This is a genomic window from Gilliamella sp. Lep-s35, assembly GCF_009795845.1.
In the GTDB taxonomy this organism is placed as follows: Bacteria; Pseudomonadota; Gammaproteobacteria; order Enterobacterales; family Orbaceae; genus Gilliamella.
The window spans coordinates 1-57,671 of the sequence record NZ_WTEX01000002.1 but is presented as its reverse complement, the minus strand read 5'-3'; the positions used below and the strand labels follow the sequence as shown (position 1 = coordinate 57,671).

At 34.3% G+C, this 57,671-nt stretch carries 53 protein-coding genes and 2 pseudogenes (1 of these 55 running past the window's edge); 32 read left to right on the top strand and 23 right to left on the bottom strand.

The annotated features are described in order from the left end of the window. The 7 genes in view from mraY to mraZ are tightly spaced (at most 37 nt apart) and all read right to left on the bottom strand, a layout consistent with a single transcriptional unit that may run on beyond the window. Nucleotides 1-647: the 5' portion of a phospho-N-acetylmuramoyl-pentapeptide-transferase gene (mraY, locus tag GQ590_RS01090; protein ID WP_160405986.1), read on the bottom strand. The gene continues 436 nt to the left of window position 1, outside the view; only the first 647 of its 1,083 coding nucleotides appear in the window; its start codon is at nt 645-647; its stop codon lies beyond the left edge, outside the window. An 18-nt stretch (nt 648-665) separates the two neighbouring features. Next, entirely contained in the window at nt 666-2,021 is a 1,356-nt protein-coding gene (gene murF / locus GQ590_RS01085) for a UDP-N-acetylmuramoyl-tripeptide--D-alanyl-D-alanine ligase (RefSeq protein WP_160405985.1), read from the bottom strand. Beyond that, nucleotides 2,018-3,544, bottom strand: a complete 1,527-nt coding sequence (gene murE / locus GQ590_RS01080) for a UDP-N-acetylmuramoyl-L-alanyl-D-glutamate--2,6-diaminopimelate ligase (protein ID WP_202112824.1) — start codon at nt 3,542-3,544, stop codon at nt 2,018-2,020. The genes murF and murE overlap by 4 nt, the downstream gene beginning before the upstream one ends. 37 nt (nt 3,545-3,581) lie before the next feature. Further along, nucleotides 3,582-5,360, bottom strand: coding sequence for a peptidoglycan glycosyltransferase FtsI (gene ftsI, locus GQ590_RS01075; RefSeq protein ID WP_160405983.1), 1,779 nt, complete (start codon nt 5,358-5,360; stop codon nt 3,582-3,584). Beyond that, nucleotides 5,360-5,743 carry a cell division protein FtsL gene (gene ftsL, locus GQ590_RS01070; protein WP_160405982.1) on the bottom strand — a complete coding sequence of 128 codons (384 nt, stop codon included), beginning with the start codon at nt 5,741-5,743 and terminating at the stop codon, nt 5,360-5,362. The genes ftsI and ftsL overlap by 1 nt, the downstream gene beginning before the upstream one ends. Continuing rightward, entirely contained in the window at nt 5,736-6,671 is a 936-nt protein-coding gene (rsmH, locus tag GQ590_RS01065) for a 16S rRNA (cytosine(1402)-N(4))-methyltransferase RsmH (RefSeq protein WP_160405981.1), read from the bottom strand. The genes ftsL and rsmH overlap by 8 nt, the downstream gene beginning before the upstream one ends. Nucleotides 6,672-6,687: 16 nt before the next feature. Continuing rightward, entirely contained in the window at nt 6,688-7,134 is a 447-nt protein-coding gene (mraZ, locus tag GQ590_RS01060; RefSeq protein WP_065637023.1) for a division/cell wall cluster transcriptional repressor MraZ, read from the bottom strand. Between the two features lie 662 nt (nt 7,135-7,796). Here mraZ and GQ590_RS01055 point away from each other — a divergent pair. From GQ590_RS01055 to GQ590_RS01035, 5 genes and pseudogenes are all read left to right on the top strand, one after another. Continuing rightward, complete coding sequence (locus GQ590_RS01055) at nt 7,797-8,096, top strand: IS3 family transposase (RefSeq protein ID WP_037486845.1); 300 nt, start codon at nt 7,797-7,799, stop codon at nt 8,094-8,096. Nucleotides 8,097-8,179: 83 nt separating this feature from the next. After that, complete coding sequence (locus GQ590_RS01050) at nt 8,180-8,410, top strand: IS3 family transposase (RefSeq protein ID WP_160405980.1); 231 nt, start codon at nt 8,180-8,182, stop codon at nt 8,408-8,410. Then, nucleotides 8,394-8,609 carry an IS3 family transposase gene (locus tag GQ590_RS01045; protein WP_160405979.1) on the top strand — a complete coding sequence of 72 codons (216 nt, stop codon included), beginning with the start codon at nt 8,394-8,396 and terminating at the stop codon, nt 8,607-8,609. Before GQ590_RS01050 ends, GQ590_RS01045 begins: the two co-directional genes overlap by 17 nt. Before the next feature lie 23 nt (nt 8,610-8,632). Then, a pseudogene (locus tag GQ590_RS01040) lies at nt 8,633-8,860 on the top strand (HAAAP family serine/threonine permease); the annotation flags it as partial. A gap of 165 nt (nt 8,861-9,025) precedes the next feature. Beyond that, nucleotides 9,026-10,393, top strand: a complete 1,368-nt coding sequence (locus GQ590_RS01035; RefSeq protein WP_160405978.1) for an L-serine ammonia-lyase — start codon at nt 9,026-9,028, stop codon at nt 10,391-10,393. 337 nt (nt 10,394-10,730) lie between these two features. On the opposite strand, the gene GQ590_RS12215 is transcribed toward GQ590_RS01035, so the two are convergent. The 6 genes from GQ590_RS12215 to lolA all read right to left on the bottom strand — a co-directional run bounded on the left by GQ590_RS12215 (nt 10,731) and on the right by lolA (nt 17,233). Continuing rightward, nucleotides 10,731-10,838, bottom strand: a complete 108-nt coding sequence (locus GQ590_RS12215) for a helix-turn-helix transcriptional regulator (RefSeq protein ID WP_202112822.1) — start codon at nt 10,836-10,838, stop codon at nt 10,731-10,733. Nucleotides 10,839-10,930: 92 nt separating this feature from the next. Beyond that, a complete protein-coding gene (mpl, locus tag GQ590_RS01025) occupies nt 10,931-12,322 on the bottom strand; it encodes a UDP-N-acetylmuramate:L-alanyl-gamma-D-glutamyl-meso-diaminopimelate ligase (RefSeq protein WP_160405977.1) in 1,392 nt (463 codons plus the stop codon). A 121-nt stretch (nt 12,323-12,443) separates the two neighbouring features. After that, nucleotides 12,444-14,180, bottom strand: coding sequence for a single-stranded-DNA-specific exonuclease RecJ (gene recJ / locus GQ590_RS01020; RefSeq protein ID WP_160405976.1), 1,737 nt, complete (start codon nt 14,178-14,180; stop codon nt 12,444-12,446). An 85-nt stretch (nt 14,181-14,265) separates the two neighbouring features. Next, nucleotides 14,266-14,964: a bifunctional protein-disulfide isomerase/oxidoreductase DsbC gene (gene dsbC, locus GQ590_RS01015; protein ID WP_160405975.1), complete on the bottom strand. Its 699-nt coding sequence runs from the start codon at nt 14,962-14,964 to the stop codon at nt 14,266-14,268. A gap of 25 nt (nt 14,965-14,989) precedes the next feature. Continuing rightward, nucleotides 14,990-15,904, bottom strand: coding sequence for a site-specific tyrosine recombinase XerD (gene xerD / locus GQ590_RS01010; RefSeq protein ID WP_160405974.1), 915 nt, complete (start codon nt 15,902-15,904; stop codon nt 14,990-14,992). A 735-nt stretch (nt 15,905-16,639) separates the two neighbouring features. Next, nucleotides 16,640-17,233 carry an outer membrane lipoprotein chaperone LolA gene (lolA, locus tag GQ590_RS01005; RefSeq protein WP_160405973.1) on the bottom strand — a complete coding sequence of 198 codons (594 nt, stop codon included), beginning with the start codon at nt 17,231-17,233 and terminating at the stop codon, nt 16,640-16,642. A 178-nt stretch (nt 17,234-17,411) separates the two neighbouring features. On the opposite strand from lolA, the gene GQ590_RS01000 reads away from it, so the two are divergent. After that, on the top strand, nt 17,412-18,749 hold the full coding sequence (locus GQ590_RS01000; protein ID WP_160405972.1) for a replication-associated recombination protein A: 1,338 nt from the start codon (nt 17,412-17,414) through the stop codon (nt 18,747-18,749). Between the two features lie 45 nt (nt 18,750-18,794). On the opposite strand, the gene GQ590_RS00995 is transcribed toward GQ590_RS01000, so the two are convergent. After that, entirely contained in the window at nt 18,795-19,172 is a 378-nt protein-coding gene (locus tag GQ590_RS00995) for an IS3 family transposase (RefSeq protein ID WP_160405971.1), read from the bottom strand. 83 nt (nt 19,173-19,255) lie between these two features. Continuing rightward, complete coding sequence (locus GQ590_RS00990; RefSeq protein ID WP_160405970.1) at nt 19,256-19,444, bottom strand: hypothetical protein; 189 nt, start codon at nt 19,442-19,444, stop codon at nt 19,256-19,258. Nucleotides 19,445-19,808: 364 nt separating this feature from the next. On the opposite strand from GQ590_RS00990, the gene gorA reads away from it, so the two are divergent. After that, the gene (gene gorA / locus GQ590_RS00985) at nt 19,809-21,161 is read left to right on the top strand and encodes a glutathione-disulfide reductase (protein WP_160405969.1); all 1,353 of its coding nucleotides are present in this window, start codon (nt 19,809-19,811) and stop codon (nt 21,159-21,161) included. Between the two features lie 61 nt (nt 21,162-21,222). On the opposite strand, the gene GQ590_RS00980 is transcribed toward gorA, so the two are convergent. After that, nucleotides 21,223-22,572, bottom strand: a complete 1,350-nt coding sequence (locus GQ590_RS00980) for an MFS transporter (RefSeq protein WP_160405968.1) — start codon at nt 22,570-22,572, stop codon at nt 21,223-21,225. Between the two features lie 234 nt (nt 22,573-22,806). Here GQ590_RS00980 and GQ590_RS00975 point away from each other — a divergent pair, with 234 nt between their 5' ends. Next, entirely contained in the window at nt 22,807-23,388 is a 582-nt protein-coding gene (locus GQ590_RS00975) for a DNA-3-methyladenine glycosylase I (RefSeq protein ID WP_160405967.1), read from the top strand. A gap of 42 nt (nt 23,389-23,430) precedes the next feature. On the opposite strand, the gene efp is transcribed toward GQ590_RS00975, so the two are convergent. Then, on the bottom strand, nt 23,431-23,997 hold the full coding sequence (gene efp / locus GQ590_RS00970; protein WP_034914965.1) for an elongation factor P: 567 nt from the start codon (nt 23,995-23,997) through the stop codon (nt 23,431-23,433). Nucleotides 23,998-24,029: 32 nt separating this feature from the next. Here efp and epmB point away from each other — a divergent pair, with 32 nt between their 5' ends. The 6 genes from epmB (at nt 24,030) to nudC (ending at nt 28,547) form a co-directional block, all read left to right on the top strand. Then, nucleotides 24,030-25,058 (top strand): EF-P beta-lysylation protein EpmB, encoded by a 1,029-nt coding sequence (epmB, locus tag GQ590_RS00965; RefSeq protein ID WP_160405966.1) that lies wholly within the window; start codon nt 24,030-24,032, stop codon nt 25,056-25,058. A gap of 211 nt (nt 25,059-25,269) precedes the next feature. Further along, a complete protein-coding gene (gene rpmH, locus GQ590_RS00960) occupies nt 25,270-25,410 on the top strand; it encodes a 50S ribosomal protein L34 (RefSeq protein WP_025314679.1) in 141 nt (46 codons plus the stop codon). Between the two features lie 11 nt (nt 25,411-25,421). Continuing rightward, nucleotides 25,422-25,778, top strand: coding sequence for a ribonuclease P protein component (rnpA, locus tag GQ590_RS00955; RefSeq protein WP_160405965.1), 357 nt, complete (start codon nt 25,422-25,424; stop codon nt 25,776-25,778). 47 nt (nt 25,779-25,825) lie between these two features. Further along, a complete protein-coding gene (gene yidD / locus GQ590_RS00950; protein WP_065635179.1) occupies nt 25,826-26,068 on the top strand; it encodes a membrane protein insertion efficiency factor YidD in 243 nt (80 codons plus the stop codon). Next, nucleotides 26,068-27,693 carry a membrane protein insertase YidC gene (yidC, locus tag GQ590_RS00945; RefSeq protein WP_160405964.1) on the top strand — a complete coding sequence of 542 codons (1,626 nt, stop codon included), beginning with the start codon at nt 26,068-26,070 and terminating at the stop codon, nt 27,691-27,693. The genes yidD and yidC overlap by 1 nt, the downstream gene beginning before the upstream one ends. 50 nt (nt 27,694-27,743) lie before the next feature. Further along, a complete protein-coding gene (gene nudC, locus GQ590_RS00940; RefSeq protein WP_160405963.1) occupies nt 27,744-28,547 on the top strand; it encodes an NAD(+) diphosphatase in 804 nt (267 codons plus the stop codon). 33 nt (nt 28,548-28,580) lie between these two features. Here the strand turns inward: nudC and GQ590_RS00935 are convergent, their stop codons facing one another. The 3 genes from GQ590_RS00935 to hemB form a co-directional block, all read right to left on the bottom strand. Then, nucleotides 28,581-29,393, bottom strand: a complete 813-nt coding sequence (locus GQ590_RS00935) for a hypothetical protein (RefSeq protein WP_160405962.1) — start codon at nt 29,391-29,393, stop codon at nt 28,581-28,583. Between the two features lie 63 nt (nt 29,394-29,456). Next, entirely contained in the window at nt 29,457-30,227 is a 771-nt protein-coding gene (locus GQ590_RS00930) for an IS1 family transposase (RefSeq protein ID WP_160405961.1), read from the bottom strand. A 297-nt stretch (nt 30,228-30,524) separates the two neighbouring features. After that, a complete protein-coding gene (gene hemB / locus GQ590_RS00925) occupies nt 30,525-31,532 on the bottom strand; it encodes a porphobilinogen synthase (protein WP_160405960.1) in 1,008 nt (335 codons plus the stop codon). A gap of 182 nt (nt 31,533-31,714) precedes the next feature. Here hemB and rpsU point away from each other — a divergent pair, with 182 nt between their 5' ends. The 11 genes from rpsU to thrC all read left to right on the top strand — a co-directional run bounded on the left by rpsU (nt 31,715) and on the right by thrC (nt 45,492). Further along, complete coding sequence (rpsU, locus tag GQ590_RS00920) at nt 31,715-31,930, top strand: 30S ribosomal protein S21 (protein WP_065635185.1); 216 nt, start codon at nt 31,715-31,717, stop codon at nt 31,928-31,930. A gap of 145 nt (nt 31,931-32,075) precedes the next feature. Beyond that, nucleotides 32,076-33,857, top strand: a complete 1,782-nt coding sequence (dnaG, locus tag GQ590_RS00915) for a DNA primase (RefSeq protein ID WP_160405959.1) — start codon at nt 32,076-32,078, stop codon at nt 33,855-33,857. Between the two features lie 81 nt (nt 33,858-33,938). Further along, on the top strand, nt 33,939-35,783 hold the full coding sequence (gene rpoD, locus GQ590_RS00910; protein WP_160405958.1) for an RNA polymerase sigma factor RpoD: 1,845 nt from the start codon (nt 33,939-33,941) through the stop codon (nt 35,781-35,783). A 71-nt stretch (nt 35,784-35,854) separates the two neighbouring features. Next, nucleotides 35,855-36,826 carry a bile acid:sodium symporter family protein gene (locus GQ590_RS00905; RefSeq protein WP_160405957.1) on the top strand — a complete coding sequence of 324 codons (972 nt, stop codon included), beginning with the start codon at nt 35,855-35,857 and terminating at the stop codon, nt 36,824-36,826. A 68-nt stretch (nt 36,827-36,894) separates the two neighbouring features. Continuing rightward, nucleotides 36,895-38,409, top strand: coding sequence for an inorganic phosphate transporter PitA (gene pitA, locus GQ590_RS00900; RefSeq protein ID WP_160405956.1), 1,515 nt, complete (start codon nt 36,895-36,897; stop codon nt 38,407-38,409). A gap of 63 nt (nt 38,410-38,472) precedes the next feature. Further along, nucleotides 38,473-38,925, top strand: coding sequence for a universal stress protein UspA (gene uspA / locus GQ590_RS00895; RefSeq protein ID WP_160405955.1), 453 nt, complete (start codon nt 38,473-38,475; stop codon nt 38,923-38,925). 188 nt (nt 38,926-39,113) lie between these two features. Then, complete coding sequence (locus GQ590_RS00890) at nt 39,114-39,866, top strand: SDR family NAD(P)-dependent oxidoreductase (protein WP_368669143.1); 753 nt, start codon at nt 39,114-39,116, stop codon at nt 39,864-39,866. A 139-nt stretch (nt 39,867-40,005) separates the two neighbouring features. Further along, nucleotides 40,006-40,335 carry a hypothetical protein gene (locus GQ590_RS00885; protein WP_160405953.1) on the top strand — a complete coding sequence of 110 codons (330 nt, stop codon included), beginning with the start codon at nt 40,006-40,008 and terminating at the stop codon, nt 40,333-40,335. Nucleotides 40,336-40,695: 360 nt separating this feature from the next. Beyond that, a complete protein-coding gene (gene thrA, locus GQ590_RS00880; RefSeq protein WP_160405952.1) occupies nt 40,696-43,152 on the top strand; it encodes a bifunctional aspartate kinase/homoserine dehydrogenase I in 2,457 nt (818 codons plus the stop codon). Beyond that, nucleotides 43,153-44,091, top strand: a complete 939-nt coding sequence (thrB, locus tag GQ590_RS00875) for a homoserine kinase (RefSeq protein WP_160405951.1) — start codon at nt 43,153-43,155, stop codon at nt 44,089-44,091. A 111-nt stretch (nt 44,092-44,202) separates the two neighbouring features. Continuing rightward, nucleotides 44,203-45,492 carry a threonine synthase gene (gene thrC, locus GQ590_RS00870; protein WP_160405950.1) on the top strand — a complete coding sequence of 430 codons (1,290 nt, stop codon included), beginning with the start codon at nt 44,203-44,205 and terminating at the stop codon, nt 45,490-45,492. Between the two features lie 181 nt (nt 45,493-45,673). Here the strand turns inward: thrC and dacB are convergent, their stop codons facing one another. Continuing rightward, nucleotides 45,674-47,110 (bottom strand): serine-type D-Ala-D-Ala carboxypeptidase, encoded by a 1,437-nt coding sequence (gene dacB, locus GQ590_RS00865; RefSeq protein ID WP_160405949.1) that lies wholly within the window; start codon nt 47,108-47,110, stop codon nt 45,674-45,676. Nucleotides 47,111-47,291: 181 nt separating this feature from the next. Here dacB and GQ590_RS00860 point away from each other — a divergent pair, with 181 nt between their 5' ends. Then, complete coding sequence (locus tag GQ590_RS00860) at nt 47,292-48,314, top strand: TerC/Alx family metal homeostasis membrane protein (protein WP_160405948.1); 1,023 nt, start codon at nt 47,292-47,294, stop codon at nt 48,312-48,314. A 43-nt stretch (nt 48,315-48,357) separates the two neighbouring features. Here the strand turns inward: GQ590_RS00860 and cycA are convergent, their stop codons facing one another. Further along, on the bottom strand, nt 48,358-49,731 hold the full coding sequence (gene cycA, locus GQ590_RS00855) for a D-serine/D-alanine/glycine transporter (RefSeq protein ID WP_160405947.1): 1,374 nt from the start codon (nt 49,729-49,731) through the stop codon (nt 48,358-48,360). Between the two features lie 188 nt (nt 49,732-49,919). Between cycA and mltA the strand changes: the two genes are divergently transcribed. From mltA to GQ590_RS00830, 5 genes are all read left to right on the top strand, one after another. Further along, nucleotides 49,920-51,008: a murein transglycosylase A gene (mltA, locus tag GQ590_RS00850; RefSeq protein ID WP_160405946.1), complete on the top strand. Its 1,089-nt coding sequence runs from the start codon at nt 49,920-49,922 to the stop codon at nt 51,006-51,008. Nucleotides 51,009-51,079: 71 nt separating this feature from the next. After that, nucleotides 51,080-51,661, top strand: a complete 582-nt coding sequence (gene dcd / locus GQ590_RS00845) for a dCTP deaminase (protein ID WP_160405945.1) — start codon at nt 51,080-51,082, stop codon at nt 51,659-51,661. A 33-nt stretch (nt 51,662-51,694) separates the two neighbouring features. After that, nucleotides 51,695-53,572: an outer membrane assembly protein AsmA gene (gene asmA, locus GQ590_RS00840; RefSeq protein WP_160405944.1), complete on the top strand. Its 1,878-nt coding sequence runs from the start codon at nt 51,695-51,697 to the stop codon at nt 53,570-53,572. A 145-nt stretch (nt 53,573-53,717) separates the two neighbouring features. Beyond that, the gene (locus GQ590_RS00835) at nt 53,718-55,583 is read left to right on the top strand and encodes a SurA N-terminal domain-containing protein (protein WP_160405943.1); all 1,866 of its coding nucleotides are present in this window, start codon (nt 53,718-53,720) and stop codon (nt 55,581-55,583) included. 153 nt (nt 55,584-55,736) lie between these two features. Further along, on the top strand, nt 55,737-56,048 hold the full coding sequence (locus tag GQ590_RS00830) for a helix-hairpin-helix domain-containing protein (RefSeq protein ID WP_160405942.1): 312 nt from the start codon (nt 55,737-55,739) through the stop codon (nt 56,046-56,048). 93 nt (nt 56,049-56,141) lie between these two features. Here the strand turns inward: GQ590_RS00830 and GQ590_RS12425 are convergent. Continuing rightward, a pseudogene (locus GQ590_RS12425) lies at nt 56,142-56,270 on the bottom strand (IS256 family transposase); the annotation flags it as partial. Between the two features lie 241 nt (nt 56,271-56,511). On the opposite strand from GQ590_RS12425, the gene adhP reads away from it, so the two are divergent. Further along, a complete protein-coding gene (gene adhP / locus GQ590_RS00825) occupies nt 56,512-57,546 on the top strand; it encodes an alcohol dehydrogenase AdhP (protein ID WP_160405941.1) in 1,035 nt (344 codons plus the stop codon). The last annotated feature ends 125 nt before the right edge of the window (nt 57,547-57,671 follow it).

Genomic DNA, 57,671 nt, shown 5'->3' with positions numbered 1-57,671 from the left:
GAGACAAGGGCAAAACCAGCAGCAACAAAAACAGTTGGCATAATGGCAAGCCCATCAAGCCCATCGGTTAAATTAACAGCATTTCCAGCCCCAACAATCACAATGTAACTAAGTAGAATAAATAATAATCCTAATTGAGGCATAACATCTTTAAAAAATGGTAAAACAAGTACGGTTACCGAGCTATCTTTTCCGTAAACATAAAGACCAAAAGCAACAATTAACGCAATAACCGATTGCCAAAAATACTTCCATTTTGCAATAAGGCCTGCACTATTTTTGCGGATTACCTTTAAATAATCATCAATAAAGCCAATAATGCCATAACCAATTAAAACAAATAAGGTTACCCAAACATAAGGATTACGAAGGTTTGCCCATAAAAGTACCGATAATACGATAGATGCTAAAATAAGCACTCCTCCCATAGTGGGAGTTCCCTTTTTACTTAAATGTGATTCTGGTCCATCATGACGGATGACTTGCCCAATTTGCAATTTTTGCAATCTATCAATAACTTTCTGACCAAAAAATAAAGAAATTGCTAAAGAAGTTAATAACCCTAAAATAGCTCTTACAGTTAAATAAGAGATAACATTAAAAAAGGTAAAATGTTTCACTAAATATTCTGATATCCACACCAACATAATTTTAATCCTAACGCTTTATTGCTTAATTTGAATTTTTTCGATGATTTCTTCCATTTTTGCACTACGAGAACCTTTAACTAGCATAGTTAAAGTTGGGTGTTGACGTAATAACGTTAACAGAAAATTTGCTGCATCTTGTTTGTTATTAAAATGGTGCCCCTCACCACTATACTGACTAATAAATTGACTTAATTTGCCAATACTTACTACACAATCAAGCTTTTCATCGCGAGCAAGTTCGCCTATTTGTCGATGATATTTTTCAGATTCAGGCCCTAGTTCCCCCATATCGCCAACGACCAAAACTCGATAGCCTGGCTGTTTTGCCAACACTTTTATTGCTGCCGACATTGAGCCAACATTAGCATTATAAGAATCATCCCAAATTAATTGGGTTTGATTTAATCTTATTGGGAATAATCGACCTTTTACTGGTTTTAAAGTGGCTAAACCTTGCTGTATCTGATTAAATGTTGCACCAACAGAGAGTGCTAAAGCTGATGCTGCGATAGCATTTGAAACATTATGCTCACCAATTAAAGGTAATATAATAGGGCATTCACCGTTTGGTGTATGTAATGTAAAAGTTGTATTTTCAGCATATTGAATGTTACTTGCGTAAAAATCGGCCGACAAGTTTGCCAACGAAAATGTCCAAACAATCTTATTTGTTAACTGAGTAGACCATTTATCAGAACAACTATCCAAATTAATGATAGCAATACCATCTTTAGATAAACCTTCAAAAATCTCACCTTTAGCCACTGCCACGCCATCAAGTGAACCAAAACCTTCTATATGTGCTTCAGCAATATTATTAATTAAAGCACTATCAGGTTTTACAATATTTGTAGTATAAGCAATTTCACCGATATGATTTGCACCTAATTCTATTACAGCAAACTGATCTTGTTTAGTTAATCTCAACATTGTCAATGGCACGCCAATATCATTATTGAAATTACCTTGTGTATAGAGGGTTTGCCCGCAATTTTGTAAAATGGCAGCAGTCATTTCTTTAACTGATGTTTTACCTGATGAGCCTGTAAGTGCCACAATTTTTGCAGCACTTTGTTGGCGGACAAAATTCGCAATTTTCCCTAAAGCTAGGCGAGTATCTTTGACAACAATCTGCGGTATTGTTTTATCAAGTTTATGATCTACGATCACAGCTATAGCACCATCTTTAATAGACTGCACTGCAAAAGCATGTCCATCAAAATGATTACCAACAAGTGCAATAAATAAAGATTGTTTAGTAATCATTCGAGAATCGGTACAAATAGCGTCAATAACACTATTTTCGTCTTGAATATAATAAGAGTTACCATTCACTATTTCTTTTATTTGTTTAATTTTTACTGGAATCATGATTGATTCTCTACTCCTAGAAGTTTTTTCACTGTTTCTTGATCTGAATAGTGATATTTGATTTTACCAACTATTTGGTAGTCCTCATGTCCTTTACCTGCAATTAAAATTACATCATTTGGTTCTGCTTGATTCAATGTTTGTTTAATAGCTTCAACCCTATCGGTAATGATTTGTATGTTGCCAGTACGATGTAAACCTTGTTGAATATCATCAATGATCTTCATTTCATCTTCAGTGCGTGGATTATCATTAGTCAAAACAATTTTATCAGCAAATTGTTCAGCTACCTTTGCCATCAAAGGTCTTTTACCTGTATCCCTATCACCACCACAACCAAAAATCACCCATAGCGTTCCTTGGCAATGAATTCGGCTTGCTTGCAACGCTTTTTGTAAAGCATCTGGGGTATGAGCATAATCAACAATAACTGTTGGATTATCTTTTACATGTAAAACTTCCATTCGTCCACAAATGGGAGTCAAAAAAGAGGCCATATTCACTACAGAAAAAAATGGATAGTTCAATGTTAAAAGTGTCGCTATAGCCAATAACAAATTAGAAACATTAAATTCACCTAATAACCGGCTGTTGACAATAGCATTTCCCCAACTTGAATCTATATGAATTTTAGCACCTTTATCATGATATTCGATCATCGAAACTCCAACATAAGGCTTGTTTAAAGACTTCAACTGGCGCAATGATTTAGGCTGACATGATACAGCTGTTACATCTCGTAGTTTATCAATCCATCGTTTACCATATTTGTCATCATAATTAACAATTGATTTACCTGAACTTAAAACTTGTTTTTCTTTTTCATCAGAACTAAATAACGACCATTTTGCTTTTGCATATTTACTCATTGTCTTATGGTAATCAAGATGATCGCGACTCAAATTGGTAAATACGGTAGCTGCACAATTTAGCCCTTTAACCCGATCCATGGCAAGTCCATGTGAGGAAATTTCCATCGTTACAACTTTGACCTGTTTCTCTACAAATTCAGCTAATAAAGTTTGCACATCTACTGCCGATAACGTTGTATTAACTGATGGCTCAAGTTCATTATAAATTCCATTACCAATAGTTCCCATTAGTGCTGTTTTTTTATTTAACAATGTTGTGCATTGAGCAATAAGCTGACTAACGGTTGTTTTTCCATTGGTTCCTGTTACCCCAATAACAGATAATTTTTTTGATGGAGAATGATAAAACTCATTAGCAATCACAGATAGGCGTTGTGAAAGCTGAAAAACACTAATTTGTGGGATTACTGATTTATTATCGTGCTCAAGATACTTAATTGTTAAATTACTTGATTTTCGATTTGTTTCAACTATAACAGCAACCGCACCAGATGAAATGGCTTGAGGAATAAATTCTCGTCCATCAACCGTATGTCCTTTGATAGCAACAAACACATCACCTTTTTCTACTTTACGACTATCAATGCGTAAATGATTAAGCGGAAAGTCCTCTAATTTTAGTTGATTACTTCCGCCTAACAATTCAAACAATCTCTTAAAAGTGCTTATAGCTATCATTTCCTACCTATTAATAAATAATCATTTGACCATCAACTTGACGATCGGGTTTTACATTCATTGTTCTTAATACTCCGCCCATAATACGGCTAAAGACGGGGGCTGAAACCGAACCACCATAATATTGACCCGCTTTAGGATTATCAATCACAACTACAAGGGAGTATTTTGGTCCTGTTGCTGGTGCAATACCTGCGGTATACGCTAAATATTGATTAACATATCTGCCACCAGCTAATTTTTTAGCTGTTCCTGTTTTAACACCTACGCTATACCCAGGAACTGATGCTTTGGTACCCCCCCCTGTTACAGCTACCGCTTCCATCAATTGCACAACTGTTTTAGCTACTTTTTCTGAAACCACACGTTCACCTTTAACAGGTTTGTTGACTTTTAAAATAGAAACAGGTCGATAGATACCATAACTACCAATGGTCGCATAAGCTCTTGCCAATTGTAATGGAGTCACACTTAACCCATATCCAAAAGCAAATGTTGCTCGTTCAATATCCGCCCATTTTCTGGTTCTATCTGCTGCAATAGAACCGCTCACTTCCCCACCTAGGCCAAGCCCTGTTGGTTGCCCCAATCCAAACCGGCTATAGAACTCTACCAGATCACCCTGCTGCATTTGCAAAGCGAGCTTACTTACGCCAACATTACTTGATTTTTCTAAGATACCAGCCAAATTTAATGTTTTTTGATATGACACATCTTTAATTTCATAGCGATTAACATAAAACGGTCTAGTATCAATAATAGTATTTAAGTTAGCAATTTTTTTTTCTAAAGCAGCCATTACAACTAGCGGTTTAACCGTAGAGCCTGGTTCAAACGCATCAGTAACAGCTCTATTTCTCAATAAATTATAATCAATTGATGAACGGTTATTAGGATTATAAGATGGGCTAGTTGCCATCGCTAAAATCTCACCAGTATGTACATCAATCAATACCGCTGTTCCACTGTCTGCTTTGTTAAATTTAACTGCTTGACTAAGTTCACTATATACAAGTGATTGTAAACGCTCGTCTATACTTAATATTAAGTCTGATGCCTTTTCGCTTTCTGTACGTTGCAATTCCTCAATTACACGACCTACTCGATCTCGGCGAACTATTCTTTGCCCTGCTTCACCAATTAACCACTGATTAAAGCTTTTTTCGATCCCCTCAGAACCTTTTTCTGTTCCATTTTCATCTATTTCTGTTAAACCAATTAATTGAGCAATATTTTCTGCTGCTGGATAGTAACGTTTAGATGTTTTTGCAAATGATATTCCTGGTAATTTTAGTTTTTTTAAATAATCAGATATCGTTGGTGTTACTTGCCTAGATAAATAAACAAATCGCATCGATGAGTTAGTTAATTTTTGTTTTAATATTGGCATTGGAATATTTAATGTTTTAGCTAATCCCTGCCACCGAATATCATCCGCTTTAACCCCTCCTTTTTTTACAACGATTTTGGGATCTGCCCAAACATCAAACATCGGTACACTTACGGCTAACGCACGCCCATTACGATCAGTAATCATTGCTCTTGGTGCATCCATTTCTTGGTGACGAAGTGAGCGTTTATTACCTTCAGCAATAAGCTTTTCAGGCTCAATAATTTGTAACAATGCCATTCGAACAATAAGGCAAATAATCGCAAAAATAATTAAACCATATATAATATAAAAACGATTGGGTGTAAAAAACTGCTTTTTACTATTCAACTTATTGGCTTTAGTTGTTTTTGTAGCCTTTTTTACTTTATTGTTTTTATATTTAGTGACGGGTTTCATTATTTACTCTTTATCACAATAACTGTTTCATTTTGCGGTATGACATAAGACATACCTAATTGATTCTTAGCTCTTTCTTCCACTCGTTTGGGATCGGCTAAGACATTTTCTTCAATAACTAGATTTCGCCATTCACTTTCTAATACATCTTGTTCTAATAAAAGTTGCTCACGCTCAAAGAGCTGCTTACGAACCTGTTGAGTTGTTATTAATACCGCACCAGCAGAAATAACAATCATTACAAGTAATAATAATGAAAGTTTTTGATGACCAAATAAATCACTAATAATTAAGCCACATAAACTTCTACTTGGCCTTTTTTGAATCTCTTTATCAATATAGGTGTTATCTCGAAAAGTATCATTGTATTGGTTGCTATCCATTTTTTCTTTCTGCTACCCTTAATATTGCGCTTCGAGAACGCGGGTTATTTTTAATTTCAATAGCACTTGGTTTAATTTTTCCAAGGGATTTTAATTTAGCATCACCATATTGTTTAATTTGTTGTTCTGTCAAAGGTAGTCGAGCTGGTAAATTAGGGCCTTTACTTTGCTTGCTAATAAATTGCTTTACAATTCTATCCTCTAAGGAATGAAAGCTAATAACTGCAAGTCTTCCATGATGAGCAAGTACAGATAAACTACTATTTAATGCTTGCTGAATCTCTTCCAATTCACTATTAATATAAATACGGATAGCCTGAAAACTACGTGTAGCAGGGTGCTTATTTTTATCTTTTCTTGGTGTTGCTTTTTCAATTAAATTAGCCAACTCTAAAGTACGGGTGATTGGCGAAACTTTATTTTGCTCCACGATCGATCGAGCAATACGTTTGGCAAATTTTTCTTCACCAAATGTTTTTAACACCCATGAAATATCATCTTCATCACTGCTAAGTAACCATTCGCTTGCTGTTAAACCTTTATGGTTATTCATGCGCATATCAAGTGGCCCATCTCGCATAAATGAAAACCCTCTTTCAGGATCATCAAGTTGTGGGGATGAAACACCAAGATCTAACAAAAGTCCATCAATCTTACCTAATAGTTCAAAATTATTAATATATTGGTAAATATTTGAAAACTCGCCCCTAATAAAAGTAAATCGAGGATCTGTTATTTGTAAAGCAACTTGCTCAGCACGCTCATCACGATCAATCGCAATTAATCGACCTTGTGGACCAAGTTGTTCAAGTATTAAACGAGAATGACCGCCTCGCCCAAAGGTACCATCAACATAAATACCCTCTTTTTTTATATTTAGTGCGTTTACAGCTTCGTTTAATAAAACAGTTTTGTGTTGGTAATCCATCAATCTTTTACTCTTATTAAATAGTTAAATTTTTTAAATTATCTGATAAGTTTTCAATATCCGTTGGTAATGCGGCAATATCGTCTTTAATTTGTTGATACCAAATTACCTCATCCCAAATTTCGAATTTATTAGATTGACCAACAAACATTGTATTTTTTTCTAATTTAGCATAAGTACGTAACGTAGGTGGTAATAAAATTCGACCTGAATTATCCATTAAACACTCAGTTGCATAACCCAATAATAGCCTCTTAATTCTACGTTCAGCTTCTACAATCGTTGATAATGTCGCAAGTTGCTGCTCTATACATTTCCATTCAGATAAAGAGTAGAGAGTTAAGCAAGGATGGTATAAACCAATTGTGCAAACCATACCTTCAGATAAAGATTCACGGTAGCGAGTAGGAATAGCTAACCGCCCTTTATTATCTAGATTGATTGAAATTGCACCACTGAACATAAAAGTATCATTATTTATAAATTTTCTGTTATTTTTAAATTCTAAAAATCAAAATGTTAGTTAAAAACTTATTTTTACCACTTACCCCCACTTTTTACCACAATTTTTCACAAAATAATAGGTCGTTAATTAATTATTTACAATAGATTGATTTTATTATCAAAATAAAATAATTCTACACTGATACCTAAGGTTTGCCGTTACTTAAAAATCAAACGAAGCAGTAGACTAGAGAATATTCACTAATTTTTATCTATCTGATTTTTATTGTCTTTATACATAAACGTAGTGCACTTCTGAACCTTTTTAACAAAAACTCTACTGTTTTGATTTATTTAGATAAACTGTGTGATAACCAGCGTATCAATCAAAAATCGACAAAAATCACCTGCTCACAAACAAATGGAAAATGGAAAACCGAAAACGTAATATGAACTTTAAATTGAAATGTGGCATAATCAACAAATATTTAGTGATAAAAAAGACAACAAAAACTTAAATGTTTTATTAATTTTTATAATACCGTTAAACTGCACAAAATGATTTCAAGGAAAACGCTTTATACGTTTTTAGAGGATCAGTCAGCCTGGATCGGCCACACTAAATCATACAACTTTTTTAAGGGGTAAGGTAAACTTATCACAACTAAAAAAGGAACAAATATGAATAAGATTAAACGCAAAAGACGAACATTCACAGATGATTTTAAACAGCAAATGGTCAGTCTTTATCAACATGGTAAATCACGTAGTGAAATCGTTGCAGAATATGATTTGACACCATCAGCATTGGACCGTTGGATAACGCAAGCAAGCCAAAGCGGCTCATTTAAAACAAAAGATAATCGCAGTCCACAAGAACAAGAGTTAATCGCGTTGCGCAAAGAGCTTAAACAACTCCGTATGGAAAACGATATCCTAAAGCAAGCAGCACTGATAATAGGGCGAAAATCGCTATCCTAAAAGCAAATCGACATCGTTATAGCATAACAAAACTATGTCAATATTTAGGATTATCAAGATATTATGCTTATTATCAGTGTAAATTGAATAGACAAAAATCAGTAGGGCTTTATGCCGATAAAATCGTGACACTATTTAATCGTAGCTATCAGTCTTATGGCACAAGGCGAATTCGTTTTGATTTACAGAAAGAGAATATTTGGGTGTCACGCCGTTACATTGCTCGGGTGATGAAAGCCTTATTGTTAATATCAAAATACACCGTTAAACGCTATCAATCTCACACTACGGAAGTGAATGAAACCGCTGCATGACAATGCGGTAGCGGAAGCGACATTTAAAACAATTAAAACGGAATTTGTAAAAGGCCAACGTTTTAACTCAACGGCTGAGTTACAACGAGCTTTTTCGGCTTATGCTTATTGGTATAATCATAAACGATTACATTCTTCGCTAGGCTACTTGCCTCCCGTTGAATTTAAAAAACACTTACCCTTTAATTGTTTTGTTTGAAAATGTGTTGCCATTCCACTATTGTCTTTATGTTTGTAACAGCATGGGGCGTTGCAACGCTTAATCCAAGCATTTTAGGTTTGATTGAGTCACTTGGCGGTCCAATTTTAGCAATATTATTGTTTTTGATGCCAATGTATGCCATTCATAAATTACCTGTTTTGGCAAAATATTGTGGCAAGTTAAGTAATATTTTTATTGTTGTGATGGGTGTTGTTGCGATTTCAGCAGCTATCTATAATTTATTGTAAAATTTGCTTAATTGACTATAGATAATTTATTCGTTTTTGATCGGCAAAATTGGTTAGTATATGTCGATGAGTGGTGTTTTATTAATAAAATAGATTATAAGTAAATTTATAAAGATATAATTAGGCTAGCACGATTTATTTGTGCAGCCTCAAAAAGGAAAAAATATGAGTTCGGTATTTGAAATATTTAAAATTGGTATTGGACCTTCAAGTTCGCATACAGTAGGACCAATGAGAGCAGGGAAAGCATTTATAGATCAACTTATTAGTAACGAAATAATGCCGTCAGTAACAAAAATTGTGGCGGATGTTTATGGTTCTTTGTCGTTAACTGGTAAAGGCCATCAAACTGATATTGCTATCATTATGGGGTTAGCTGGTGAAATGCCTGATATTGTTAATATTGATAATATCCCTGTTTTTATCGAGAAATTGAGCCAAACTGGCCGCTTACCTATTTATAATAATCGTTATGAAATCGATTTTCCTTTGGATAGTTGTATGATGTTTCATTCAAAATTTTTACCGTTACACGAAAACGGTATGACGCTAAGTGCCTATAATGGAAATACATTATTATTTCAAAAAACATATTACTCTGTCGGAGGAGGCAAAATTGTTGAAGAGGAAAAATTTGGTCAACAAGAGCAAGATTCTGTAAAACTTCCTTATCCATTCGCTTCAGCTGAGCAATTATTAAAACATTGTGAAGATCACTCATTATCAATTTCTAGTATTATGATGAAAAATGAGCTGCAACTGCACTCTTATGAAGAGATTGATGCGTATTTTTCTCGTGTTGGGCAGACTATTTTAGAGTGTATTAAGCGTGGAATGAATACCGAAGGGTTATTACCTGGGCCTCTTAAAGTTCCTCGTCGTGCGTTTTCATTATATCGTCAATTGTCTACTACTAAAGATAAAATTATTAGTGATCCAATGGTTATTATTGATTGGGTAAATATGTTTGCACTTGCCGTAAGTGAAGAAAATGCCGCGGGTGGACGTGTGGTGACAGCACCAACAAATGGGGCATGTGGCATTATTCCTGCAGTACTTGCTTATTATGATAAATTTATCAACGAAGTAACACCTGATATTTACATTCGATTCTTTTTGACATGTGGTGCTATTGGGCAACTTTACCAAATTAATGCATCGATTTCTGGTGCAGAAGTTGGTTGTCAAGGCGAGGTTGGCGTTGCTTGTTCTATGGCTGCAGCTGGACTTGCTGAACTTTTAGGTGGGAATCCTGAGCAAGTTTGTATGGCTGCTGAAATTGCGATGGAGCATAACTTAGGATTGACTTGTGATCCTGTTGCTGGTCAAGTGCAGGTACCTTGTATTGAGCGTAATGCGATTGCTGCAGTAAAATCAATCAATGCAACAAGAATGGCTTTAAGACGAATCACAGCCGCCAAAGTATCGTTAGACAAAGTAATTAAAACGATGTATGAAACAGGTAAAGATATGAATGCCAAATATCGAGAAACATCGCGTGGTGGACTTGCAATTACTGTTCATTGTAATTAGCTTTCGTTATTTGTTGTATTGTCTTGGCCGATTTTGTAATCGGCCAAGACTTAAATAGTTTTAATCAGCGGTAGTTAATTATAAGTGTACTTGGTTGATTTGATTTAATGCTTCCAGCGCATAGTATTGACTTCAGAACGCAGAAAATCATTTTCTGTTAGCACATTTACTTTTTCTGTTTTTATTGTTTTTTGTCTTCTTTTTCGTTTTGGTTGTTCTATCGATGTGTTGTGAATAAGTTCATTATAAGCAAGTAAATTATTAAACTGATCAAGCTCATCTAATCCACGCAGAACAGAAATTAATGTTTGTAATCTAGGAATGTAATTGATTCACCTTACTCAATTCGTTTGATTGTTGCAATCCCAATTTCAGCTTTTCTAGCAAGTTCTTGCTGAGATAAGTTCTTTTCAATTCTAGCCATTTTTATTCTGCGACATAACATGGCAATTATGTCGATATTTTCATTCATGATATATCCTTTGTAGGATATGCCATGTGACAGGCATATCTTTTCTCGCGATTAATATACTGTTATTAAATTAATGGTTGTTCTTCTTGCGCTTTGATTTGCTTTTTTTCTAGACTATCTAAAATCTTTTTATGGATGCCATTAAAACCACCGTTGCTCATAATTAAGATAGCATCTGTTGGTTTAGCTGATTTTGTGATCATTTCAACCAGTAAATCAATATCACCCGTCCAGTGAGCAGGTTGAATACAAGCATCAACGACATCGGCAACTAACCAAGGCAATTGTTCTGGTTGAAAGATAAATATTTCGTCAGCACGGCCAAGTGATGGAGCAAGCTCATCTTTAGATACACCTAATTTCATAGTGTTTGAACGCGGTTCGAGAACAGCTAATATACGACGATTTGCTCCAGTTTTGCTACGTAATGCTTCTAATGTTGCTAAAATTGCTGTTGGGTGATGAGCAAAGTCGTCATAGATTTCGATATTATTAACTTCCCCATAGAGTTCTAAGCGTCTTTTGGCATTGACAAATGAGCCTAATGCTAAACAAGCATCCGCAGGAGCAATTCCTACGTTATGAGCAGCTGCGATTGCCATTAAAGCATTATGCATATTATGTTCGCCTACTAATGAATATTCTACTTCGCCTACTTTTTGATTTTTATAGTAAACAGCAAAATGGCTTGCATCGTTATTGATGCGGTGTGCTAACCAACCTGTTTCTGATTCAGTAAATGTTTGTTCACTCCAACAACCTTTTGCCAATACCGGTTTTAAATTTATATCTTCTTGCGGAGAAATAATAAGCCCTTTGCTTGGCACTAAACGAACTAAATGATGGAATTGTTTTTGGATTGAACTGAGATCATCAAAAATATCAGCATGATCAAATTCCAAATTATTCATGATAAGTGTTTTAGGGCAGTAGTGCATGAATTTTGAACGTTTATCAAAAAATGAGCAGTCATATTCGTCAGCTTCAATAACAAAAAAGTTGCCTTCGCCTAATCTTGCTGAAACTTCAAAATTACCCGGTACTCCACCAATCACAAAGCCTTGTTTATAGCCTTGTTTTTCTAAAATCCAATTGACCATTCCTGCAGTTGTGGTTTTACCATGAGTACCTGCAACCGCAATAACCCAGCGGTTGCATAGCACATTATCATGTAGCCATTGGGGTGCTGAAATATAAGGAATATTATTATCTAAAATATATTCAACACAAGGATTTCCTCTTGATAAGGCATTGCCGATAATGACTAAATCAGGTGTAGACGTCAGTTGTGATGGATCATACCCTTCAATAATATCAATATGCTCTTTTTGTAAAAGCGTACTCATTGGTGGGTAAACATTTTTATCAGATCCAGTTACTTTATGACCTAAAGAACGGGCGATTAATGCAATCCCTGCCATAAATGTGCCACAAATTCCAAGAATATGAATATGCATTTTTAGTCCTTAATACGTAGTATAATTTTTATATTGGTAATGTTGGATAACTATTGTCAATTTAGCTAGTAATTAGGTGTAAATTTAACGTAATTATGTAATTATAATCCATTCCACTTGCTTATGCGATAGGCCATAGATGTTTAATCATTAATTGCGGAGCTTGATTGCCACGAAATTCATCGACATCTAAGTGATAAACCACTTTTACATTTTTTATTGAGTGATCTGGCCATAGCTGTCGATTCACATTGAAAAAAACGCCTTCGATGAGTGGGCCTCCATTTAAAGGTTCTAGTAGTAGTTTCAGATGCTTATCAGCAAATAATCGCTGTTGATGAATAATAAACTCACCATCAAAAATTGGCGTATAAAACCCTTCTCCCCATGGCCCTGATTCTTTTAACTGTTTGGCAATTGCATAAGTAAAATCTTGAGTATCTATTTCACCATCAGTTTCAATGATAGGATCTAGTAATTCGGGATGTAATCGTGTGTTTAAAAGGGCCTCAAAGCTATTTCTAAAACGCGCTAAATCTTCTTCTCGTATGGTTAATCCAACTGCCATTGCGTGACCACCAAAACTTACTATTAAATCAGGGTGTTGATGATTTAATTCATCCATAAGATCACGCAAATGAACTCCCTTAATTGAGCGCCCAGAACCTTTTAAAAAACCGTCTTGAGTGGAAGCAAAAGATATAACAGGCCGATGATATTTATCTTTTAAACGTGAAGATAAAATACCAATAATACCTTGATGCCACTCAGGGTGATGAAAAACCAGTAAGCTAGGAATTGATATGTTTTGTTTTTCAATTTCATCAATAAATAATAAAGCTTCTTGATGCATCGTTTGCTCAATCAATTTTCTATCGCTATTGAGGTTATCAAGATCGGTTGCTTTGCTGATTGCTAAATCATAATTATCACAAAGCAACAATTCGACACCTAATGTCATATTATCCATTCTGCCAGCAGCATTTAATCTAGGTGCAATATAAAAAGCTAAATCTGTTGAAGTAACACTAGCAGGCTCCTTTTTGGCTACATGTAATAAGGCTTTGATTCCTTCGCTACAATAGCCTGCTCTAATTCTATTCACGCCTTGGTATACTAAAATACGATTATTGTGATCTAGTTTAACTACGTCAGCAATCGTACCTAGTGCCACTAAATCGAGTAAATTTGTTACATTATATTCGGTCAAATTATTATCAGTGAACCAATTTTCTTTACGTAATTTTGCACGTAAAGCAAGCATAAAATAAAAAGCTACACCCACTCCTGCTAAATGCTTAGATGGAAAATCGCAATTGGGTAAATTAGGATTAATTATCGCATCTGCATTGGGTAATTGTTCTGGACATAAATGGTGATCAGTAATAATAACAAATAAGTTTGATTGTTTAGCAAAATCAACAGCTTCAATGGCAGAAATACCATTATCAACAGTAATAATAAGCTGTGCATTTTGTAAAATAGCTTTTTTTACAATTGAAACGCTTAATCCATAACCATCTTCAAAGCGATCAGGTATGATATAATCAACAAACTGGCACCCCATATTTTTAAGTGCTTTGATGATTAAAGCCGTACTTGTTGCTCCATCTGTATCAAAATCACCAACAATTATGATTTTTTCATTATTCTTCATCGCTAAATAAAGAATTTCAACGGCTTTTTTTATACCATCTAGTTTATCGTAATTACATAAATTACGTGTAGCGTAGTCAAGCTCTTGCATACTAGTAACGCCACGTAAAGCATAAATTCGTTGTAACAATAATGGGATATCATCAGAAAACTTTGGATGCAATCCTGATAATTTACGATGTTTTAATTTATTTTTTTTCATATTTTATATGCTAGCGTATTGGCACTAGCATGTATTTTGTCGTTATATTTCAATTTTCAACAAGTGATAAGTTACTAATTGTTATTTAGTTATTTTTATCTAAAATTCCAATTAATTTATCAGCAGGTACAAAGCCAGAAACCAACTGCCCGTTAGGTAAAATAATTGCAGGTGTACCATTAATTCCAAGTCTTTTACCAACATTAAATTGTTGTGTTACATAAGGAACCATACTATTAGCAGGAGTAATAGTATTGCCTTTATACGCATTTTCAAATGCTGCCTTTCGGTTAGTCATACTCCAAATAGATTGCATATTTTTACCCACATCACTATCAGCACCAGCCCTAGGAAATGCAAAATAGTGCACTGAAATACCTGCTTCTAAATATTTATCGATATTTTCGTGTAGTAGTTTACAGTAATGACAAGTATAATCAGTAAAGACTGAAATGATATATTTTTCATTTTTGGCTTTGTAAACGATAGCATCGTTTTCAATTGATTTTATTAACTTAAGATTGTAGCTATTAGCGATATTTTCAGGTTTATCACTTTGAAAATTATAAATAGGGCCTTGAGTTAAGTATTTACCATCATTTGTGACATAAAAAACCCCATCAGGTGTGTCAACACTTTTTAGACCGTTTACAGGGCTATTTGTAATTTTAATATCTTTATCACTGTAGCCTAATTTAGCCATTGTATTAATAATATCGGTATTATTAGCTAGTACGGTAGTTGATATTAACGCTAAACCTAAACCTAAAACTAATTTTTTCATTTAATTATCCTTATTTTTTCGAGCATTATGCTCGAGGATGATGTTTGCTATGTAACTGTTTTAATCTTTCTGTTGCTACATGTGTATAAATTTGTGTTGTTGATAGACTACTGTGTCCAAGCAACATTTGCACAACACGCAAATCCGCCCCATGATTAAGTAAATGGGTTGCGAAAGCGTGCCGAACAACATGCGGTGAAAGAGCTTCAACATTAATGCCAGTCAATATGGCATAGTATTTTATTCTATGCCAAAAGGTTTGTCGTGTCATTTTTTTGCCTAATCGACTCGGAAATAGTACATCAATAGCGCTATTTTTTAAAAGATCGTTTCGGGCATATTTTAAATAATATTCAAGCCAATAAACAGCTTCTTCACCTAGTGGTACTAAACGTTCTTTATTCCCTTTTCCAATAACTCTTATAACTCCTTGTCGTAAGCTAATATCACTCATTTCTAAGTTTACTAGCTCTGACACGCGTAAACCTGTTGCATAAAGCACTTCTAACATGGCTTTATCTCTAAGTTCGATAGGATCTTCTATACTAGGAGATTCAAGTAGAGCACTAACTTGTGATTCAGTTAAATCTTTAGGCAACTTTTTAGGTAGTTTGGGTGATGACAATACTGCTGATGGATCATCGGTTCGGTAATTTTCTTGATATAAATACTGAAAAAATCGTTTGGTTGCACTAAGTAAGCGTGCTGAACTACTTGCTTTATATCCATCCTCTACTCGTTGCATTAAAAATTTTTGTAAATCAATCGTTTGAGCTATTAAAAGTGTAGTATTTTGTTGTTGTAAGGATTGGTTTAATGCTAACAAATCAAGTTTATAAGATTCAATAGTATTTTCTGCAAGATTTCTTTCTAACCATAATGAATCTAAAAACTGTTCTATTAGCATTTTGCTTTGGGCGGTTGTGTTTTGACTAACCATCAAAATTATCTCTACATTACTATTATTTTTTTATATTATATACTAGCTGTCAATAAGTTACTTGTAGCAATTGCTCACGTTGTTTACTGTTATTCGAGAAACGACTGTAATAAATATCCATAAAAAACAAAACTAACACCCTATCACAAACAAGCGATAGGGCGCTTATATCATAAAGAAAAAATAACGGTCACTGATTTGGCAAAACGTTTTATGGTCAGTCTTCCTACCATTTATAACATGCTTAAAGAAACCCCGATTGAAGCTTTTGTCCTTTAAGTAGTCAGAACAAATGTGATAAAACCATCAGTTATAGAATTAAACGTTGGTTAAAGTAAAAAAATCCATTGAAGATAAATTAAAACAGCAATTTAGATAATATTTGATTTTTTTGATTTTTTTACATAAACACGGTGCTTTCCTGAAACTTTTTAACAACAATAACGCAGTCTTTGCTGTTTGTTAGATATTAGATAAATGTTTATTTAGATAAACTGCATAAAGCAACTTTTGGTAAAACACCTTATGCGTTTTTAGCGAATTAATTTAATCATGAAGTGTAACCTATCGGCGTTTTCCTACGGCTAAATTAACACACTTGTAAAAAATGGATTATACCGATTAAAAACAGGCAAAACGCAATTGAGTCAGCTTATTATATAATTTGGTAACAGGGCTAACTGTCACCTTTAACTGGAAAATTTATAAAATTTAAAATTGGGATTGTAAAATCAATTAACGTTGATCATCGACAGTTACACCTGCAGGTGGGGTAAATTTAAATTTATTTAGATCGACTTTACCTAGTTTTTGATGAGACAAGTCATAAAAGCTACGCTGACCATCTTCTTCAATTATCGTAAAATTTGAGATCATTCCAGTTGGTAAAACCGAAATCACAAAGTCTTGATTAGAACCATCAGTCGCTTTAAGTGTAAATGAGTTTTGCTTACGTGTAACATGATAAGCATCCCAAATGGAATTGTGGCTATCAGTAATAAGTAACATTAATCGGTTATCAACCGCTTTTTTCAAGTCCATCACGCTAACTTGTTGAACTGCTGGTGTGTATACCCACATATTCTTCCCATCAGAAATAATTGAGGTTTCATCAGGTTCATTCATCGTCCAATTAAAATAGTAAGGTCTACTCACCCATAAATCACCTTTGCCATCTTGTACTTGCTGATTATCAGCCGTTTTCACATCTTGCGAAAACCTAGCATAAAACCCGTCAATTTTATCTAAACGTTGTTGTAATAATTCTTTATCGCTTGCCCACGCTGATAAACTAACTAATACTCCGATTAACAGTAAAAACTTTTTCATAATCAATCCTTAGGTATTTATTCTACAAAAATATGTTAAATATATGTTGATTAGTTTATAAGGTCAAAATATTACCGTTTTTATTTTAGTCGCGAAAGATATTTTCTTTTCTTTTTTCACTTAATGAATAACAAGTATATAATAGATTTTATTTTATAAATGCGGATAAATACCTGCCATGCCGAGTATGTCTTTTGATTTTTCTACTGATGAATTTAAACCATTAGCAGCTAGAATGCGCCCACGTAATCTAGCTGAATATATAGGTCAATCTCATCTATTGGGGAAAGATAAACCGCTACCCAAAGCCATTGAAGCTGGAAATTTACACTCAATGATCCTTTGGGGTCCGCCAGGCACGGGCAAAACAACGTTGGCTGAAATTATTGCTCATCATGCTAATGCTAAAGTTGAACGAGTTTCTGCCGTTACATCTGGCATAAAAGATATTCGTGAAGCAATTGAACGTGCTAAAATTAATCAGCAAGCAGGGATGCGCACTATATTATTTGTTGACGAAGTTCATCGTTTTAATAAAAGTCAACAAGATGCGTTTTTGCCTTATGTCGAAAACGGTACTGTTACGTTTATTGGAGCAACAACTGAAAATCCATCATTTGAATTAAATTCTGCGTTATTATCTCGTGCAAGAGTTTATTTGCTCAAATCATTAACCAACCATGACATTGAGCAAATTTTACAACAGGCAATGGACGATCCTAACCGTGGTTATGGTAATAAAAACATCAATCTACCCGAAGAAACAAAAAAACAAATTGCTGAATTTGTCGGTGGTGATGCAAGGCGAGCACTCAACACACTTGAACTATTAATTGACATGTCAGATGGGCATGAACTTACACCTGATTTACTCAAAGAAGTTATGGGGGAACGTAGTGCGAGATTCGATAATCAAGGCGATCGTTTTTACAATTTAATTTCTGCGGTACATAAATCAATACGTGGTTCCGCACCTGATGCCGCTCTTTATTGGTATGCCAGAATTATCTCTGCTGGGGGGGATCCGCTTTATGTTGCACGTCGATTATTAGCCATTGCCTCGGAAGATGTTGGTAATGCCGATCCTAGAGCTATGCAAGTCGCGCTTGCCGCATGGGACTGCTTTACAAGAGTTGGTCCTGCTGAAGGTGAACGTGCGATTGCACAAGCAATCATCTATCTTGCTTGTGCACCAAAAAGTAATGCAGTTTACCTTGCATTTAAACAAGCAATGACTGATGCCGAATCAAAACCTGATTACGATGTTCCTGAGCATTTACGCAACGCTCCAACAAGCTTAATGAAAAACTTAGGTTATGGCGCTGAGTATCGTTACGCCCATGATGAACCCAATGCTTTCGCGGCAGGTGAAAATTACTTTCCGCCAGAAATGGCTGATACAAAATATTATCACCCAACAACTCGTGGTGCAGAAAAAAATTATGCTGAAAAATTATCTTGGATAGAAGAACAAAATCGTACTAGCGCTATTCAACGTTATAAATCTAAAAAATAGAGACTGCTGTTATTTTTTATAAAAATATTTTTTAAAGGATCTACTCTAATAAAACACCAGTTTGATACGATTTAACTTGCTCCTCACTAAAACACATAAATAGTTCCAACGTTGCTTAACTTGAATATACGTTAAATCCGCAACAACAATTTGTTTTTTATCACCGACATCAAATTGTCGTTGCAGGTGATTTTCTGTGGCGGTTTCATTCACTTCCGTAGTGTGAGATTGATAACGTTTAACGGTGTATTTTGATACCAGCAATAAAGCTTTCATCACCCGAGCAATGTAACGGCGTGACACCCAAATATTCTCTTTCTGTAAATCAAAACGAATTCGCCTTGTGCCATAAGGCTGATAGCTACGATTAAATAGCGTCACGATTTTATTAGCATAAAGCCCTAGTGATTTTTGTCTATTCAATTTACACTAATAATAAGCATAATATCTTGATAATCCTAAATATTGACATAGTTTTGTTATGCTATAACGATGTCGATTTGCTTTTAGGATAGCGATTTTCGCCCTATTATCAGTGCTGCTTGCTTTATGATATCGTTTTCCATACGGAGTTGTTTAAGCGCTTTGCGCAACGCGATTAACTCTTGTTCTTGTGGACTGCGATTATCTTTTGTTTTAAATGAGCCGCTTTGGCTTGCTTGCGTTATCCAACGGTCCAATGCTGATGGTGTCAATTCCTATTTTGCAACGATTTCACTACGTGATTTACCATGTTGATAAAGACTGACCATTTGCTGTTTAAAATCATCTGTGAATGTTCGTCTTTTGCGTTTAATCTTATTCATATTTGTTCCTTTTTTAGTGGTGATAAGTTTACCTTACCCCTTAAAAAAGTTGTATGAATTAGTGTGGCCGATCCAAAATCATATTTTGTTGATTGAGCCAAATTATATTACTAAAAATAATAAAAGCAGACCAATTATTACAATAATCAATCGTTAATAACTATTATTAAATTTAAAAATTAACACTTTTTTTATTATTCACTTTGTGTAAAGCTAGTGCACAATATAGAAAAATCAGTACAGAGGATATTTAATGACCAAACATTATGATTATATCGCCATTGGTGGTGGTAGTGGAGGGATTGCATCAGTTAATCGAGCGGCATCTTATGGTAAAAAGTGTGCAATTATTGAGGCAAAATTATTAGGTGGTACATGTGTTAACGTTGGTTGTGTTCCCAAAAAAGTGATGTGGTATGGGGCACAAATAGCCGAAGCGATTAATCATTATGGACCTGATTATGGTTTTGATACGACTATTAATCAATTTAGTTGGGATAAATTAATTGCTAGCCGAAGCGCTTATATTGATCGAATTCACCAATCTTATGATCGCGTATTGACTAATAATAATGTTGATGTGATTCAAGGCTATGCTAAATTTGTTGATGCTCATACTGTTGAAGTTAATGGTCAGCAGTATAGTGCCGATCACATATTGATCGCTGTTGGTGGTAAACCAACCATTCCTAATATTCCTGGTGCAGAATATGGCATTACATCGGATGGTTTTTTTGCGCTAAACGCATTACCTAAACGGGTTGCAGTTGTTGGGGCTGGCTATATTGCTTGTGAAATTGCTAGCGTATTGCATGCGCTTGGCGCGCAAACGCACCAATTTATTCGTCATGCCACACCATTGCGCACTTTTGACCCATTAATTATTGAAACTTTAATGGAAGTCATTAAAACAGAAGGGCAACAACTTCACACTTTTGCCATTCCAAAATCTGTTACTAAAAATAGTGATGAATCGTTAACTTTAACACTAGAAAATGGCGAAAGTCACACAGTAGATTGCCTTATTTGGGCGATAGGGCGTCAGCCAGCAACTGATGATATGAACTTAGATGCCGCAGGTATTCACGTTGATAATAAAGGCTTTGTTGTTGTAGATAAATACCAAAACACCAATGTGCCGGGTATTTATTCTGTTGGTGATGACACAGGGGCTATGGCATTAACGCCCGTTGCTGTTGCAGCCGGTCGCCGCTTATCAGAAAGGCTTTTTAACAATAAGCCTGATGAACATTTAGATTATAGCAATATTCCAACAGTGGTATTTACCCACCCTGCTATTGGAACAGTGGGCTTAACTGAACCAGAAGCTATACAGCAATTTGGTAAACAAAATGTCAAAGTTTATACCTCTACTTTTACTGCTATGTACACCGCAGTAACAACGCACCGCCAGCCTTGTAGAATGAAATTAGTCTGTGTCGGGGATAACGAAAAAATTGTTGGCATTCATGGTATTGGTTATGGCATGGACGAAATGTTACAAGGCTTTGCGGTAGCACTAAAAATGGGTGCAACGAAAAAAGACTTTGATAATACCGTTGCTATTCACCCAACAGCTGCTGAAGAATTTGTTACTATGCGTTAATTTAATCATGATTGCAAAAATAAAAAGCAGGCAATTGTCCTGCTTTTTTATTTTTTATTGATTAATTGGTCGATTGATTACGCCAACCATTTTTGGCTAATGGATAAAAACCGACCGCTACTGCAATTAATGCCACAAAAGAGATGTAAATACCTGCTCCCAAATAACTATACTTTCCTAATAAATGTTCAGGACTTAATAGATAAAGTGTTAACGTTGGCGTAATGGCACTAAATAACGCATAAGCTAAATTATAAGAAAACGACAGACCTGAATAGCGGATTGCTGGTGGAAACGTTCTTGTTCCAATTATTGGTGTCATAGCGACAGAACCAATAAAAAGCCCAAATACAGCCCAAATCAAATAAAGTTTGGTGATAGACATATCAGGCGATAAAGAACTATAAAAACACAAACTAGAAATAGCAAGCCCACCCCAACAAATAACTACGGTTTTTGTAGAGCCAAGTTTATCATCTAACCAACCAAAAATAATACAACCTAATGTTAAAGTTAAAGCTGCAATACAACCACCGATCCGCCAATCAAGGTTAGCAAAATGATACATATTGCCAACTATACGCCCCGGCGTAATTAAAATTCCCACCATAATTGCTGTGGACAATGACCATGTTAACAATGCAACAATCAGGCAAGCGGTTTTGTGTTTTTGTAGTACAGTAACAACAGGGATGTTTTTTTCAATCGCTTTGCGAGCGGCTAATTCCTTAAAAATAGGTGTTTCTGATAAAAAACGACGCAAATAAACTGAAATCACCCCAAAAATACCGCCAATAATAAACGGAATACGCCATGCATAATCTAAGATATTTTGCTTAGTAAAGCATAGATCAATAATAATGGTGACAATAAAACCAAGTAAAATACCGCCTGTAATCCCAGATGTTAATGTGCCGACACCAAGTCCATAACGTTGCTTTGGTACATGCTCGGCAATAAATACCCAAGCTCCTGGCATTTCTCCACCAATGGCGGCACCTTGCAACATGCGCATAACTAAAAGCAATAGCGGTGCAAAAATGCCGATCATTTCATAAGTGGGTAAAATCCCGATGATAAACGTCGGTAATGCCATCATTGCGACACTTAGGGTAAACATCTTTTTACGTCCCACTTTATCACCAAAATGCGCCATAATAATACCTCCCACAGGGCGAACTAAATAACCAGCAGCAAAAATACCCCAAGCAAAAAGATCTAACGTTAAAGGAGATAATGTATGAGGCAAAAATAGTGGTTTAACGATGGTATCAATATAAAGTGCGTAAATAACAAAATCATAAAATTCGAGCGTACCGCCTAAAGACGATAACACTAATGTTTTTAAATCCTTACTATTTAATGGCCGTGCATTGGGTTGCCATTGTACATTGTTTTGAAACTGATTCATGAACTAACCTTATTCTTATTGTTAAATTGAGATAGAAAATCAATAAAATGTATCTTTTTGACTGACCTTATAAAGAGTCACCATTTTGCCACAAAAAAAGTCTTTTTTTCATCATAAAAAAATTTAATGAATAACATTAAACTGCATATTTGATTTATCATCTTAAATTATTTATATTTTATTGGATAATCTATCTTATCATTTATCATGTGGTTAATCCAAAAGGAGCATTTAATGACAAATCAAAAAGTACAACGTTGCAGTTGGGTTACAAACGATCCACTCTATATTGCTTATCATGATAACGAATGGGGCACGCCTCAATATGATAGCCTTAAGTTATTTGAAAAAATCTGCTTGGAAGGGCAGCAAGCGGGATTATCTTGGATTACGGTACTGAAAAAACGAAACGAGTATCGCCGTTGTTTTTTTGATTTTAATCCTGAAAAAATTGTCCAACTAACTGCACAAGATATTGAATTACTTATGCAGAACAAAGGATTAATACGCAATCGATTAAAGCTCAATAGTATAATCAAAAATGCCCAAGCTTATTTATTGATGCAAAAAAATCATGAAGACTTTTCTCAATTTATTTGGTCTTTTGTTGATGGTAAACCGATCATTCACCATTACAAAGACAAAAGCGAACTTCCAGTTAGCACTGAAATATCCGACAAAATGTCAAAAGCACTTAAAAAGAAAGGCTTTAGTTTTGTTGGTTCCACCATTTGTTATGCATTTATGCAATCTATGGGGTTAGTCAATGACCATTTTGAAGATTGTTTTAAAAAAGAAATTAAGCTATTTAGGTAGGCAAGAGAGGTTAAAAACCTCTCTTTTTCGATAAAAGTTAACTTATTTAACGCGTGATACGTATTCACCGGAACGCGTATCCACTTTAAGGATTTCACCAATTTGTACAAATAGCGGCACACGAACAACAGCACCTGTTGATAATGTTGCAGGTTTGCCACCAGTGCCAGCTGTGTCACCTTTTAAGCCAGGATCGGTTTCGATCACTTCAAGTTCAACAAAATTTGGTGGTGTGACCGCAATTGGTTGGCCGTTCCATAATGTTAAAATACACTCAGCTTGATCAACTAGCCATTTTGCATTGTCACCAACGGCTTTTGCGTCAGCAGAAAGTTGCTCAAATGTGTCGTTGTTCATAAAGTGCCAAAACTCACCGTCGGTATAAAGATAAGTTAGATTCATATCAACCACGTCAGCAGCTTCAACAGATTCGCCAGATTTGAATGTTTTGTCGACAGTTTTGCCTGAAAGTAATTTTTTAATTTTTACTCGGTTAATAGATTGCCCTTTACCCGGCTTGTAAAATTCATTTTCAACAATAACGCATGGTTCGCCATCTTGCATTATTTTAAGACCGGCTTTAAACTCATTTGTACTATAAGACGCCATAAAAGCTCCAACTAAAATTCTGAATTACAAAAATGACCCATATTATACAGCAAAAAATTGAACTACCAAATAATAAAGATAAATGGATTGTTGATCTTGCTAATGTTGTGACAGATATCAAAGTTTTATATTCTTATTTAGGATTGAATACTGACACAATTTCGAGCCCGATGTTGCAGGCAAGAAAGCGGTTTCCACTTCGTGTACCGATGGCGTTTATTTGCCGAATGAAAAAGGGTGATAACGCTGATCCGCTTTTGTTACAGGTGCTTTGTCATGAAGAGGAGCTGTTAAATGTAAAGGGCTATAGTCATGATCCCTTGCAAGAGCAGGATAATGCCATTCCGGGATTGCTGCATAAATACCATAACCGTGCGTTATTAATCACAAAGACGGGGTGTGCAATTAATTGTCGTTACTGTTTTCGGCGGCATTTTCCTTATCATGATAATCAAGGCAGTAAGCAGAATCTTACTGTGGCACTTGAATATATCGCTAACCATCCTGAACTTGATGAAATTATCCTTTCAGGGGGGGATCCGTTAATGGCTAAAGATCATGAAATGGCGTTTTTGATAAGCGAGTTAGAAAAAATCCCTCACGTTAAACGGTTGCGCATTCATACGCGTTTAGCAGTAGTGATTCCGTCGCGTATTACCTTTGCATTATGTCAGTTGTTTGCTAAAAGTCGCTTGCAATGTGTGGTGATTACTCACATTAATCACCCAAACGAGATTGATGATGATGTTGCTCAAGCGGTTTCGTTATTAAAACAGCATGGCGTGACGGTGCTTAATCAGAGTGTTTTGTTAAAAAACGTGAATGATAATGTCGATGTGTTGGCAACGTTAAGTAATCGACTTTTTGATGTTGGTATTTTACCTTATTACATTCATTTATTAGATAAAGTACAAGGTGCAGCTCATTTTTGGGTTGATGATGAGTCCGCTAAAGTTATTATGAAACAACTTGCCGAGAAAGTATCAGGCTATTTAGTACCTAAATTAGCGCGCGAAATCGGTGGCGAGAAAAGTAAACAAGTACTTACTTTTTGGAATTAGTTAATTATGTTTTACGTTATAAATTATTATGTTATAAGTTATTTGCTCTATTTTATTTTATCGCATGGTAATTAGATATTAATGGGATTTATCTGTAAAAATCTCATTGACGAAAAACAAAATTGGCACTATAATTCCGACCTCTTTAATTAATGCTGTGGAGTTTTTACTCTACGCCTTGTTGATAAATTAGATTTGGATATAAATCGTCATGAAACGCACATTTCAACCATCAGTATTAAAACGCAATAGAACTCACGGTTTCCGTGCTCGTATGGCAACTAAAAATGGTCGTCAAGTTCTTGCTCGCCGTCGTGCTAAAGGCCGTGTTCGTTTAACTGTTGCTAGCTAATTTAAAGTTGGGTGATTAAGCTCACTTTTTCTCGGGAGTTGCGCTTGTTAACTCCCTCTGATTTTAATCATGTCTTTCAAGAGTCTGTTCGAGTAGGCTCTCCTTTTCTTACTTTAGTTACACGAAAAAACACCTTAGATCATCCTCGATTAGGGTTTGCTATCGCTAAAAAACAGGTAAAACGAGCTCACGAACGTAATCGTATTAAGCGGCTTGCTAAAGAGTACTTTCGGCATCATCAACATCAGTTTCCTAATATTGATTTTATTCTGATGGCTAAAGAGCCGGTTATAGATTTAGATAATCAACAAATTGTAGAAACACTTAATCAATTATGCCAACGAATCATCGCCAAGCAAAAGGATTAAATAAATTTATATTGATTATCAAATTGCATGTTTGTGCATGTAAGGATATGATAGTTAATGTTTTTGTATTTTTTATTCGTGTTTATCAACGTGTTATTAGTCCTTTATTAGGTCCTAAATGTCGCTTTACACCGACATGTTCGCAATATGCAATAATTGCATTAAGACGCTTTGGATTAATAAAAGGTGGTTGGCTAACAGCGAAACGTGTATTAAAATGTCACCCTTTACATGAAGGAGGAGAAGATCTTGTTCCTCCCAAAACTAAAACCAATAGAGAAAAACACTAATGGGATCGCAACGTAATATTTTAGTCATTGTTTTACTTTTTATATCTTTTTTTATTTGGAAAGCGTGGGAAGAAGACCATGCACCAAAACCACCTATCGCTAATCAGTTGGCGCAATCAGCCAGTGATGATTCTATCGATGGTTCAACACAAGGTAAAACAATCACCGTGAAATCTGACGTATTGTCACTCACTATTAATACTTATGGCGGTGATGTCCAAGCTGCTCAATTATTAAAATATGAGCAAAAACTTCACTCAGGTACACCTTTTCAATTATTAACCTCTCGCCCTGATTTTATTTATATTGCGGAAAGTGGTTTAACGGGTAAAGACGGTCCTGATAATGCGATGCAAGGCTCAAAACGTCCCATCTATCAAGCTACACAAGCCGAATATGTTTTAGCTGATGGCCAAGATGAATTACGAGTACCATTAACTTATCAAGTTAATGGTGTTACTTATACTAAATATTATGTGTTGCATCGTGGTAATTATGCGGTTGATGTTCAATATGATATTAATAACCAAAGTGGCGTTCCGATTGAGATTGCAATGTACGGTCAACTAAAACAAACCATTAAATTACCTGAGGATATCCCAACCGAAGGTGGTGGTGGTTTAGGTCAAAGTGCATTCCGTGGTACGGCTTACTCTAGTTCTAGTACTAACTATAGTAAATATAGTTTTGATGATATTAAAGATAAAGCATTAGCTGTTGAAACCCAAACTGGTTGGATTGCGATGTTGCAGCACTATTTTGCATCGGCATGGGTGCCAGCTCAGGATAAAAATACTTTATTTTATTCCCGTACATCGGTTAAAAACACCCAAGCAGCTATTGGCTTCAAAGGTGAACCCACCGTTATTCAACCTGGACATACAGAAACGATTGGTGCAAAATTGTGGTTGGGCCCAGAAATTCAAAGCCAATTAAAAGAGACAGCTAACCACCTAGATTTAGTTGTTGACTATGGTTGGTTATGGTTTTTGTCGCAACCTTTATTCTACTTACTGAAGTTTATCCATAGTTTTATTGGTAACTGGGGTTTTGCAATTATAGTTATTACATTTATTGTACGTGGTGTTTTGTTCCCATTAACACGTGCCCAATATCGTTCTATGGCTAAGATGAAACTATTACAACCTCGAGTACAAGCCTTGAAAGAGCGTTATGGTGATGATCGACAAAAAATGAGTGTAGAAACAATGGCGCTTTACAAACAAGAAAAAGTGAACCCATTAGGTGGGTGTTTGCCATTGCTTATTCAAATGCCAATTTTCTTGTCTTTGTTCTATATGTTAGGTAATACGGTTGAGCTGCGTCATGCGCCATTTGCACTTTGGATTCATGACTTATCAGCGCAAGATCCATATTATATCCTACCATTATTGATGGGTGGGACCATGTTCTTAATTCAGAAGATGTCACCAACACCAGCCACTGATCCATTACAACAAAAATTGATGACTTACATGCCATTAATCTTTACGGTATTTTTCTTGTGGTTTCCATCAGGCTTGGTTTTATATTATATTGTTAGTAATTTATTCACAATTGCTCAGCAGCGCATTATCTACTGGGAACTTGAGAAAAAAGGACTTCACGAAAAGAAAAAGAAATAATATAAATAAAGGAGGGGTAAAATCCTCCTTTTTCATTTTGGGTGGTTATAATGAATATACAGCAACAATTTAATTTAATAGGTAGTGAAATAGGTTATTGGTTTGTGAGTGCTAATGGTCGGTTATGGTTACCAAATGGCGAAGTGCCTGTAGGTTGCGCTAAGGAGTTAGGTTTTACAAATCAACGTGCTCAACCAATTGGTGAATGGAATGGACAGACTGCGTGGTTGATTTGTCATGATATGAAAAATGCTATGAGCTCAATTCGTTCATTACTTGATAGCAGTGATCTATCTTTATTTAATATGGCTGGTCGAGCTGTGCAACTTTCTGAATTTTATCGTTCCCATAAATATTGTGGATATTGCGGGCATGAAATGTATATTAGTAGCACAGAATGGTGTTGTATGTGTGCTCACTGCAAAGAGCGTTATTACCCACAAATTTCGCCATCAATTATTGTGGCAATTCGCCATCAAAATAAAATTTTGTTAGCCAAGCATGTTAGGCATAATAAAGATAATTTATATACTGTTTTAGCAGGGTTTACTGAAATTGGTGAAACCATGGAAACAGCTGTTGAGCGTGAAGTTTTTGAAGAGTCGAAGCTTAAAATTAAAAATGTCCGTTATATTGGCTCCCAGCCTTGGCCTTTCCCAAATTCACTAATGATGGCTTATTTAGCTGATTATGATAGTGGTGAAATAATAGTAGATAAAAACGAGCTTGTTGAGGCAAATTGGTACCATTATACACAGTTGCCTAAAATTCCTGAATATGGCACTATTGCAAGACGTTTAATAGAAGAGACGATTGCTTTGTGTCGTGAATATGATGAATTAGGGCAAAATTAACCATATTCACTTTACTATCAATAGGCGTTAGGTTTATTGATACTCAATAGTACGAGTTAGCTCAACTGTTCCTGACTCAACCCCTGTTTTGACACAAATGGCTTTAGTCCAATCTTGATTTTCATTGTAGTTGTCGTAAGTACAGGTTTCAGTTAATTCAACTTCTTGTTCATTTTGGTTATTAATAATGATCTCACCATTTGAGGTTAACTTATATGTTTTGGTAATGGTCTTTTCTACTTGGTTATTTGTATTATAAATGATCTCTTTTTGTTGAGCTAAAATTGGAAACTTTGTTTTATCATCAACTGGAACATAGGCATTATATGAGACAAGTTCTACACGGTTATTTTCATATATAATCTGGTTGTTAAAAATAACATTATTCCCAGCAAAATGAGTTAAAGTTGTTTCAACTAAATGTCCTTGCTCATCAAACTCAGAATTAGCGACAATATCACCGTCACTATCTTGCATTGTAAGGATATTTTTTTTTGTATCAAAAGTAATATTATATTTCTCTCGATTATTACCGTAAATATACTTAGCCGAATCATAATTCACTTCGCCATAAAGACCATCTAAATCATAATTAGCAACATAGCCTTGTATATTGTAGTTGATGATTTTATTTGACCCACTTCCCATTATTTTTTGTTGTTTAATTAATTTATTATTTGGTAATAGCTCTGGTTCAGTATGAAAAAGATAACTATTAATAACTGCTGTTGGTAATTGAGCAAATGATTGTTCTGATATTTTTTTATCAGGTATTTTCTTATCGTCACAACCAGTAATTAATAATACACTGCTAATGACACATATGGATAAAATATTCTTTTTCATAAAACTGATTCCCACTTATCCTATTGTTTAAAAATATTTATAATAAAACGTAAAATTGAGTAATTATTTATGTTCACACCAAGTGGCCAGCGCTTCACAATGCCAATATCTCATCATGTTGCACCAAATTGAACGCCATTTATGTACAGTATCACTGTGTAAACTAAGTATTGTTGCTATTTGTGAATTATTTTTATCCAAAACAAGCAGATCGATAAATTGTAACCATAATTCAGGTTTAGGAATACGATTTAAGCTAGTATTGCCTACAATATTAAAACTATTTCTACAGCGTTTACAGCGATAGCAAGTACGAGTTCCAATTTTGGCGGTTTCGTTAGAATCACAATGTATACAGGTTGGGTTTTGTTCATTTAGTAAAGTTGTGACTTTTGCTTTTATCGTTTTATATTGTTCTGCTAAGATTGGAATTAATGTGGCTTGTTTTTGTTGTGTATACCACTTATGTAATAATGGGTAATAAGTTTGAAGATAATTGATAATCGCACGTTCTCGGCGCATTACTTTTTCGAATGAAATTTCAAGATTTCTAGCAATATTGGTATAGCTAATATTTTTTATACGGCTAGTAAATATTGTTTCCAACCAATTAAATGGTATTAAGCGATTGAATGGCGTATTAGTTGAAGCGGTAAAATATTTATGGCAGTTTTTGCAATGATATGTTTTAGTTGGTTTTGAACGAATGATATAAAATTCTATTTTTTTGCAAAAAGGGCAAGATTCTGCATGTTGCAATATTATTTTTTGTAGTTCATGACGAAAAGCTTTAAATTCATCATGTAATTCATTTGGTATCAGCTCATCAATCATTTTTTATTTCCTTATTACTTATCTGATTAAATATTATCATTTTTTTACATAAACATATAGCATTCCTGAAACTTTTTTACATTTTATGTAAAGTAAAATCACTAACCTCTTATAAATGCTAACTTATTTTTAAGTATTAATTTTGTATTGTCGATACAAAAACAAAAAGGATACATACGGCTAAATAATATGAGCTATAATACAATTTTTATATGCATGATATGTTAGAGCGGTAACTAAAATGCTCCTTCCAATTTAGAAAGAGCAGTAATTACTTGTGTTGAATAAATATTATTCTTATTGGTGTAACCATTCAGCCACTTGTTTGGCAAAATAGGTTAAAATACCATCAGCGCCTGCACGTTTAAAACAGAGCAAAGACTCCATAATAGCCGATTTTTCATCTAACCAACCATTTTCAATTGCTGCTGTTAACATGGCATATTCGCCAGAAACTTGATAAGCAAAAGTAGGAACAGCAAAGGTTTCCTTTACTTTTTGCACAATATCAAGATAAGGCATGCCGGGCTTAACCATGACCATATCAGCGCCTTCACTTAAATCTTGATAGATTTCTTGTAATGCTTCATTACTATTTGCAGGATCGAGCTGGTAGGTTTTTTTGTTTCCACCTTTTATATTTTGGGCTGAACCAACGGCATCACGAAATGGACCATAAAAACAAGATGCATATTTAGCTGAATAAGCCATAATTTGTGTATTAGTAAAGCCATGTTTTTCGAGTTCATTACGTATTGCGCCAATGCGTCCATCCATCATATCGCTTGGGGCAATAATATCGACACCTGCTTGGGCTTGTATTAACGCCTGTTTAACTAACGTTTCAACCGAGATATCATTTTGTACATAACCTTGTTCATCAATAATACCATCTTGTCCATGCGTGGTATAAGGATCTAGCGCAACATCAGTTAGTACTCCTAGCTCTGGAAATTCTTTTTTTAGTGCTCGAACAGCTTTTGGTACTAATCCATTCTCGTTATATGCTTCTTGCGCTAATAAAGATTTTTTTGATGCTTCAATAGCGGGAAATAGAGAAAGAACCGGAATTCCTAATTTGGCTACTTGCTCTGCTTCTTTTAATAGAATATCAATACTCATTCGATTAACGTTTGGCATTGAAGTTACAGGTTCTGTAACATTATTACCTTCAATAATAAAAACTGGATAAATTAAATCGTTTACCGTTAAACTATGTTCAGCAAGCATACGCCGACTAAATTCATGAGTACGATTACGACGTAAGCGGCGATGGGGATATAGTCCAGTTATTAATGATGGCATAAAAAACTCCTAATTATTTTTATAGATTTTATTTATTATCTGATGCTATATGTTGATTAGCAAATTAATTTGCTTTGTTACAATAATTCTATTTTTTACTTTACAAGATATATTGATTAGAGGTAAAATTGCGCACTAATTTATTCCCTTGTGATATTAAACAAATTTGAGGTGAGAGGCACATGCCAGTAATTAAAGTACGTGAAAATGAACCTTTTGATGTAGCATTACGTCGTTTTAAGCGTTCTTGCGAAAAAGCAGGAATTTTAGCGGAAGTTCGTAATCGTGAATTTTACGAAAAACCAACCACAGTTCGTAAACGCGCAAAAGCAGCTGCGGTTAAGCGTCATGCTAAAAAATTAGAAAGAGAAAACGCTCGTCGTACTCGTCTATATTAATATTTTCGAGATTATTTATACTGAAAATTAGAATTGATATTAAAAATCAATTTATTACCTTTTTAATATAAAGAATTCTAACAAGCCGTATTTTTAATACGGCTTGTTGTCTTTCTATAACACCATAATTGGTTAAAATTTTATCATGAAAGGTCTTATTCCTCGCGATTTCATCTTAGATCTAATTGCTCGAACTAACATTCTTGATGTGATTAGTAAACGGGTTAAAATGAAAAAAAAAGGGAATAATTATTTTGGTTGTTGCCCTTTTCATGATGAGAAAACAGCCTCTTTTTCGCTTAATGAAAAAAAACAGATCTATTACTGTTTTGGCTGTGGCGCATCGGGATCTGTTGTTAATTTTTTAATGCAATATGAGCACCTATCTTTTCCTGAAGCAATTGAAGAATTGGCTAGTATGCAGGGGATTCGGATCCCTTATGTCGACAACGAAAACAATCAAATCGATCAATCAAAACATATTGCGTCTCGAAATGTTCGTCGTGATTTGTATGCTTTAATGGATAAAATCACAGCTTTTTATCAGCAACAATTAACATTGCCAACATCCATTAATGCTCAAAAATATCTTAAGCAACGAGGACTTAACGACGAAATTATACAACGCTACAAAATTGGATTTTCGCCTAATGATTGGCGATTAACTTTACAAAATGTAGTTAAAACAAAAGCCGAAGAAGAACTTTATGAACAAGCTGGCATGTTAGTTACCAATGATAGTGGTAATCAATATGACCGCTTTCGTGGGCGAATTATGTTTCCTATTCGTGATAGACAAGGAAATGTTATAGCATTTGGTGGTCGAACTATCATTAATGATCCGGCAAAATATATGAATTCCCCAGAAACGCCGATTTTTCATAAAGGCTTTCAACTTTACGGATTTTATGAAACGCTAGAAGTTAATCGTAATCCTCAGCAATTGATCGTTGTTGAAGGTTATATGGATGTGGTGTCACTTGCCCAATATGGTATTGATTATGCTGTAGCTGCTTTAGGTACGGCAACATCTGAAGAGCATATTAAATTATTGTTTAGAGCAACCGATTCGGTAATATTTTGTTATGACGGTGATAACGCAGGGCGAAGTGCAGCCTGGCGAGCACTTAATGTGTTATTGCCTTGTTTAATCGATGGTAAAAAAATTGCTTTTGCATTTTTGCCTCAAGATGAAGATCCAGATAGTCTTGTGCGTAAAATTGGTAAAGAGGGGTTTGAAAATTATTTAAGTGAAGCCTCAAATTTATCAAAATTTTTATTTGATGAGATTTTAAAACAGGTCGACTTAAAAACACCCGAAGGAAAAGCTAAATTGAGCTCGCTAGCTTTACCGTTACTTGATCAAATTAAGGCAAAAACCTTTAGATTAAATTTATTACAACAACTTGGTAATTATTTAGGTTTACTTGATGTCTCTCAACTAGAACAATTAATGCTTGAAAATCGATCTAAAGGTGATGATAAGGCAAATGAAAAAGCGCCTGTATCACAAATGAAACTAACTACGATGCGTATTTTGATCGGTTTATTACTTCAATACCCTAATCTTGCTGAGCAAGTTTCTGATATAAATGTGATTCGTCAAGTTAAAATGGCAGGTATAGAGATCTTTATTGAATTACTTGAATTATGCCAACGTCACCCTAATATAACAACAGCACAAATATTAACAGAGTTTATAGATAGACCGTTTTATAAACAATTAATTCGTTTATCAACATGGGAGTGTCATTATCAAGATGAGCAAATAGATGCAACATTTTCACATACTTTAAGAGAGTTGTATGATAATATACTCGCCCAAAGGCAAGATGAACTGATCGCAAAAGAGAGAGTCTCCGGCTTAAGTACCGCAGAGAAAAAAGAATTAGCGACTTTAATACTTGCTTTATCAAAAAAAGACTAAATATATAGTGTAGATGTAGATTCCTAATATTATTCTATATCTATAATATAGATGACCAAATAACTAAAGTGGATACCTTTTATGGAGCAAAATTCTCAGTCACAGTTAAAACTCCTGATCATCCGAGGTAAGGAGCTAGGATACTTGACCTATGCTGATGTTAACGATCACTTACCGGAAGAGATTATTGATTCAGATCAGATTGAAGATATTATCCAAATGATCAATGATATGGGGATTCAAGTTCTTGAAGAAGCCCCCGATTCTGATGAGTTATTACTTTCAGATAATGTCCCTGATGAAGAAGCCGTTGAGGCAGCTACAGCATTAGTATTATCTAATGTTGAGTCAGAAATCGGTAGAACAACCGATCCTGTTCGTATGTATATGCGCGAAATGGGTGCGGTTGAACTATTAACACGTGAAGGCGAAATTGATATTGCTAAACGTATTGAAGATGGCATTAATCAAGTGCAAACTTCAGTATCAGAATATCCTGAGGCTATTACTTATCTTTTAGAGCAATATAATTTAATTGAAAGTGGACAAGTTCGCTTATCTGATTTGATCACTGGTTTTGTTGATCCAAATGCGGAAGAAGTTGCTGAGGAATTGCCGGAAGATTTAGAGGTTAGCGGCGCTGAAATTGAAATTGATGATAGTGATGATGAAAGTGACGATGAAGAAAGTGATTCTTCAACTACTGATGACGATGTTTCTATCGATCCTGAAGTTGCAAAAGCTAAATTTGCCGAATTAAAAGAGCAACATGATAAAACGTCTGATGCGATCAAAAAATATGGCCGTGCTCATAAAAAAGCACAAAAAGAGATCGAAAATCTATCAGAGATCTTTAAACAATTTCGTTTAGTTGCTAAACAATTTGATATTCTTGTCAATAACATGAGAAGCATGATGGAGCGTGTTAGAACTCATGAACGTGCAATTATGAAGATCTGTGTTGAGCAATGTAAAATGCCGAAAAAGCAATTTATGACGTATTTTACTGGTAACGAAAATAACATGGATTGGTTTAAGAAAGCGTTAACTTCAAAAAATGCATTTGCAGCTAATTTAACAGATTTTGATAATGAAATAGAAGCTCAGGTTAATTTGTTACAACAAATAGAAGTCGAAACAAATCTTTCTATTGAGCAAATTAAAGATATTAATCGACGCATGTCTATTGGTGAAGCTAAAGCACGTCGAGCCAAAAAAGAAATGGTTGAGGCTAACTTACGGCTTGTTATTTCAATTGCAAAAAAATATACCAATCGTGGATTACAATTCTTAGATCTTATCCAAGAAGGTAATATTGGCTTGATGAAAGCAGTTGATAAATTTGAATATCGTCGTGGTTATAAATTCTCAACTTATGCAACTTGGTGGATAAGACAAGCGATTACGCGTTCTATAGCTGACCAAGCAAGGACAATTCGTATTCCTGTGCATATGATTGAAACAATTAATAAGTTAAATCGTATTTCTCGTCAAATGTTACAGGAAATTGGTCGTGAACCAACACCTGAAGAGTTATCTGAACGCATGCAAATGCCTGAAGATAAAATTCGCAAGGTACTTAAAATAGCTAAAGAACCAATTTCAATGGAAACGCCAGTTGGTGATGATGAAGATTCACATTTAGGTGACTTTATTGAAGATACTGCGCTTGAGCAACCGCTAGATGCGGCGACTTCTGAAAGCTTACGCAGTGCTACACGTGATATTTTATCAGGATTAACACCAAGAGAAGCAAAAGTGTTACGCATGCGATTTGGTATTGATATGAATACTGACCACACATTGGAAGAAGTAGGTAAACAATTTGATGTAACTCGTGAACGTATTCGTCAAATTGAGGCTAAGGCGCTGAGAAAATTACGTCATCCAAGCCGTTCTGATGTGCTTCGTAGCTTTTTAGAATAAATTTTATTTTTTGTATATCGCCACTTTTGTGGCGATTTTTTTATTCTTGTTAATCAAAGATATTAAAAAACATGAATATACTACAACGTTTTAAGATCGACTCATTCTTGTTGGTACTCATTTGTGTTGTCATTACAGCTAGTCTGTTTCCTTGTAAAGGGCAAACTAAAGTCATTTTTGAATATTTCACCACATTTGCTATTGGCTTATTATTTTTTATGCACGGAGCAAAGCTTTCTTTTCAAGCAATTGTCACAGGTATAAAAAATTGGCGATTACATTTGTTAATATTTACAACTACATTTGTAATATTCCCCGTTTTAGGCATGATGATGCAGTTATTAGTGCCCACATTTTTATCACATGATATTTATTTAGGTTTTGTTTATCTTTGTGTTTTACCAGCAACAGTGCAGTCTGCAATAGCATTTACTTCAATAGCTAAAGGTAATGTGGCAGCAGCTATTTGCAGTGCTTCAGCATCAACGTTATTGGGGGTGTTTATTACTCCGCTTTTAGTTGGATTGTTAATACATACTCAAACCTTGGCATCAATGAACATAATTGATGCCATTACCTCTATTATGCTAAAACTAATGTTGCCTTTTGTTGTTGGGCATTTATCTAGACGCTTTATTGGTAAATGGATAGATAAGTATAAAAATATTATTTCTAAAACAGATCGTTTGTCGATTTTGTTAGTGGTTTATGTCGCTTTTAGTGATGCGGTTGTTAATGGTATATGGTCGCAAGTTGGTTTGTTATCACTTCTAGAAATTATTTTTTATTCTATTATGTTATTAACAGTTGTTTTATTAATAACAACTTATGGCTCAAGATTACTTGGTTTTAATAAAGAAGATGAAATCACAATTGTATTCTGTGGTTCAAAAAAGAGCCTAGCAAGTGGTATTCCTATGGCGAGTGTTATCTTTCCTATGTCGGTAATGGGGATAATGATCTTACCTTTAATGATCTTTCATCAAGTACAATTAATGGTTTGTGCTGTGTTAGCTGCGCATTACGCAAAACGAAAAATGTAAAATTTGTTTTGCTCATTATCTCATTCTCAAGGATAATAGAAGCGCTATTAACAACAGAAAGATATATTATGTTTCATCTATTTGCTGAATTAGAATTTTCTACCGTCATATTATTAGTTATGGCGCTATTTTTTGTCCTTTTTTATGAAGCAATTAATGGATTTCACGACACAGCTAATGCTGTTGCAACTGTAATCTATACAAGAGCCTTAAAAGAGCAAATCGCTGTTTTTATGGCGGGCATGTTTAACTTCTTTGGTGTGCTACTTGGTGGATTGAGTGTTGCTTATGCTATTGTTCATCTATTGCCTACTGATTTATTACTTAATGTAAGTTCAGCTCATGGGCTTGCTATGGTCTTTTCCATTTTATTCGCTGCAATTATTTGGAATTTAGGTACTTGGTATGTTGGTATTCCAGCATCAAGCTCGCATACATTAATTGGTTCAATTATTGGAGTAGCACTGGCTAACGCATTTATAATGGATACCTCAATAATTGATGCACTTAATATTCCTAAAATGATTCAAATCTTCTTATCATTGATTATTTCTCCTATGGTAGGTCTTGTGATTGCAGGGTTGATGATTTTTTTATTACGAAAATATTGGACTCGTAAAAGTCAAAGCAAAAAAAGTAGTAAAAAACGCGAACGCATCTTTATGACACCAGAGCAACGTGAAAAACTCTATGGTAAAAAGAAACCTCCTTTTTGGATTCGAATAATGCTTATTATTTCTGCTGCAGGTGTGAGTTTTTCACATGGTGCTAATGACGGTCAAAAAGGTATTGGTTTATTAATGTTAGTATTAATGGGGATTGCACCGGCAGGTTTTATCGTTAATATGAACGCTTCGACTTATGATATAACTAACACACGTAACGCAATTCACGCAATTGAAGAATACTTTGTGGCGCATAATGATGATCTAACAGAGGTAATTGGTAAACAGCCTATATTAGATACTAGTATTGCTATAAATGACTTAAATAAATATCATTGTGATTATTCACATTCGTTTATCACCCTAGGTATTGCTAACCATTTATTTAATAAAATAAATGATTATGAGTCATTAACGGTTGAACAGCGTTCACAAGCCAGGCGTATATTACTGTGTTTATCTGATACGGTATCACATGTGGCTAAACAACCTAATGTATCGTCAGAAGACAAGCAATATTTAAAATCTTTAAATAATGATCTACTTAAAACTGTTGAGTATGCGCCAATTTGGATTATCATTGCAGTAGCTTCGGCATTGGCTGTCGGAACAATGATAGGATGGCGTCGTGTAGCTATTACTATTGGTGAAAAAATTGGTAAAAAAGGAATGACTTATGCGCAAGGGGTATCAGCGCAAATAACAACAGCTTTATCAATTGGGGTTGCAAGTTATACTGGAATGCCTGTATCAACAACTCAAGTACTTTCTTCATCAGTTGCTGGTACAATGATTGTTGATGGTGGTGGCGTTCAAAGTAAAACCATTAAAAATATTGCATTAACATGGGTTTTAACACTTCCAATTTCGATTTTGTTATCTGGATCACTTTTTTGGCTTGCTCAAAAATTGATTTAGTAGTAAAAGTAGAGTACTGGTTTAATTTACTTGAGCGTTAAAAATAGGAAGGAGAAAAGTATCATGGCTTATAAACATATATTAGTCGCAGTGGATTTATCACCTGAAAGTGAAGTACTTGTCGAAAAAGCTGTTTCTATGGCCAGACCATATAATGCTCAAATATCACTGATTCATGTTGGTATTAATTATTCAGATCTTTATACTGGTTTAGTTGATATTAATATGAATGATATGAAAGATCGTATTACCGAAGAAGCTCATCTTGCATTAAATAAATTAGCGGATGATGCAGGTTATCCTATAGCTCATACTCTTTCCGGGAATGGTGAATTTGACCAAGTATTAATCGAAGCAATTCATGAATATGGCGCTGATCTTGTCGTGTGTGGTCATCATCAGGACTTTTGGAGTAAGTTAATGTCTTCTGCTCGTCAACTTATCAATAATACACATATTGATACATTAATTGTTCCGCTAAAAGATGAAGAACCAGCGAAAGAACCTGCTAAATGAAGTATTAAATATCAACCCGTTTAATTAGCGGGTTTTTTTATAGATATTAGATAGTTTTTTGTAAAAAACTTTCAGGTAACTATGTGTTTCAGTATATTTTTATGTACTACTTTTTGTTTATGCATATAGTCGTTTATCGAAATATACTCCAATTTTAACTTAGTTTAATAAGGGGATTTAATGTGAATATAGCTTTGGTTACTGGCGCATCTTCTGGATTTGGGCAAGCTATTTGCCGTAAGCTTATAGCAGATGGTTATAAAGTTGTAGGCGTAGCTAGACGTGCAGATAAACTACAAAACCTTGCAGATGACTTAGGTGCTAATTTCTTTTCATTACCATTAGATATAACTAAAAAAGATGCAGTAAATACTATTGTATTGCAACTACCAAATGAATTTAAGCCGATAGATATTTTAATAAATAATGCAGGTCTAGCATTAGGTTTAGAACCTGCTTATGAAGCAGATTATAACGATTGGGAAACAATGATTGAAACTAACATTATTGGGCTAGTAAATCTAACTCGACAAATTTTACCAGAAATGGTTGAGCGCAATTTTGGTTATATTATTAATCTTGGATCGGTGGCTGGTACTTATGCTTATAAAGGCGGAAATGTTTATGGTGCATCTAAAGCTTTTGTTAAACAATTTAGTGCTAATTTGCGTACCGATTTGTTAGGAAAAAAGGTTAGAGTCACTAATATCGAACCGGGATTATGTGGTGGTACAGAGTTTTCAAATGTTCGCTTTCATGGCGATAACCAGAAAGCCGCACAGGTTTATCAAGGTGTTGAATTTATTACTCCTGAAGATATAGCTAATACTGTCTCTTGGTTAATTAATACACCAAATCATTTTAATGTTAACTCAATTGAAATAATGCCTGTTGCACAAGCATCAGCAGGATTATCTGTCTGTAAAGAAGTTAACGAATAATATACCTATTGGCATTGATTGTTGCATTTTGATTTTTACTAAAAATTAAAAAAAATTGCTTAGTAAACAAAATAGACTTGCACTTATGCTAATGGGTTGCTATTCTTTCTTCTTGTGATTTTGATTGAGGTTTATGGCAATGACATTTTCTGAAGTAACGAAAACATTTGCAACGAGCTTGCCTGGTACTGATAGTTATGTAAAGTTAAGAAAGGCAATGAGAGCATTAATTCAAGAAGATCCAAAAAATGCATCGGTTTATTTTTTGATTTTTGGATTTGCTCGTACATATGTTATGTTATATGAAGATCAAGAAGTATCGCCGCAATTTGCCGAAGATAATCAAAAGCTAATGTTATCGTATCTTAATATTTTAGATGAAGCATTAAAAAAACAAGATGAAAAGTGCTTATATCAAGCATTGAATAAAGTTGTTAATGAATACGAAAATAGCAAAAAGTTTTTTTAAAATTACAGCCTGACATGAAAATGTCGGGCTGTTTTGTTTTTAGTTTAATTAAATATTTCTTAGGAAAAATCATGATAATTTTAGTTAGTATGACAGGAATTATTAACACCTTAGGTACTATTATGCGATCTAGGGCGGGTTGATTTTTTCAATAAATATTAAAAACCCGCCTAAGACAAGGCGGGTTTTTTTGTTATATCCAAAAATTTTATATAAAAAGTAAATGTAGCTAAAAAATAAAATTACAACTAACGTTATACCGCTAAAAGGTTTTCTTAATACCTATCGACATAACAAGGTCGAATAAACTGTATTTTGAATCGTAATGGGCATAAATTAAAATAATAAGTAAGGTGTGATATGAAAGTTTTAAAATTTGGAGGAACATCTGTTGCTAACGCAGAACGCTTTTTGCGAGTTGCAGAAATTATTGAAAATAATGCTAAACAAGAGCAAACCGCCACTGTTTTATCGGCACCTGCTAAAATTACCAACCATTTAGTAGCCATGGTTGAAAAAACGATTGCTGGGCAAGATATCAAAAGTAACATTTATGATGCTGAAAAAATATTTGCAGATCTATTAGCAGGTCTTGCAAAAGCTCAACCTAATTTTGCTTATGAAGAGATGAAGCATTTTGCTCTTAATGAATTAAATCATGTTAAGCAATTACTTGAAGGTATCCGTTTACTCGGTCAATGTCCTGATAGTATCAATGCATCAATTATTTGCCGTGGAGAAAAGCTATCAATTGCTATTATGCAAGAACTTCTCAAAGCAAGAGGGCATATGATCACGGTAATAGATCCTGTTGCTATGCTTATTGCAGAAGGTGATTATTTAGAATCGACTGTTGATATACCACAGTCGACTCATCGAATTTCTGAAATGCACATTCCACAAGACAATTTTATACTAATGCCTGGTTTTACCGCCGGTAATGAAAAAGGTGAATTAGTTGTGCTTGGGCGAAATGGTTCTGATTATTCTGCAGCCGTATTAGCAGCTTGTTTAAGAGCAAATAGCTGTGAAATATGGACCGATGTTGATGGCGTTTATACTTGTGATCCCCGTATTGTGCCAGATGCCAAATTACTAAAAACAATGTCTTATCAAGAAGCGATGGAACTTTCATATTTTGGTGCCAAAGTCCTTCATCCAAGAACTATTTTACCTATTGCCCAATTTCAGATTCCTTGTTTAATTAAAAATACCAATAATCCTGATGCGCCAGGAACACTTATTGGTGCCAATGTTGTTGACTCAACCACACCTGTAAAAGGGATCACTAATTTAAATAATATGGCAATGATCAATGTATCAGGCCCAGGATTAAAAGGTATGGTTGGTATGTCGGCACGTGTTTTTTCTGCGATGTCTTATGCTGGCATTTCAGTTGTACTTATTACTCAATCATCATCTGAATACAGCATTAGTTTTTGTGTGCCACAAACAGAACTTTATCGTGCAGAAGAAGCTTTAAGTGATGAGTTTTATTTAGAATTAAAAGATGGATTACTTGAACCGATCGAGGTAATTGAAAGGCTTGCTATTATCTCTGTAGTGGGCGATGGCATGCGTACCTTACGTGGTTTATCAGCTAATTTCTTTACAGCATTAGCCAGAGCTAATATTAATATTATTGCTATAGCACAAGGTTCATCTGAACGCTCAATTTCAGTTGTAGTTGATAATGATGTTGCTGTAATGGGCGTTCGTGTTGCGCATCAAATGTTATTTGGTACTGATAAAATGCTTGATGTCTTTGTTATTGGTGTCGGTGGGGTTGGTGGTGCGCTTGTCGACCAAATCGGACGTCAACAAAAATGGCTTAAAAACAAACAGATTGATTTGCGAGTATGTGGTTTGTTTAACTCTAAACACAGCATAACCAATAGAGACGGTATTGATCTTAGTAATTGGCGTGATCAAATCAAACAAAGTGATACTAAATATTCATTAGATAGTATTATTGAGTTTGCCAAATCTAATCGATTACTTAATCCGATTCTCGTTGATTGCACTTCTAGTAGCGAAGTATCTGACAAATACGCTGATTTCTTAGCTAATGGCTTTCATGTCGTTACACCAAATAAAAAAGCAAATACCAGCTCAATGGCCTACTATTTACGCTTACGTCAAGAAGCTGCAAAAAGTAAGCGTAAATTCCAATATGATACCAATGTAGGGGCTGGGTTACCGGTAATTGAAAATCTTCAAAATCTACTTAATGCAGGTGATGAGTTAATCAAGTTTTCGGGAATTCTATCAGGATCGCTTTCTTTTATATTTGGTAAACTTGACGAAGGCATGTCACTATCTGAAGCAACTAAATTGGCTAAAGAGAAAGGTTTTACTGAACCTGATCCTCGAGACGATCTATCTGGAACCGATGTAGCTAGAAAGTTACTTATTTTAGCTAGAGAATCAGGTTTACAATTAGAATTGGATCAGATCAATGTCGAATCGGTTTTACCTGCTGAATATGCACAAGGTAGCATTGATGAGTTTATGGCTAAATTACCGCAGCTAGATGCAGAATTTAAAGTAAAATCTGAACAAGCAGCAAAAGAAGGTAAAGTACTACGTTATGTGGGTAGCATAGAAAACCATCAATGTAGTGTTAGAATTGAAGCTGTCGATAGCGAAGATCCTCTTTATAAAATTAAAAATGGTGAAAATGCCTTAGCTTTTTATACTCGTTATTACCAACCTATTCCACTTGTATTACGTGGTTATGGTGCTGGTAATGATGTTACTGCAGCAGGTGTTTTTGCTGATATTTTACGTACAACATCAGGTAAAATTGGAGGTTAAATGAGTTATAAATCTTTAACTGTTTATGCGCCTGCATCAATGGCTAATATTAGCGTTGGTTTTGATATATTGGGCGCAGCAATTAGCCCGATTAGTGGCGCTATGCTTGGTGACTGTATTACGGTTGAATCTGCTAACGAATTTTCTCTTACTTGCAAAGGTCAATTTGTCAAAAAGCTACCACGTGATCCAAAATGTAACATTGTATTTCAATGTTGGCAGCGATTTTGTCAAGCAATGGGTAAAACTTTACCTGTTAGTATGACTCTTGAAAAAAATATGCCAATTGGCTCTGGTTTAGGTTCAAGTGCGTGCTCAGTAGTTGGTGCATTAGTTGCATTAAATGAGTTTTTTGATAAACCTTTTAATGAATTTGAAATGTTATCCATGATGGGAGAACTTGAAGGTCGTATTTCGGGCAGTGTGCATTATGATAATGTTGCGCCATGCTATTTAGGTGGGATGCAACTTATTCTTAATGAGATGGGTATTATTAGTGAGTCGATTCCGCATTTTGATGATTGGTATTGGGTGATGGCTTATCCAGGAATAAAGGTATCAACGGCTGAAGCACGTGCAATTTTACCTGCTCAATATCAAAGGTCTGATTGTGTAGCACATGGTCGCTATGTGGGGGGATTTTTGCATGCTTGTTATACCAAACAACCTAAGCTGGCTGCCACAATGCTTTTTGATAATATTGCTGAGCCTTATCGTAAACAATTATTACCTAATTTTGATGAAACTCAAAAACGGGTTAAGCAACTTGGTGCTTTGTCATCGGGGATTTCAGGTTCAGGGCCAACAATGTTTGTGATTGCCGATAAACTTGAAACAGCTCAGCAAATTGAATTATTACTTAAAAAATATTATTTGCAAAATGATGAAGGTTTTACTCATATTTGTAAAATTGATACTCAAGGTGCAAGAGTTATTTAGTTTTTTTATTATAAAGATAGGTCTAAATCTAGAAAAAACTCCAATTTTTATTGATTAGATTGATATCAGTAAAAGTACAGAAGTAAAGCATAAAGATAACCGGAAAATATTATGAAATTATATAACTTAAAAGATCATTCCCAGCAAGTTAGCTTTGCACAAGCAGTTCAACAAGGATTAGGAAGAGGACAAGGTTTATTCTTTCCTCAACAATTACCTAAATTTTCATCATCCGAAATTGAGTCGTTATTAAAACTTGATTTCATTACACGAAGTGCCAAAATCTTATCTGCTTTTATTGGTGATGAGATTAGCTGTGATGATATGCATAGACTTGTTAAAAATGCATTTCAATTCCCTGCTCCAGTAACTTCTGTGGAAGCAGACATTGGTTCATTAGAACTATATCATGGACCAACATTAGCATTTAAAGATTTTGGTGGACGCTTTATGGCGCAAGCTTTAGTGCAAGTTGCTGCTGACAAAAAAATTACTATTTTGACTGCTACTTCTGGCGATACTGGTGCGGCTGTTGCTCATGCGTTTTATCATTTACCAAATATTCGCGTCGTGATTTTATACCCAGAAGGTAAAATTAGTCCATTACAAGAAAAGTTATTTTGTACTTTAGGTGATAATATACATACAATTGCTATTCAAAGTGACTTTGATGCGTGTCAAGCCTTAGTTAAAAAAGCATTTGATGATGAAGATTTGAAAAAAACAATCGGTTTAAACTCCGCTAACTCAATTAATATTAGCCGATTATTAGCACAAATCTGTTACTATTTTGAAGCTTTTGCACAACTCACATCAACCCAACGTGAACAGCTGGTTATCTCTGTACCGAGTGGCAATTTTGGTGACTTAACAGCAGGTCTACTTGCGAAAACAATGGGACTACCTATTAAACGCTTTATTGCCGCAACGAATGCCAATGATACCGTGCCTCGTTATTTAGAAACCGGTAAGTGGGAACCTCACACAACCATTGCAACATTATCGAATGCAATGGATGTAAGCCAACCAAATAACTGGCCCCGTATCGAAGAGATTTATAAGCGTGAGGGATGGGATCTTAAATCACTCGGTCATGCTACTGTTTCGGATGAAGTTGCTAAGCAAACTGTTTGTGAACTTGATCAAAAAGGTTACTTATCTGAACCTCATGGTGCAATTGCTTATCGAGCACTGCGTGATCAGTTACAAGAGGGTGAATATGGACTATTTTTAGGTACGGCACATCCTGCTAAATTTAAAGAAGTGGTTGAAGATATTTTAGGTAAATCAGTTTCATTGCCTAAAGAATTAGCAGAGCGAGCTGATATGACGTTACTTTCTCATTATATGCCTGATGATTTTGCTAAATTAAGGGATTTTTTAATTAATTTATATGTATAGATCCCTCGCATTTATTACCGTAATTTAATAAATTACGGTAATATGCAGAAACAATATGAGTTGTTTCTGCATATTATACCGTTAATCCCCCCCATAAAGCGATTTCAAGAAGAAAGCCTTATGCGTTTTTATAGGATTATTTTAATCATCAAGTGTACACAACTCGGCTTTTTCCTAAAAATTAGTTAATAAAATTTTTATAAAATTCCGATTCAAAACGCATAATTGCACTATTTTTAGGACCAGTTTGACGATCCGCATGGTAACCCGATAATAACTGAACAAAAGCCATATATTTACCATCAGATTTTTGTATAAATCCAGCTAAATTATAGCATCCTTGAATATAACCTGTTTTAGCACGTATCGAATCCTTAAAAGGTGCTTGGTTAAAGCTCTTGCGATTTTGTAAAGTTCCATCAACCCCTGCAATTGGTAGCTTTTCAATAATTTTTAATTGTTTGTCATGGGCGGCAATATATTGTAAAACTTCCATTAATTTATCAGCACTCACCAAGTTTAAACGAGATAAACCTGAACCATCAGCAATAACTAAGTTTTCAAGATCAATCCCCGCTTTTTTGCGTAAAATTTGTTTAACGGCATCACCACCATTACGCCATGTACCTTGGACATTATAATAATGCGCTCCTAAAGTTCTAAAAATAATATCCGCATACAAATTATTAGATTTTTTGAGCATCACTGTTAATAAATCAGAAAGTGGCGCTGATTGGTTCGAAGCTAATAAAGTTAACGTTGAGTTACTTTTTTGATTAATTTCAAAGAGCGATCCTGTATAAGTTATCTTTTGTAATTTAAGTTCATTTTTTAAAATAGTAGAAAAATACTCAACACCATCAATCACCGCAAATTTTAACGGTATTTTATCTGAACTTGCAGCAACACAGCCTGATAGATAATATCGATTTTTATATGAATAATTAACATCTAATTCACAATACCTATCATTGATGTCTTTACTATTTTTCGCGATAGTTTTTACACTCCCGATAACCACAACAGGAATATTAGAAGGTCCGGAAATAGAAGCTTTTTCGCCTACTTTCCCAGGTGTCACAGTTGCGTAAAAACAATTATCATCAATAATTGCTGCCGATGGAGAGGCATTATAACAAGCTGTTAAATTATTCCATGACCACCCTTGAGCTTTGTCATGGCTTGTAAAAATTGAAGTATCTAAAATCACATTTCCTACAATTTTTTCAATACCTTTTTGACGTAAAGTCGCAATCATATTTTTTAATTGAGCTCGAGTAAACGTTGGATCACCACTTAATTGAATAATTAAATCACCATTTAACTGTTTTTTACTTATTGAACCATTGGTTTGTATGCGCGTTATAAATCGAAAATCACTGCCTAGCTCAAGTTGAGCGGCTAAAGCAGTTATGAGCTTTTGAGTACTTGCTGGTTGTTTAAATTGATCACTTTTATATTTTGCTATTGTCTTAGGTTTAGTCCCCACCGATTGAACCAAAATGGATAAATCACTTCCTTTAGGTAAAGAAGATAGATAAGGTTCTACTGGTTGTGCATTTAATAATCCAGAAAAAAAAGAGAAAAGGAAAAAAATAATTACCTTGAATTTTATCATGAATATTGGCTCAAAATGTTATTAAATAAAAACAGTTAAATATGAGTTGCAAATATAACTTTTTTTGATTTAGCTAGCAATATATACTCAAGCACTTTTATAATTATGTACGATTGAAAAATGCAACATAACAAAAAGCAAAATTAACCCCATATAACTTTTGAAACTAGGTAATATAATTATGATTCAACATTCATTAGGTTTTCCAATAGAAACGATGTTGGTATTTATTGGACTAGCCTTGGCTGCAATTATTATTGATTTATACGCCCATCATAGCGATAAATCTATCAGTTTAAACAATGCTATTATCTGGTCAGTATTTTGGGTAATAGTTGCATTAGCATTTGCTCTATTTTTGTACATCCATCATGGCCGAGAGGTAGCAAGTTTATTTATTACAGGCTACGTTCTTGAAAAAGCTTTATCAGTCGATAATTTGTTTGTAATTATGGCGATTTTTTCATGGTTTTCAGTACCAAATAATTATCGCCATCGATTACTTTATTGGGGAGTTATTGGTGCTATTATATTTCGTGCCATATTTGTTATCCTTGGTACAGGATTGCTATATTTAGGTCCTTGGATGGAATTTGTGTTTTCAATTTTGGTTGCTTGCACAGGAGTAATGATGTTGAGAAATCAAGACAATGAACAAAATATAAAAGATTACTCAAATCACTTTGCTTTCCGCATCGCCAAACGTATTTTTCCATCTTATCCAAAAATTGTTGGCCATCGTTTTTTATTATCACAAAAGCAACTTGATGCAGAACTTACAAAACCTGAAAATAGTAATTTAGTTGGTAAAATACCTAAAAGTTTTTTTTATGCTACACCACTATTTTTATGTATTGTTGTCATTGAACTTAGTGATGTCATGTTTGCATTTGATTCAGTTCCTGCTGTGATCGCTGTTAGTCAAGAACCGTTAATCGTTTATAGTGCCATGATTTTTGCCATTTTAGGCCTTAGAACAATGTATTTTATTTTACAAGCAATGAAGCAATATTTAGTTCACATTGGTAAAGCGGTTACCTGCTTACTTTTTTTTATTGCAGGAAAATTAGCGTTAAATGCAAGTCATCACCTATTTGGATATGGTATTAATATAGATGCAACTACAAGTCTTTATATCATTTTAGGTATACTAACTTTAGGCATTATTGCTAGTATTATTTGGCCAGAAAAAGATCAAAATTAATGTTATATAAATCATAGGCAGGTCCCCCTGCCATTTATTAGAGTTAAGTACGTTTTAAAGAGCGAATATAATAACTGATCCCTAAAATAATAAACCAAATAGGTGTAGCCACTAGCGCTTGACGAGTATCAGCCTCAAAACTAAGTAACACAATCATAAAAGCAAAAAAAACTAAACAAACATAACTCATCAAAATTCCACCTGGCATTTTAAATTGAGATTGCTGATGCAAATTATCTTTTTTACGACGATAAGCAATATAAGAAATAAGAATCATCGACCAAATGAACATAAATAAAATAGCTGAAATTGTAGTGACTATGGTGAAGGCTTCCATGACATTAGGTACTAAGTAAATCAATACAACGCCGCCAAATAAACAACTACACGAAAATAATAAACCATTTGCTGGCACCGAACGACTGGATAACTTACCAAAGGGTTCTGGAGCATCTTGTTTTTTAGCCAGTCCAAATAGCATTCTACTTGTTGAGTAGATACCACTATTAGCTGAAGATGCTGCAGATGTTAGTACGACAAAATTAATGATGCTTGCTGCAGCAGGCAGACCAATTAAGGTAAATAACTCAACAAAAGGACTTTTGTTTGGCGAAATTAATTCCCACGGTGTTACACTCATAATAATGATTAAAGCAAAAACATAGAAAAAAATAATACGCGCAGGCACAGAATTAATGGCTCGTGGTAAATTTTTGTTCGGATCGACTGTTTCTGCTGCTGTTGTACCAACTAATTCAATTCCCACAAAAGCAAAAATCGCAATTTGAAAGCCTGCAAAAAAGCCCATAGCACCATGAGGGAAAAATCCACCGTATTCCCATAGATTGGAAAATGCAGCGGTGGTATTAGTTTGCTCGGAATGAAACGCAGTTAAAATCAGTACAAGTCCAATACCAATCAAGGCTAAAATTGCAATAATTTTAATCATTGAAAACCAAAACTCTGTTTCACCAAACATTTTTACTGTTAATAAGTTTAAAGTTAATAGCAAAACAACCGTTAACAGCATTGGTATCCATGACTGTAACTCGGGAAACCAATGTTGAGCATATCCAGCAATGGCAACAACGTCTGCAATCCCTGTTACAACCCAACAAAACCAATAAGTCCAACCAGTAAAAAATCCAGCCCAAGAACCTAAAAGATCATTAGAAAAATCACTAAATGATTTATAATTTAGATTAGAGAGAAGGATTTCACCCATCGCACGCATAACAAAAAACAAGATGAAACCAATAATCATATAGACAAAAATAATAGAAGGCCCTGCAAGGCTGATAGTCTTTCCTGAGCCCATGAATAAGCCGGTACCAATTGCGCCACTAATTGCGATTAATTGAATATGGCGATTAGAAAGGTTACGCTTTAGATCATGTTTTGAGGATGTAATGCTCATCGCTATTATTTCCTTTTATTTTCATAATTTTTAGGATGATAGGACTATAAAGTCTATAGCATAATATCGCAAGCCTAATTGTTATGAAAAATTTTTATAACTACATTATATTTATTGGTAGTTTCTTATAATAGAATTGTGTAGCATAAATAATAGTATTTTTTAACTTATTATGATTATTTACTCAAATGAAACAAAACATTCGTTATTATCGTTTTTATTTTTTATGCATTTTATTTATTTTATTTCTTCTAATCATTATCCTAAAAAATACCAATAAACCAACTGCTCAGGGTCAACAATATAAAGATGGACAACTATCTTTACCACTAAATATCAGTCATCCTCAATTAAATATCCCTGTCAATGTATCAGACTATATTATCCAAGTTGAAAAAATTAAATCGTCATCTCCTGCTTTGTATCGTAAAAATGAACATATATATAAAGCTATAAATGAATGGATTAATCGTTCTTTAAAAACTGATGAATTTGATAAAGTTGGACTTAATAGTTATGAAATGGTTGGACAAGATGGATACGGTAATGTACATTTAACGGGTTATTACACGCCAATAATCAAAGCAAGACATCAACCAACAGCAGAATTTAAATATCCTATCTACAAAATGCCCACTAGTAGTGGAGAGCAATTACCCAATCGTGAGCAAATTTATAATGGTGCATTAGCAGGAAAGGATCTTGAAATCGCTTATAGTAACTCTTTAATGGATAACTTTATTATGGAAGTGCAAGGTAGTGCTTATATTGATTTTGAAGATGGTTCACCTTTAGTCTTTTTTTGCTATGGAGGTAAAAATAATCATGGTTATTCAAGTATAGGAAGATTATTAGTTGAGCAAGGTGAAATAACAAAAGAAAACATGTCCATACAATCAATTAAAGATTGGGCAGAAAATCAAAACGAAGAACAACTTAAATCTTTATTAATTCAAAACCGTTCATTTGTTTTTTTCAAACCACAATATAATGCCGAGGTCATAGGTGCTGCTGAAGTACCTTTAGTGGCAAACGCATCGGTTGCTTCAGATAAATCGATCATTCCTATAGGAGCTGTAGTATTAGTTGATGTACCACTTCTTGATGATGATGGCCAATATCGAGGTAGACGAGAAACTCGACTTATGGTTGCTCTTGATGTTGGTGGAGCTATAAAAGGTCAACATTTTGACCTTTATTTAGGAGTTGGTGATAAACCAGGAAAATTAGCGGGATACTATAACCATTATGGACGTGCATGGGTACTAAAACCTTAAGCAACTAACATCGACGCCATTAAAAGAACCTGTTAGAATAAGGTAATATAAGCTTGAATTAAGGATAACTCATGAGATTATGTGACAGAGATATCGAAGCATATTTACAAAATGGTAAATTAAAAATAACACCACAACCCGCAGCAAGTTGTATCAATGGTGCAACGGTTGATGTTAGATTGGGCAATCAATTTCGAACTTTTCGGGAACATACCACACCCTATATAGATTTAAGTGGACCTAAAGAAGAAGTATCAGCAGTGCTAGAACGAGTAATGAGCGAGGAAATAGTCTTACCGGAAGGTGATGCTTTTTATTTGCACCCTGGTGAATTAGCATTAGCGGTAACATTAGAATCAGTCACTATTCCTGATGATTTGGTTGGTTGGTTAGATGGCCGTTCATCGCTTGCCAGACTAGGGCTTATGGTTCACGTTACAGCTCATCGTATCGATCCTGGTTGGCAGGGACAGATTGTGTTAGAATTTTACAATTCAGGAAAAATTCCATTAGCACTTAGACCTGGCATGACAATCGGAGCACTCAGTTTTGAAACACTAACAGGATCTGCTGCAAGACCATATAATCGAAGGCAAGATGCAAAATATAAAGACCAACATGGAGCAGTTGCCAGTCGTATTGATAAAGACTAAGCATTTTATATGCCTTAATAAAGGAACTTTAATATGATCAAAAAAATATTGATTATTCTATTTGCCTTAATTCTAGCTATTTTAATTAGCATTTTTTCACTTATTATTTTTGTAGATCCTAACAACTTTCGCGGATTTATTTCAGATACAGTGAAAGATAAAACAGGTTATGAATTATCTATTGATGGTAATTTGCGTTGGCATATATGGCCACAAGTGAGTATTTTAACCGATTCAGTAAAACTATCTGAGACTGATGCAGCTAAACCTATTTTAACAGCAGATAATATGAGACTTGATGTTGAGTTATTGCCTCTTTTCTCAAAAAAATTATCAGTTAAAAATATATTTATAAGATCAGCAACCATCAATATTACTGATGAAAGTAAAGGAACTATTACAACAAATGGAGCTAAAACACCATCTAATTCTACTAATGAATCAACTAACTCGAAAGATTCAAAAAAATCATCTAATTGGCAATTTAGTTTAAATAAATTTGAAGTTGTTGATAGTACAGTGGTGTTCAAACATAAAAACGATTTAATTAATTTTAGAAATATTAATCTGATAATAGAACAAAATAATAATAAAAATATTTCCATTGATTTAAGTGGTAATATAGATAAAAACCAACAAAATTTATCGTATATAGCACGTGCTAATGTCGATCTAAATCAATTTCCGGAACAAGCAATAATTGACTTAAAAAAGTTTGATTTCACATATAAAGGCATTGCTAACTCGGCCAAAGAACTTAAAGGCAATATAAATGGCGTATTTAACTATCAACAGGCCCCAAGGTCGTTAAAAAGCCAAAATTTATCTTTTTCAGTTAATGAAAATTATTTTACTGGCTATATCAATGCTGATTTAGCCAGTAAACCATATATAGATTTTCAGGTAAATTCAGATAAAATTGATCTTTATTCATTTTTAAAAATAGATGAAAAATCAAATGAAAATGCGCCGACTCAACAAACATCACCGGTGGTATCAAATATCACAAAAACCAATAATGAATTAAGTTTTTTAAATACTTTTGATGCTAAAGCTAAGTTAAGTATTAAACAGTTCAATGCTAACAAAATAAGATTAAATAATATTGATGTTGATATTACTAATAATGACGGTATTGCAATATTTAAAAATATTAGTTTTGATTTTGCCAAAGGTCGTATAGTTGCAACGGGTTTAGCAAATGGCAAACAAAAAAATACCCTAATGAAGCTTAATACTAAAATAACTAATATTGATTTAAATTCATTTTTTCACCAAATAGATATAGCACATGATCTTGAAGGTTTATTTAACGCTACAGGGGATTTAGAAAGTAATAGTCTAGTTGGTTCAGCACTTTTAGCTAGCTTAAAAGGGAATCTTGCTATTGTTGTGACGAATGCAAGACTCAATAATTTAAATATTCAAAGCATCATCCAAAATGCAGCAGCTAAATATTCTAAAGAAGCCATAACACCAGAAAATCAAAAAAAATATACCGAATTTCATAAAATTACGGTTAATGGCTATTTGAAGCAAGGTAACTTGGAGTTTTCAACATTAAATGCTAATTCTGAAACACTTGATGTTATTAATGGTTCAGGGCAAGTTGGAATATTAAAACGGGACTTGGATATTAATTTGAACTTGAAAATGTTAGGTGGTTGGAACGCTAAAAATGAAACGATTGCAAAACTACAAAAGTTGACAATACCACTACGTATTTATGGCCAATTTACTAAACTTCATTACCAAATTGATATGAGTAAATTACTTACCGATGTTATAAGTGATAAATTACAAGAACGTTTAGAAAAACTCCGTGACAAATTAGATAATCATAATTCTAAAGAACATTCAAAATCTAAATCAAAAGCAGCCGATATCTTAGGTGGGTTGCTAAGAAAATAGTAATAAAAACGTGAGTTAAACTCATCAATCTGAGATCAACTTTGGTTGATCTTTTTTTTAAGCTCAACATTATGTTAATAGCCAATTTAGCTAAATATGCTATACTTGCAAAGTTCAACATTAGGTATATGGAGAATCGCAAGAAATGATGGAAACAATCCGAACAGCAGCAAATAGTATTGTTGTTAAGATTATTTTTGCAATAATTATTGTATGTTTTATTTTTACTGGCGTCGGATTTTTAGGCTTTGGTGGTAGTAAAAATAGTGTACGAGATCAACAACAATACATTGCAAAAGTTGATGGTGAAGGTATTAGCCGAGCAGGATTTGAAGCACAAGCTAAAGCAGAAATAGAAAAATCTGGTGGCAGTAGTTATTTTATTAAACAGATACGCCGTAAGGTATTATCTCATCAAATTGATAATTATTTAGCTTATAAATTTTCACAAGAGATTGGTATAGCTATTAGTCATGATCAGATTGAAAATTTTATTAAGAAACAAAGTATTTTTTTCAAAAATGGACAATTTGATAATCAAACATATTTAGAAACTTTGGCTGAGAATGGCTTGACTTCAGATAGTTATGCTGAAGTTATAAAAACGGTATTACAGCAACAACAGCTTGTTAATTCCTTAACAAATAGTAATTTTGTTTTGCCAATTGATTCTGAAATATCTTTACTTAAAAATCAGACAAGAAAAGTATACGCTACTTCGGTTAATACTTCTGTAAGTGATATTGATGAGTCAACTATCACGTTCGATGATGAACAAAAATATTATAACGAACATTTAAAAGCGTTTTTTAAAAATGAGCGCGTAAAAGTTAAATATATTTTGACTTCTGAAGATACAATAAGAAAAACAATTGATGTTCCAGAAAGCGAGCTTAGAAACGAGTATGATAAAAATATTAAAGCTTATTCATATCCAGCTAAAAAAGCTTATAGTGTAATTTTTGTTACCGATAAAGAACAAGCTAATAATATTGCAAAAAATCTTTCTTCTGCTAAGACTAGTTTTGAAAATATTGTTAAAACAGTGAATCAAAATCAAAGTATTTCTCCATATGGTAAAAATGGTTCATTGGGATGGTTTGCTGATGATGATTCTTTACCTCAAGTATTTAAAGATGCTAAGTTGAAAAAGATAGGACAAATTTCGTCACCAATCAATATTGATAACGGTTATGCAATAGTGAAATTAGATGGTATCCAACCTAAGAAGGTTATGGATTTTAATTACATAAGGTATCAAATTCATTCAGAACTCTTTAACCAAAAACTTAAGCAAGCATTAGAAAATGAAGAAAGTAAAATTAGAACTGCATTGAGTCAATCGCCTAATAGCATTGAAGAGCTTGCTAGCAAAGTTGGATTGGAAGTAAATACTTCAGATTGGATTACTTTCGATGATAAGTTTTCAATTGCCTCTTATCCTGAAGTGAGAGATGTAATATTTAGTGAAGAAATGATTATTGATGGTAAAACGACGGGTAACATTTCTGATTTAATACCTGTTGATAGAAATTATGGGAAATATGATTTTGTTGTACAAACAATTGATTATCGTCCTGAAGGAATAGCATCATTTGATGAAGTTAAAGATGACATCCATAAAAAACTTGTTACCGAAATGACTCAGAATAAATTCAAATCTAGTGTTGATAATATATTGACGGAATTGAACGAAACAGGAAAAGCTAAAAATGTGCAGTTTGCAAAGAATTATACTTTGAATCGAAATTCAACCGAACTTAATAAACAAGTTATTGATATGGTTTTTAATTTAAATCCTTCAGTAGAGAATAAACCTGTTTACGGTGTAGAATTTTTGGATGATAAAAATGCTTACATTGTTGTGCTAACTAAGGTAGACACACCGAAAGACTATAATGATATTTCTTCTGAATTGTTACCTAAATTCATTAATAATACGCATTATTATCTTGCAGCAGATATACGCTCTAAGGTTAAGATAGAAATTATGCCTGATGCTAATTTGTGATTGAGTTCTCAAAATAGTAGCAATAATTGAAAAAAAGAAAAGTCACTTAGGTGACTTTTCCCATTTTTATAATTCATAAAATTTTTTTATCTGATTAAGTGAGATAGTTATTACGCAAATTTACTTGCGTAACTATTTTTAGAGGTTAATCAAATGAAAATATTTTCACTATTATTTATTCTGTTATCTAGTTTCATTTTTCCAAATATAAGTTTTGCTGATTCGACTCCTATAACATCTTCACCAATTAAGAAGGAACAGAAGCAAATTGCTCAGGTAAATATTAATACCGCAACAGCAGAAGAATTATCAAAAGTATTGACTGGAATTGGGGCAAATAAAGCTCAGAAAATTATCGAATATCGGGAAAAATTTGGGCCTTTTGTTTCTGTTGAGCAGTTAAAAGAAGTTTCAGGAATTGGTCAAGCAACACTAGATAAAAATGCTGGTAAAATAATTTTATAATTGACCTAATCCCAAATTTTATGTGCTTACCCGTTAAAGGTGACAGTTGATTCTGTCACCAAATTCTATAATAAACCAACTTATTGCACTTTTCTAGTTTTGGAGCGGCATAGTCCATTTTTCTAAAGTTTGTTGTATTGCTAAATAGATGATTTTTTAACTGAGGTTATCGGTTGGAAAAATTTTGCGTTTCTTGATGGCGTGGCGTATAACGCTGTTTAAAGGTTAAAGGCTCTATCGCTATTTTCAGCTTTTTGATAACCAAACGGCATAGAATCCTGAATATTTTTTACAAAAATAACCTGAAAAGCGGATAATTGTGCAAATATTACATAATAAGTACACAACTATAGAAATAATTATTTTTTTATAATTTTGTGAAATTACTCATATTTTTTCAAAATAATTCGTTTAGAATGAGAATCAATTATATTTTAACTTTAAAATTATTTAGGAGAAAAATATGAAAGCTGCTGTTATCAAACAAGAATGTGATGGACAAGTCGAAATTAAAGATATTCCAGTTCGTCCTTTAGAAGCCGGGGAAGCGCTTGTTGATGTTGAATATTGTGGCCTTTGCCATACCGATCTCCATGTTGCTGCTGGCGATTTTGGTAAAAAGCCAGGGCGCGTTATTGGTCACGAAGGCGTAGGGATTGTGACCAAAATCGCTCCTGATGTAAAAAGTCTGAAAATCGGAGATCGAGTTAGTATTGCTTGGTTTCATGCCGGGTGTGGTACTTGTGAGTATTGTATTTCAGGCAATGAAACATTTTGCCGAAGCGCTTTAAACTCTGGTTATACTGTCGATGGTGGTATGGCAGAACAGTGTATTGTTAAGGCTGATTATGCAGTTAAAGTGCCAGAAGGGCTCGATCCTGCACAAGCAACTAGTGTCACTTGCGCTGGAGTGACTACCTATAAAGGCATTAAAGTGGCGGATACTAAACCAGGACAATGGCTTGCTGTTTTTGGTATTGGTGGATTAGGAACACTCGCAATTGAATACGGTAAAAAAGTGTTTAACAATAAAGTAGTTGCAATCAGTAATAGTGATAGCCAATTAGAATTATGTAAAACCTTAGGCGCTGATTTAGTTGTTAATCCTAAAAAAGTTGAAGATGTTGGTGCTTATATTAAAAAGCATACTGATGGTGGCGTTCATGGCGCTGTTGTAACTTCTGTGACTAAAACAGCGTTCAATCAAGCTATCAATTCAGTGCGACCTTTAGGGCGTGTGGTTGCATTAGGTCTACCTTCTGAAAATATGGATTTGAGCATTCCTAAAACAGTATTAGATGGTATTCAAGTTTTAGGTTCACTGGTGGGGACTCGTGAAGATTTGGCTGAAGCATTTCGTTTTAGTGCAGAAGGTAAAGTTGTACCAATAGTTGAAAAAAGACCATTGGAAGATATCAACAACATGATCGATGAAATGAAAGCAGGTAAAATTCGGGGCCGTATGGTGGTTGATATGAAAATGAAGAAAAATAAATAAGTTGTAGTAAAACATCATGTTGTTTACACTTCATGTATAATAGCTCAAACTTAATCTGACAGACACATATTACTCATCGGCTTTCATTTTAACAAAATGCGTGTCCGATGAGCAAAATAAATTCT

Excerpts from the sequence above, each read along its gene's own strand:
- hemB (WP_160405960.1), bottom strand. The coding sequence starts at position 31,532 with ATGCCATCATTAATAACTGGACTATATCCCCATCGCCGCTTACGTCGT.
- asmA (WP_160405944.1), top strand. The coding sequence starts at position 51,695 with ATGATCAAAAAAATATTGATTATTCTATTTGCCTTAATTCTAGCTATT.
- thrC (WP_160405950.1), top strand. The coding sequence starts at position 44,203 with ATGAAATTATATAACTTAAAAGATCATTCCCAGCAAGTTAGCTTTGCA.
- GQ590_RS12215 (WP_202112822.1), bottom strand. The coding sequence starts at position 10,838 with ATGTTATGTCGCAGAATAAAAATGGCTAGAATTGAAAAGAACTTATCT.
- ftsI (WP_160405983.1), bottom strand. The coding sequence starts at position 5,360 with ATGAAACCCGTCACTAAATATAAAAACAATAAAGTAAAAAAGGCTACA.
- mltA (WP_160405946.1), top strand. The coding sequence starts at position 49,920 with ATGAAACAAAACATTCGTTATTATCGTTTTTATTTTTTATGCATTTTA.
- xerD (WP_160405974.1), bottom strand. The coding sequence starts at position 15,904 with ATGGTTAGTCAAAACACAACCGCCCAAAGCAAAATGCTAATAGAACAG.
- yidD (WP_065635179.1), top strand. The coding sequence starts at position 25,826 with ATGATAGTTAATGTTTTTGTATTTTTTATTCGTGTTTATCAACGTGTT.
- GQ590_RS01000 (WP_160405972.1), top strand. The coding sequence starts at position 17,412 with ATGCCGAGTATGTCTTTTGATTTTTCTACTGATGAATTTAAACCATTA.
- GQ590_RS00905 (WP_160405957.1), top strand. The coding sequence starts at position 35,855 with ATGAATATACTACAACGTTTTAAGATCGACTCATTCTTGTTGGTACTC.
- efp (WP_034914965.1), bottom strand. The coding sequence starts at position 23,997 with ATGGCGTCTTATAGTACAAATGAGTTTAAAGCCGGTCTTAAAATAATG.
- dsbC (WP_160405975.1), bottom strand. The coding sequence starts at position 14,964 with ATGAAAAAATTAGTTTTAGGTTTAGGTTTAGCGTTAATATCAACTACC.
- rpmH (WP_025314679.1), top strand. The coding sequence starts at position 25,270 with ATGAAACGCACATTTCAACCATCAGTATTAAAACGCAATAGAACTCAC.
- GQ590_RS00860 (WP_160405948.1), top strand. The coding sequence starts at position 47,292 with ATGATTCAACATTCATTAGGTTTTCCAATAGAAACGATGTTGGTATTT.
- GQ590_RS01055 (WP_037486845.1), top strand. The coding sequence starts at position 7,797 with ATGAATAAGATTAAACGCAAAAGACGAACATTCACAGATGATTTTAAA.
- thrB (WP_160405951.1), top strand. The coding sequence starts at position 43,153 with ATGAGTTATAAATCTTTAACTGTTTATGCGCCTGCATCAATGGCTAAT.
- GQ590_RS00930 (WP_160405961.1), bottom strand. The coding sequence starts at position 30,227 with ATGATTGATGAGCTGATACCAAATGAATTACATGATGAATTTAAAGCT.
- dcd (WP_160405945.1), top strand. The coding sequence starts at position 51,080 with ATGAGATTATGTGACAGAGATATCGAAGCATATTTACAAAATGGTAAA.
- murF (WP_160405985.1), bottom strand. The coding sequence starts at position 2,021 with ATGATTCCAGTAAAAATTAAACAAATAAAAGAAATAGTGAATGGTAAC.
- GQ590_RS00935 (WP_160405962.1), bottom strand. The coding sequence starts at position 29,393 with ATGAAAAAGAATATTTTATCCATATGTGTCATTAGCAGTGTATTATTA.
- GQ590_RS01035 (WP_160405978.1), top strand. The coding sequence starts at position 9,026 with ATGAGTTCGGTATTTGAAATATTTAAAATTGGTATTGGACCTTCAAGT.
- rpsU (WP_065635185.1), top strand. The coding sequence starts at position 31,715 with ATGCCAGTAATTAAAGTACGTGAAAATGAACCTTTTGATGTAGCATTA.
- GQ590_RS00980 (WP_160405968.1), bottom strand. The coding sequence starts at position 22,572 with ATGAATCAGTTTCAAAACAATGTACAATGGCAACCCAATGCACGGCCA.
- GQ590_RS00830 (WP_160405942.1), top strand. The coding sequence starts at position 55,737 with ATGAAAATATTTTCACTATTATTTATTCTGTTATCTAGTTTCATTTTT.
- GQ590_RS00975 (WP_160405967.1), top strand. The coding sequence starts at position 22,807 with ATGACAAATCAAAAAGTACAACGTTGCAGTTGGGTTACAAACGATCCA.
- adhP (WP_160405941.1), top strand. The coding sequence starts at position 56,512 with ATGAAAGCTGCTGTTATCAAACAAGAATGTGATGGACAAGTCGAAATT.
- GQ590_RS01045 (WP_160405979.1), top strand. The coding sequence starts at position 8,394 with ATGAAACCGCTGCATGACAATGCGGTAGCGGAAGCGACATTTAAAACA.
- GQ590_RS00835 (WP_160405943.1), top strand. The coding sequence starts at position 53,718 with ATGATGGAAACAATCCGAACAGCAGCAAATAGTATTGTTGTTAAGATT.
- ftsL (WP_160405982.1), bottom strand. The coding sequence starts at position 5,743 with ATGGATAGCAACCAATACAATGATACTTTTCGAGATAACACCTATATT.
- recJ (WP_160405976.1), bottom strand. The coding sequence starts at position 14,180 with ATGAAAAAAAATAAATTAAAACATCGTAAATTATCAGGATTGCATCCA.
- gorA (WP_160405969.1), top strand. The coding sequence starts at position 19,809 with ATGACCAAACATTATGATTATATCGCCATTGGTGGTGGTAGTGGAGGG.
- GQ590_RS00885 (WP_160405953.1), top strand. The coding sequence starts at position 40,006 with ATGACATTTTCTGAAGTAACGAAAACATTTGCAACGAGCTTGCCTGGT.
- epmB (WP_160405966.1), top strand. The coding sequence starts at position 24,030 with ATGACCCATATTATACAGCAAAAAATTGAACTACCAAATAATAAAGAT.
- nudC (WP_160405963.1), top strand. The coding sequence starts at position 27,744 with ATGAATATACAGCAACAATTTAATTTAATAGGTAGTGAAATAGGTTAT.
- dacB (WP_160405949.1), bottom strand. The coding sequence starts at position 47,110 with ATGATAAAATTCAAGGTAATTATTTTTTTCCTTTTCTCTTTTTTTTCT.
- lolA (WP_160405973.1), bottom strand. The coding sequence starts at position 17,233 with ATGAAAAAGTTTTTACTGTTAATCGGAGTATTAGTTAGTTTATCAGCG.
- mraZ (WP_065637023.1), bottom strand. The coding sequence starts at position 7,134 with ATGTTCAGTGGTGCAATTTCAATCAATCTAGATAATAAAGGGCGGTTA.
- cycA (WP_160405947.1), bottom strand. The coding sequence starts at position 49,731 with ATGAGCATTACATCCTCAAAACATGATCTAAAGCGTAACCTTTCTAAT.
- mpl (WP_160405977.1), bottom strand. The coding sequence starts at position 12,322 with ATGCATATTCATATTCTTGGAATTTGTGGCACATTTATGGCAGGGATT.
- uspA (WP_160405955.1), top strand. The coding sequence starts at position 38,473 with ATGGCTTATAAACATATATTAGTCGCAGTGGATTTATCACCTGAAAGT.
- rpoD (WP_160405958.1), top strand. The coding sequence starts at position 33,939 with ATGGAGCAAAATTCTCAGTCACAGTTAAAACTCCTGATCATCCGAGGT.
- rsmH (WP_160405981.1), bottom strand. The coding sequence starts at position 6,671 with ATGGATTACCAACACAAAACTGTTTTATTAAACGAAGCTGTAAACGCA.
- pitA (WP_160405956.1), top strand. The coding sequence starts at position 36,895 with ATGTTTCATCTATTTGCTGAATTAGAATTTTCTACCGTCATATTATTA.
- yidC (WP_160405964.1), top strand. The coding sequence starts at position 26,068 with ATGGGATCGCAACGTAATATTTTAGTCATTGTTTTACTTTTTATATCT.
- thrA (WP_160405952.1), top strand. The coding sequence starts at position 40,696 with ATGAAAGTTTTAAAATTTGGAGGAACATCTGTTGCTAACGCAGAACGC.
- dnaG (WP_160405959.1), top strand. The coding sequence starts at position 32,076 with ATGAAAGGTCTTATTCCTCGCGATTTCATCTTAGATCTAATTGCTCGA.